The 57671-nt window shown below is 70.4% G+C and carries 38 protein-coding genes (1 of these 38 running past the window's edge); 20 read left to right on the forward strand and 18 right to left on the reverse strand.

From position 1 onward, the window contains the following. The first annotated feature begins 280 nt into the window (after positions 1-280). The 3 genes from FMP39_RS02015 (at position 281) to FMP39_RS02025 (ending at position 5040) form a co-directional block, all read left to right on the forward strand. Complete coding sequence (locus FMP39_RS02015) at positions 281-2284, forward strand: lysyl oxidase family protein (protein ID WP_228557564.1); 2004 nt, start codon at positions 281-283, stop codon at positions 2282-2284. A gap of 289 nt (positions 2285-2573) precedes the next feature. Further along, positions 2574-3800, forward strand: a complete 1227-nt coding sequence (locus tag FMP39_RS02020) for an ABC transporter permease (protein WP_141588346.1) — start codon at positions 2574-2576, stop codon at positions 3798-3800. Positions 3801-3819: 19 nt separating this feature from the next. Continuing rightward, a complete protein-coding gene (locus FMP39_RS02025; protein WP_141588347.1) occupies positions 3820-5040 on the forward strand; it encodes an ABC transporter permease in 1221 nt (406 codons plus the stop codon). A gap of 97 nt (positions 5041-5137) precedes the next feature. On the opposite strand, the gene FMP39_RS37285 is transcribed toward FMP39_RS02025, so the two are convergent. After that, positions 5138-5308, reverse strand: coding sequence for a hypothetical protein (locus FMP39_RS37285; RefSeq protein WP_194858196.1), 171 nt, complete (start codon positions 5306-5308; stop codon positions 5138-5140). A 155-nt stretch (positions 5309-5463) separates the two neighbouring features. Beyond that, on the reverse strand, positions 5464-6192 hold the full coding sequence (locus FMP39_RS02030) for a hypothetical protein (RefSeq protein WP_228557565.1): 729 nt from the start codon (positions 6190-6192) through the stop codon (positions 5464-5466). 146 nt (positions 6193-6338) lie between these two features. Here FMP39_RS02030 and FMP39_RS02035 point away from each other — a divergent pair, with 146 nt between their 5' ends. The 3 genes from FMP39_RS02035 (at position 6339) to FMP39_RS02045 (ending at position 9561) form a co-directional block, all read left to right on the forward strand. After that, a complete protein-coding gene (locus FMP39_RS02035) occupies positions 6339-7586 on the forward strand; it encodes a phosphatidylserine/phosphatidylglycerophosphate/cardiolipin synthase family protein (RefSeq protein WP_141588349.1) in 1248 nt (415 codons plus the stop codon). Positions 7587-7621: 35 nt separating this feature from the next. Further along, a complete protein-coding gene (locus FMP39_RS02040) occupies positions 7622-8938 on the forward strand; it encodes a PQQ-binding-like beta-propeller repeat protein (protein WP_141588350.1) in 1317 nt (438 codons plus the stop codon). 92 nt (positions 8939-9030) lie between these two features. Then, entirely contained in the window at positions 9031-9561 is a 531-nt protein-coding gene (locus tag FMP39_RS02045; RefSeq protein WP_141588351.1) for a GNAT family N-acetyltransferase, read from the forward strand. A gap of 2 nt (positions 9562-9563) precedes the next feature. On the opposite strand, the gene FMP39_RS02050 is transcribed toward FMP39_RS02045, so the two are convergent. The 3 genes from FMP39_RS02050 to FMP39_RS02065 all read right to left on the reverse strand — a co-directional run bounded on the left by FMP39_RS02050 (position 9564) and on the right by FMP39_RS02065 (position 13574). Continuing rightward, positions 9564-11228, reverse strand: coding sequence for a type VI secretion system contractile sheath large subunit (locus tag FMP39_RS02050; protein ID WP_228557566.1), 1665 nt, complete (start codon positions 11226-11228; stop codon positions 9564-9566). A gap of 417 nt (positions 11229-11645) precedes the next feature. After that, positions 11646-12218 (reverse strand): DUF1629 domain-containing protein, encoded by a 573-nt coding sequence (locus FMP39_RS02060; RefSeq protein WP_141588353.1) that lies wholly within the window; start codon positions 12216-12218, stop codon positions 11646-11648. 12 nt (positions 12219-12230) lie between these two features. Continuing rightward, positions 12231-13574 carry an AHH domain-containing protein gene (locus tag FMP39_RS02065; RefSeq protein ID WP_141588354.1) on the reverse strand — a complete coding sequence of 448 codons (1344 nt, stop codon included), beginning with the start codon at positions 13572-13574 and terminating at the stop codon, positions 12231-12233. A gap of 248 nt (positions 13575-13822) precedes the next feature. On the opposite strand from FMP39_RS02065, the gene FMP39_RS02070 reads away from it, so the two are divergent. From FMP39_RS02070 to FMP39_RS02115, 10 genes are all read left to right on the forward strand, one after another. Next, positions 13823-14233: a hypothetical protein gene (locus tag FMP39_RS02070; RefSeq protein WP_141588355.1), complete on the forward strand. Its 411-nt coding sequence runs from the start codon at positions 13823-13825 to the stop codon at positions 14231-14233. Positions 14234-14369: 136 nt separating this feature from the next. Beyond that, a complete protein-coding gene (locus FMP39_RS02075) occupies positions 14370-15896 on the forward strand; it encodes a CoA-acylating methylmalonate-semialdehyde dehydrogenase (protein ID WP_141588356.1) in 1527 nt (508 codons plus the stop codon). 74 nt (positions 15897-15970) lie between these two features. Beyond that, positions 15971-17224 (forward strand): GTP cyclohydrolase II, encoded by a 1254-nt coding sequence (locus tag FMP39_RS02080; protein WP_141588357.1) that lies wholly within the window; start codon positions 15971-15973, stop codon positions 17222-17224. Continuing rightward, entirely contained in the window at positions 17217-18428 is a 1212-nt protein-coding gene (locus tag FMP39_RS02085) for a DUF1688 family protein (protein WP_141588358.1), read from the forward strand. Before FMP39_RS02080 ends, FMP39_RS02085 begins: the two co-directional genes overlap by 8 nt. A 12-nt stretch (positions 18429-18440) precedes the next feature. Continuing rightward, entirely contained in the window at positions 18441-19076 is a 636-nt protein-coding gene (upp, locus tag FMP39_RS02090) for a uracil phosphoribosyltransferase (protein WP_141588359.1), read from the forward strand. A 140-nt stretch (positions 19077-19216) separates the two neighbouring features. After that, a complete protein-coding gene (locus FMP39_RS02095) occupies positions 19217-19696 on the forward strand; it encodes an MXAN_0125 family MYXO-CTERM protein (protein WP_141588478.1) in 480 nt (159 codons plus the stop codon). 80 nt (positions 19697-19776) lie between these two features. Beyond that, positions 19777-21099: a CapA family protein gene (locus tag FMP39_RS02100; RefSeq protein WP_141588360.1), complete on the forward strand. Its 1323-nt coding sequence runs from the start codon at positions 19777-19779 to the stop codon at positions 21097-21099. 132 nt (positions 21100-21231) lie between these two features. Beyond that, positions 21232-23274: a putative metal-binding motif-containing protein gene (locus FMP39_RS02105; protein ID WP_228557567.1), complete on the forward strand. Its 2043-nt coding sequence runs from the start codon at positions 21232-21234 to the stop codon at positions 23272-23274. A 127-nt stretch (positions 23275-23401) separates the two neighbouring features. After that, entirely contained in the window at positions 23402-24196 is a 795-nt protein-coding gene (locus FMP39_RS02110) for a hypothetical protein (protein WP_228557568.1), read from the forward strand. Beyond that, entirely contained in the window at positions 24193-26046 is a 1854-nt protein-coding gene (locus FMP39_RS02115; RefSeq protein WP_141588363.1) for a putative metal-binding motif-containing protein, read from the forward strand. The genes FMP39_RS02110 and FMP39_RS02115 overlap by 4 nt, the downstream gene beginning before the upstream one ends. Before the next feature lie 3 nt (positions 26047-26049). Here the strand turns inward: FMP39_RS02115 and FMP39_RS02120 are convergent, their stop codons facing one another. Then, complete coding sequence (locus tag FMP39_RS02120) at positions 26050-27351, reverse strand: chloride channel protein (protein WP_141588364.1); 1302 nt, start codon at positions 27349-27351, stop codon at positions 26050-26052. 220 nt (positions 27352-27571) lie between these two features. On the opposite strand from FMP39_RS02120, the gene FMP39_RS02125 reads away from it, so the two are divergent. Then, positions 27572-28624, forward strand: coding sequence for an SGNH/GDSL hydrolase family protein (locus FMP39_RS02125; RefSeq protein ID WP_090491037.1), 1053 nt, complete (start codon positions 27572-27574; stop codon positions 28622-28624). A gap of 103 nt (positions 28625-28727) precedes the next feature. Here FMP39_RS02125 and FMP39_RS02130 read toward each other — a convergent pair whose 3' ends face one another. Further along, entirely contained in the window at positions 28728-29645 is a 918-nt protein-coding gene (locus FMP39_RS02130; protein ID WP_228557570.1) for a hypothetical protein, read from the reverse strand. 218 nt (positions 29646-29863) lie between these two features. Between FMP39_RS02130 and FMP39_RS02135 the strand changes: the two genes are divergently transcribed. Further along, a complete protein-coding gene (locus FMP39_RS02135) occupies positions 29864-30379 on the forward strand; it encodes a hypothetical protein (protein ID WP_228557571.1) in 516 nt (171 codons plus the stop codon). Continuing rightward, positions 30376-32004 carry an apolipoprotein N-acyltransferase gene (gene lnt, locus FMP39_RS02140; RefSeq protein ID WP_141588367.1) on the forward strand — a complete coding sequence of 543 codons (1629 nt, stop codon included), beginning with the start codon at positions 30376-30378 and terminating at the stop codon, positions 32002-32004. The genes FMP39_RS02135 and lnt overlap by 4 nt, the downstream gene beginning before the upstream one ends. 121 nt (positions 32005-32125) lie before the next feature. On the opposite strand, the gene FMP39_RS02145 is transcribed toward lnt, so the two are convergent. Beyond that, positions 32126-32992 carry a hypothetical protein gene (locus FMP39_RS02145; RefSeq protein ID WP_228557572.1) on the reverse strand — a complete coding sequence of 289 codons (867 nt, stop codon included), beginning with the start codon at positions 32990-32992 and terminating at the stop codon, positions 32126-32128. Between the two features lie 51 nt (positions 32993-33043). After that, positions 33044-34567: a GMC oxidoreductase gene (locus FMP39_RS02150; protein ID WP_141588369.1), complete on the reverse strand. Its 1524-nt coding sequence runs from the start codon at positions 34565-34567 to the stop codon at positions 33044-33046. Positions 34568-34718: 151 nt separating this feature from the next. Here FMP39_RS02150 and FMP39_RS02155 point away from each other — a divergent pair, with 151 nt between their 5' ends. Further along, positions 34719-35609: an alpha/beta hydrolase gene (locus FMP39_RS02155; RefSeq protein ID WP_141588370.1), complete on the forward strand. Its 891-nt coding sequence runs from the start codon at positions 34719-34721 to the stop codon at positions 35607-35609. A 3-nt stretch (positions 35610-35612) separates the two neighbouring features. Here the strand turns inward: FMP39_RS02155 and FMP39_RS02160 are convergent, their stop codons facing one another. The 9 genes from FMP39_RS02160 to FMP39_RS38535 form a co-directional block, all read right to left on the reverse strand. Further along, positions 35613-37070 carry a reverse transcriptase family protein gene (locus tag FMP39_RS02160; RefSeq protein WP_141588371.1) on the reverse strand — a complete coding sequence of 486 codons (1458 nt, stop codon included), beginning with the start codon at positions 37068-37070 and terminating at the stop codon, positions 35613-35615. A 400-nt stretch (positions 37071-37470) separates the two neighbouring features. Continuing rightward, entirely contained in the window at positions 37471-39324 is a 1854-nt protein-coding gene (locus FMP39_RS02165; protein WP_141588372.1) for an SWIM zinc finger family protein, read from the reverse strand. Continuing rightward, positions 39321-45857 (reverse strand): HEAT repeat domain-containing protein, encoded by a 6537-nt coding sequence (locus FMP39_RS02170; protein WP_194858202.1) that lies wholly within the window; start codon positions 45855-45857, stop codon positions 39321-39323. The genes FMP39_RS02165 and FMP39_RS02170 overlap by 4 nt, the downstream gene beginning before the upstream one ends. Before the next feature lie 84 nt (positions 45858-45941). Continuing rightward, positions 45942-46829 (reverse strand): cupin domain-containing protein, encoded by an 888-nt coding sequence (locus tag FMP39_RS02175; RefSeq protein ID WP_141588374.1) that lies wholly within the window; start codon positions 46827-46829, stop codon positions 45942-45944. A gap of 15 nt (positions 46830-46844) precedes the next feature. Then, positions 46845-49577 carry a hypothetical protein gene (locus FMP39_RS02180; protein WP_141588375.1) on the reverse strand — a complete coding sequence of 911 codons (2733 nt, stop codon included), beginning with the start codon at positions 49575-49577 and terminating at the stop codon, positions 46845-46847. 18 nt (positions 49578-49595) lie between these two features. Further along, positions 49596-50450 carry a phospholipid scramblase-related protein gene (locus FMP39_RS02185; RefSeq protein WP_228557573.1) on the reverse strand — a complete coding sequence of 285 codons (855 nt, stop codon included), beginning with the start codon at positions 50448-50450 and terminating at the stop codon, positions 49596-49598. A gap of 49 nt (positions 50451-50499) precedes the next feature. Continuing rightward, positions 50500-53688 (reverse strand): carboxypeptidase-like regulatory domain-containing protein, encoded by a 3189-nt coding sequence (locus tag FMP39_RS02190; RefSeq protein WP_141588377.1) that lies wholly within the window; start codon positions 53686-53688, stop codon positions 50500-50502. A gap of 86 nt (positions 53689-53774) precedes the next feature. Then, positions 53775-54599: a 1-acyl-sn-glycerol-3-phosphate acyltransferase gene (locus FMP39_RS02195; protein WP_141588378.1), complete on the reverse strand. Its 825-nt coding sequence runs from the start codon at positions 54597-54599 to the stop codon at positions 53775-53777. Between the two features lie 7 nt (positions 54600-54606). Further along, positions 54607-57671, reverse strand: partial view of an AAA family ATPase gene (locus FMP39_RS38535; RefSeq protein WP_141588379.1) — the 3' portion only. It continues 160 nt past the right edge of the window; the window shows 3065 of its 3225 coding nt (coding positions 161-3225); its start codon lies off the right edge, out of view — the gene reads right to left on this strand; the stop codon is at positions 54607-54609.

Consider the following 57671-nt stretch of genomic DNA (forward strand, 5'->3'; position numbering starts at 1 on the left):
GGGCCATGGGGCGCGGTGGCTCCCGGGTCAGGGGGCGCCAGGGGAAAGGTGGGGATGTTCCTACCAGACGGCCACCGGCCGAGTCCCTTTGCGGCACCAGCTGTTTCCGTGCGGCGGCAAGATTGCGCCCGTTCCGGTGCCGCGAGGGGGCGCGCGCCGGGAGATGCCCCGCACCGGGCAAGCACTTCGCGCTGGGTGAAGTGAACGGTCTACGCTGCGGACGTCCAATCCCAGACGTCGCGAGGGACCGGCCCGCGACGCATTTCCCGGACCACACCCCATGCAACGCATTAGCGCTGTCGCCCTGTCCTCGCTGCTGGCCGTTTCACTCTGCGCATGTGATGACCCCGTGGAGCCAGGGGACCCTGATTCGGGAACGCCGGATGCCGGGCAGCCCGACGGAGGCGACGCGGGAGCCGGGGACGGAGGCACGTTCCTCTCCGAGGTGCCGCTCTGGCAGGTGGAGCACGACCCCGCGCACGCCACCGGCTGCTTCGGCCGCTCCATCGCGCTGGGCGACGTGAATGGCGATGGCCAGAAGGACCTGGTCGTCGCCGCGCCTCCGTGCCTCTCGCTCACGAGAGACCCCGGCCGGGTGTCGCTCTTCGCGGGCGAGGCGCCGTACTTCTCCACGCAGGGCGTGACGGCGGTGATGGACTGGCGCAACGCGAACTCGCGGACCAATGGCACCCGGATGACGGTGAGCACGGGCGACGTGGACGGGGATGACTCCGCGGACGTGCTCGTCTCCGGCCAGTACGGCGCGCTCGTCTTCAAGGGCCAGACGGACCTGGCCAGTGTCTTCACCGAGCCCGCGTTCGTGGTGCCCGGCGGCGGCGTGTACAACAACGCCGTCTTCGCGGACGTCAACGGGGACGGCCTGGATGACGTGGTCAGCGTGAAGGGGCTGGCGCTGTCCGTCTTCCTGGCCACGCCCGGCGCGCCGGGAGGGCCCTTCACCCTGGTGGAGCGCACGGAGCCGCTCTACACCGGCGCTGTCTATCGCGCGGGCGACGTGGACGGGGATGGCGCACAGGACCTCCTGCTATTGGATTCGATGGGAGACGTCTATTCGCTGCTCCATGGCTGCAAGGCCGGCAGCTCCGGGCCGTGTGACGGCGGGCTCGCGGCGCAACCCTTCTGGACGGTGGACAGCCGGACGCTGAGCCTCTTCCCAGACGTGAATGGGGACGGGGTGCCAGAGCGCTTCACGGGGCCGGGCGGTGGCACGGTGCGGCTCCACCTGTCGGAGGCGGGCGGCGGCTATGCCTCCGCGCCCACGTGGACCGCCATGGGTGACCCCGTCTTCGCGAACTTCGGTGCCACCATCACCGCGGTAGGGGACGTGGACGGGGATGGGCAGCGCCAGGACTTCGTCGCGGGCTCCGAGGGGAGGCTGTACTTCTATTCGCCGGCGGAGGGGGTGTCCTCGGCGCTGAGCCCCGTGTGGTCCTGGCCGCGGGCGGACGCCCTGCCGCAGGGGTACGAAGGCTTCCACCGCTTCACCGTCATCGCGCCGGGAGACCTGAACGGCGACCGCTTCGATGACCTGGTGGCGGGCGTTGCGCCTTCGCCAGGGCTCGTCGACGGGCCGGGGGGCCGGGTCGTCATCTTCGGCGGTGGCCAGGTGCCCGCGGAGCCGGCCACGGCGCCGCACCTGCCGCCCGTGGCGGGCTGTGGCCTGACGCTGGACCCGGCGCACGGCAAGCCGGACCTCTCCGTGGACGCGGACGTGCTGGCCCGCACGCTGTACGTGGAGCGCCGCACCTTCGCCGCGGACTCCTGTGAGATGTTGGAGGGCTGCGTGCCCGCGCCCGGTGAGCGGCGCCTGCTGCGCTTCAGCACCTCCATCCAGAACCTGGGCGCGGCGGCGGCCTCGGTGCCCAACATGGACGAGCGGCCGGACCTCTACGTCTGGGACGAGTGCCACGGCCACGAACACCTCACCAACTTCGCCCAGTACGTGCTGCGGGACGCGCAGGGCAACGAGGTCGTGGAGGGCCGCAAGCAGGGCTTCTATCTGGTCGACTACCAGCGCCAGTGCGATGACGCGGCGCCCTTCCACTTCCCGCTGGACCGAATGAGCATCTCCGCCGGCTGGGCGGACATCTACGTCGCCGACATCCCCTGCCAGTGGATTGACATCACCGACCTGACGGACGGCACGTACTCCCTGCGCGTGGGCGTGGATGAGCAGGACATCATCGAGGAAGCGGACGTGCTCCCCAACGAGGCCATCCTGAACGTCCGCATCCAGGGCGATTCCGTGACCGTGGTCCCATAATCATGAGGCCCGGGACACCGTGCCGCCGTCCTGGCGCGGTGTCCCAGCGGCCTTCCGTTCCCACCTCGCGTGGAGGCCAGGGGCGGCCACACGGGTGCATGCCGGGGGTGGGGGCCGGCACGTCCTGGGAGTGGGACACCTACACTGGCGGGCCGAGGACGGCCTCGCGCGGGGTCTCAGACGGATTTCCAGCACACTGGATTTGCACCGAGGGAATGTCGCATGCAATCACCCGTTCCGAGGCCCGTACCAACCAGCGCGACGTGCAACGCAGCGGAGAGAATCTGACGTGAGCATCCGGGTCGATGTGTGGGAGGGGGCGCGCATCGCGCTGTTCTCGCTCCGTTCCAACCGCCTGCGGACCGTGCTGACGACGGTGGGCATTGGCGTGGGCGTGTGCACGCTGCTGGCCATTGTCGGCATCATCCAGGGCATCAACCGCTCCTTCGAGGACCAGCTTTCGAGCATTGGCGCCAACACGCTCCAAATCTCGAAGTTCCCCTGGACGCTCAACGGCGACTGGTGGTCGTACCGCAACCGCAAGGACCTGAGCGCGGACCTGGTGCCGCCCATCATCAACGCGTCCGAGCACGTGCTGGCCGCGGCGCCGCTCTTCTTCGAGCGCGTGGAGGGCCGCTTCCTGGACCGCAAAATCGGCTCGGTGCTGCTGGTGGGCACCACGCCGGACTACGCCACGGTGGGCTCGTTCACCCTGGAGCGGGGCCGCTTCCTCACCCACGCGGACGTGGACAACCGGGCGCAGGTGGCCGTCATCGGCGCGGAGCTCGTGCGCTCGCTCTTCCCCGGAGTGAATCCGGTGGGGCAGCGCATCCTCTTCGAGGGCAAGCCCTTCCGCGTGGTGGGAACCCTGGAGGCCAAGGGCACCATCCTGGGAGAGAACCAGGACCTGGTGGTGATGGTGCCCTCCGGCACCTTCCTGGCGCACTTCGGCAAGAAGCGCTCACCCAACATCGCCGTGGCCCTCACGTCGCCGGAGCATGCGCCAGCGGTGGTGGACAAGCTCACCGCGGTGCTCCGCCGGGAGCGCAACACGCCGCCGGGACTGCCGGACGACTTCGCCATCAACCGGCCGGACCAACTGGCCAGCATGTACGCGCAGCTCACCGGGGCGCTCTATGGCGCGGCCATGGGCGTGGGCCTCATCACGCTGCTGGTGGGCGGCATCGGCATCATGAACATCATGCTGGTGTCGGTGCGCGAGCGGACGCGGGAGATTGGCGTGCGCCGGGCGCTGGGGGCCCGCAAGCGCACCATCATCCTCCAGTTCCTGATGGAGGCCTCCTGCGTGTCCGCCCTGGGCGGCACCCTGGGGACGGTGGTGGGCCTGGGACTGGCGCGCATCGTGTCCTTGATTACGCCGCTGGCAGCGGCGGTGGAGCCGCTGACGGTAGTGGCTGGCGTGGGGTTCGCGGCGATGGTGGGGCTGCTGTTCGGCATCTGGCCGGCGGCGCGGGCGGCGAACCTGGACCCGGTGGAAGCGCTTCGCCACGAGTGACGGACGGGAGACGGCGGCGATGATGGCAATCTGGGACACCCTGCGGCTGGCGTTCGGAACGTTCCGTTCCAACCTGCTGCGCTCCTTCCTGACGCTGCTGGGCATCGTCATTGGCGCCACCACGGTGGTGTCGATGATGGGGCTCATCGAGGGCCTGCGCATCCAGGTGAACGAGAGCATGTCCGAGCTGGGCTCCGACTGCTTCCAGGTGCAGCGGCTGCCCTTCGGCGGAAACCTGTCCCTGGCGGAGCTGGCGCGGCGGCCCCGGCTGAACGAGGGCGACCTGGAGGCCATCCGGCTGCAGCCGTCGGTGTTGCTGGCGGCGGCGGAGGACTCCAAGGGTGGACAGAAGGTGTCCACGCAGCAGCGCGAGTCGCGCCCCAATGTGACCATCTGGGCCGGCACGCCGGAGTACTTCCAGACGAACTCGGTGGTGGTGGAGTACGGGCGGCCCTTCACGGACGCGGAGTACCTGGATGGCCGCCGCGTGGCGGTGATTGGCCAGGACCTGGCGGACACGTTGTTCCCGGGCGTGCAGCCTCTGGGGCAGAACATCCGCATCCTGGGGCGCAGCTTCCAGGTGATTGGCACGCTCAAGCGCCGCGGCAGCTTCATGGGCGGAGGCAGCCAGGACAACCAGGTGATGATGCCGCTGTCCGTCTACAAGGCGCTGTTCGGGGTGCGCAACTACCGGGTGAGCGTCCAGGCCCAGTCGGCGGAGATGCTCCAGCGCGCGCAGGACGAGGTGACGCTGCTGATGCGGCGGCGCCACAACCTGAAGCCGCTGGAGGAGGATGACTTCTTCGTGTTCTCCAACGAGAGCGCCACGGAGATGTTCAACAACATCTCGAAGGTGATTTCCGCGGCCAGCTTCGGCGTGTGCATGCTGTCGCTGCTGGTGGGCGGCATCGGCATCCTGAACATCATGCTGGTGGCGGTGACGGAGCGCACCCGGGAGATTGGCATCCGCAAGGCGCTGGGCGCGAAGAAGCGCCGCATCCTCGCGCAGTTCGCCATCGAGGCGGTGGTGCTGTCGCTGGTGGGTGGCGCGTTGGGCGTGGGCCTGGGCATGGGCCTGGCGCAGCTGGCGAAGTGGATGGTGGGGCTGCCCGCGCAGGTGCCGGCCTGGGCGGTGATGCTGTCGCTGGGCATGAGCAGCGGCGTGGGCCTGCTGTTTGGCATCTACCCGGCCGCGCGCGCCGCGAAGCTGGACCCCGTGGAGGCCATGCGGACGGACTGACGCCACGCCAGTGCCGCAGGGTGGCTGGGAATGAAACGGGGCCTCCTCCGCGCGGTGCGGAAGAGGCCCCAGGTGTTTCAGCACGTATGTCCGGGGATTACGGACACGGGGTGCCGCAAATCAACTCACCGGTGATGGGGTGCTTGTAGCAGGGCGGCTGGCAGTCATCGGCGACGGCGGTGGCCGGCGTCATGGTGATTCCCAGGCCCAGCACGGCGGCAGCGGCGGTGAGGACGACGGCGATACGGAGGTGCTTGCGAGCAGTCATTGCGGTCTCTCCAACAGCGGTGTCCGTACAGCGCGGCGGAGTGTGGAGCCCGGGTCTGACAATCACAATGCCCCACGTGTCACACGCACTGCGTCTGAGACTGCAAGGACTTGGGCGGTGCACAACGCGTGCGTGTGGAAACAGACGCAGCAGAACTATCGCGTGTGTCCGTCTGGGCGAGGTCCGCCGCCTGCCCATTGATAGCCCAACGTCGCGCCCACGCCGATGAATCCCAGGCCGATGAGCTGACGGCCGCCCTTCAAGCGGGCGCTGGGCTTGGACAGCTTCACCAGGGCTTCGTGGACGATGACGGCCAGCAGCGTGCCCAGGGCCGCGCCGCCGAGCGCGCCCAGGTAGGCGCGGCCTGGATGGTGACTCTCGCCAAAGGCGAGCTCGCCCAAGCCCCACGTCCCGAGCGCCGTCAGCGGCGGTGTCAGCACGAAGCCGCCGCCGAAGGCCACGGTCTCCAGCTCCATCCACCGCCCCGGGCTGGGCGCCGCGGGACGGAAGAAGAGGAGCCGCGAGGGGATGGCGCCCAGGAGCATTCCCGCCGCCGTCTCCGCCGCGGTGGCACCCACGCGCGTGTCCCCGCCCACGCGGCTGGCGCCCCAGACGCCGGCTGCGGGAAGCAGCGCGAGCCCGCCGTGCGCCACCCATGCGCCCTTGGGGAGCGGGACGTCCTCCGGTTCGATGTACGTGGGCACGGCTGCTTTTTCCGGTGAAGGGGCGGCGGGCGTGTCCAGGTACCTGGAGCGTGCTTCAGAAGGTGGCGTGTCGCGCAGCGGTGCGTCCGCGGCCGCCGCGTGACTCACGGCGGACAGCAGGCAGCCCAGCAGCAGCGTGCACGCGGTGATGGGGCGTCGGAGTGAGGGCACGTTGGGCATGGCGACACGCGGTGTGTCCCGAAGGTGCGCACGCGGGGCAGTGGCTTCCACCCTCACGGTGGAGATGTGCCCACCGCGCGTCTCGGGGTGTCTTGCGTGAGACATCGGCAGGTGCGCCGCGGGCCATGGGCGCTTAGTTTCCGGCGGTGAAGCTCGCCTGGCTCGTGCCCGTGGTGTTGATTGCCGCCGGGTGCCACGCTCCCAATCACCGGCATGACCTGCGCCTGCGCGCGTTGCCGGGGAGCAGCCCGGAGGCGCGCTCGCTCGCGTTCTTCCAGTCATTGGGCGTGGCGCTGGTGCCGGGCCACCGCGTGGAGTTGGTGGAGAACGGCTTCATCTTCGACGCCATCGAGGAGGAGATTCTCGCCGCGCGCACCAGCATCCACATCACCAGCTACATCTGGCGGCCCGGTGAGCCGTCGGACCGGCTGGTGCGGGCGCTGGCGGCGCGGCGGCCTGGGGTGGCGTGCCGCGTGCTCGTGGACCCATTGGGCAGCGTCAACTTCGAAGCGGTGATTCCCGCGCTGGCGGCCAGCGGCTGTGACGCGCGCTACTTCCGGCCCATCCAAGGCGACTTCGTGGCCCTGGATGCGGTCCGCCTGAGGGCGCGGAACCACCGGAAGATGGTGGTGCGGGATGGCGAGGTGGGCATCACCGGTGGCTGGGGCATCTGGAAGAGCTGGATGGGCAATGCGCAGAGCGCGGATTATTGGCGCGACATGAACATCCGCGTGGAGGGCCCGGCCGTGCGGGAGATGCAGGTCGCCTTCGCGCAGAACTGGCAGGAGGCGGGTGGAGACTTCCTGCCGGCGACGGACTTCCCGGAGCCTCGCTACGCGGGGGATGCGCGCGCGGGCTTCGTGGCCAGCACGGACAACCGCTTCCTGTCGGACGCGCGGCGGATGACGCTGCTCACCATCGCGGCGGCGAAGGAGCGGCTCTGGATTGCGAACTCCTACTTCATTCCCTCCGACGCCATCAGTGACATGTTGCTGGAGAAGGTGAAGCAAGGCGTGGACGTGCGGGTGCTGGTGCCCGGGCGGCACCATGACGTGGGGCCGGTGCACGCGGCGCAGCGGGCGTCCTATGCGCGCTTGCTGGAGGGCGGCGTGCGCATCTGGGAGTACGAGCTGTCGATGATGCATTCCAAGACGATGCTCGTGGATGACTCCCTGTCCGTCGTGGGCTCCACCAACATGGACCCGCTGGCGTTGACGACGCTGGAGGAGTGCTCGGTGGTGGTGGAGGACCCCACGCTGGCGGCACAGCTCGCCGCATCTTTTGAGAAAGACTTACGCCACTCGCGAGAAATCCACTGGAGCGGGTGGAAGCGGCGCGGGCTCTTGCAGAAGCTGGGCGAGCGGCTGCCGTGGTTCATCGGCAACTATCTCTGACGCAGCAGTGCAGGGCTGGATGATAGAAACCGGGCATGGCTCGTGCCCGTCCAACATCGCCCCGTTGCCCTCGCTGTCATGCGCCCATCGTCCTCGAGGAAGGCCGGGTGCTCTACACCTGTGGCTACTGCAACGCCTCCATCGACACGCAGGGCGAGAAGGCGCCGCGTCCCGAGTACCAGGCACCGGCCGTGACGGGGACGGGAGCGAACACGGCGGCCCTGGTGGTGGGGGGCATCGTGTCGCTCTGTTTCATGGCGGGGCTCGTGGCCTTCCTGAGCTTCAGCTCCGCCACGGAGTCCACCGACGGGCCCACCCCCACGAGCGTCCCGGGGCTGTCTCCCGTCGTCGCTGTGCCGCCACCCGTGGCGGAGAAGAAGGCGAAGTTCCAATGGAACTCCCAGGGTGTTCCCCTCGCCGTGGACCTCAACGGCGACGGAACGGCCGACATCATCGGCCGTATCCGTCGCCACAGTTCCGTTCCCGGAAAGACGGAGACGCGCGACCAGGTTGCCGCGTTCGATGGGAAGTCGTTCGAGCTGCTCTGGGAAGCGGACCTCGAGGGGACGGCCTCGGACTTGTCCGGCGCGGTGCACGTCGTTCACCAGGGTGACCGCGTGGTGATGAGTGAGCCGGGCGCGGTGCACCTCCTCGAGCCGAAGACGGGCAAGCCGCTCGGGCGGGTGGCGCTCTCGGACAAGCCCAACAGACTCTGCATCCCGAAGGACGACACCGAGTCCGTCTGGGTCGAGGTGGTCGATGGGCAGAACCTCTCGTTCAACACGAAGACGGCGACCGCCCGGCCCGCCATCGAGCCTCCGCCCCCCTGCGCGCCGGTCAAATGGAACCACCAGCTCTGTTTCGTTCCGGTGTTCAGGAAGAGTCCCGTCCCTTGTGTGCGCCCGCGCAACCTTCCCGCCGTTCCGGGATTCCAGGCGGAGCACGTCTACAAGCTCGAGGATCTGGACGTCGCGATGGGTGAACGGAGTCCTGGGAGCCGGGTGCCCATGGTGGCGGTGTTCCGGCGGGGCGAGAAGGCCGCGCTGTGGACGGAGAACGTCGCGGACATGGACCCCAGGAACGTGAAGGAGTCCACGGTGGACGTCGTCGACTTCTCCGAGGACGCGCTCTTCATGGTCTACGCGTTGAAGGAGGGCGGGGAGCAGCTCGTTCGTAGGGACCTGCTGACGGGGCGCGTGGGATGGGACGTCCCCATCCCCAACTCCAAGAGCGGCTCGGGGGTGTCCCAGATCAGGGTGCACGGTGGGCGCGTCTATGTCCCTCATTGGGTGTGGCTGGATGTCTTCGACGCGAAGACGGGCAACCTGATTGGCACCCTGGGCACGTGGTGACGCCGACGCAGTGTCGGCCTGCTCGCAGACATGAGCGGGGCTGGCCGGGGTGAAATCGCGCGGGCGCGCGGCCGGCCGTAGAGTTCCGGGCCATGGACACCCGGCATGTCGTAGAGCGGGCCCTCGTTCGCGAGGCGCGGCCCGAGGATGACGCGGTGGTGGGGGAGTTGTTGGTGGAGGCCTTCCTCACCCAGTACGCGAAGAAGCTCCCGGACGTCGTCTATGGCGACGAGCGCAAGCGAGAGCTGCGGGACGTCGCGTCCCGGCGCAAGGTGGCCACCGTGCTGGTGGCCGAGTTGGACGGACAGGTGGTGGGCACTGTCGCGCTCTTCAAGCCCGGCGCCCCTGGCTCCGAGGCCTGGCTGCCCAACGCCGCCGACCTGCGCGGCCTGGCCACCGCCGTGAGCCACCATGGCACCGGGCTGGCCCAGCCCCTGCTGGACGCCGCCGAGGCCCGGGCTCGCGAGTGGGGCGTGGACGCCGTGTGCCTCCACGTCCGCAGGGGCGCGGAGGGCGTGGGGCGCATGTACCAGCGGCGCGGCTTCGTGCGCGAACCCGTGGGCGACATGGACCTGCCCACGGTGTTCCTCGAAGGCTACGTGCTGCGCTTCAAGAAGGACTGACTTCAGCCGCGCAGCGGCAGGGTGAAGGCGAGCTGGAAGCGCGTGCCCGCGTGCTCCGGGCGGACGGTGGCGGTGACGTGCACGCCGCGGCCGTTGTCCGTGGCCACCAACTGGCCGCGCAGCTGCCCGTTCTCCGTGGCGCCCCGGAAGAGGAACACCTCCGCGGCCTGCGAGAAGATGGCGTCCACGTCGTCGCCGCCGGTGCCCGCGGGCAGCTGGTCCCGCACCCAGGTGGCGAAGCGCACGATGCGCCCGGTGAGGAGCTGCGCGGGCAGCGGCACCGCGTAGCCTCCGCCGAACACCATGGGCGCGGCGGCCAGCAGCACCGCGTCCGCGTTGCGTCCGCTGCCCAGGCCCAGGATGCCGCGCTCCTCCAGCCGCGCCTGCGCCCGGATGGGGAGGAAGTGCTCGGTGGGAATGCTCAGCCCGGTATCGCGGCCGGTGGGCAGCTCCCACATGGCCGGCGCCTTCAGGCCGCCCTGCTGGCCCATGATGCGCGCGAAGGCGCTGGTGTCCCGGAAGCTGGCCGCCAGCATCGCCGCCACCGCCAGCGCGGGGCTGGTGAAGCTCACGCGCTTGGCCATGCCGCGACCCTCGCTGGCCACCACCGCGCGGTTGATGACGGCGCACAGCCAGCGCGCGGACTCGTCCTGGCGCAGCTCCGTCCAGGCCTCGGAGGCGTGCTCGCGCTCCTCCTCCAGCGCTACGGCCAGCTCCGCGTGCGCCACGCCCAGGAGCGGCGCGGACACGGCGGCCACCACCGGGAGCTGAGCGCGCTCGCCCATCGCCGCGAGCTTGCCCAGGAGGGCGACGTCGTCGGTGGCATCCACGATGAAGACGGCGTCAGGGCGCTCGAAGGGCTCGGCGCCTAGCGCGCCCTGCACGGCGTCCAGCAGCCCGGCGCGCGCCACGTCCAGCACCTCCACGGAGATGCCCGAGGACGCGGGCACCTGGTCCAGCAGCCACTTGAGGCCGCGCCACGCGGACTCCAGGTGGGCCACGGGTTCGGCGCCGAGCAGGTCCTTCGCCGTGAGGAGCAGCGCTTCCTCCACCAGGTCCCGGGCCGTCTGCCGGGTGGCGGCCTCCGGTGTGACGACGGGCGCGGGCGTGGCGGGCACGCGCGGATTGATGGCGCGCAGGAAGGCATCCACCGCGCGAGACGCGGCGGCGGGCGTGCTCGCGTCGGCGCGGCTGAGGAGCGTCTCCACCAGGTCCTCGCCGGATTCGGTGGGAGCGGCCGGCGCGGTGGGGGCGGGCGGCGTGGAGGCCGCGCGCAGGGCCTCGGCTATCGCGTCCGGCAGGCGGCCCGGGCCGGTGACGGTGGCCACGCGCGTGGCGGCCTCGTCGGGCGTCAGCGTGCGCAGCGGGTCGGACGTGGACAGTGATTCGTGCAGGTGCTGCAGGGCGCGCAGCTCCGGGACGCGGGTGATGACGTCCGCGTAGCTGAAGGCGCGCAGCCGGTCGAAGGACAGCTCGACGGTGCGCGTGTCACCCGCGCCCAGCCGGTCCGCCACGGTGACGCGGAGCCCGCTGGCGGCGCGCGTGAGCTCATCCCCGAAGGTGTTCACCGTGAGCGGGAAGCGCCGACCCGAGGGGGACGGGGAGAAGGCACCCACCACCAGCCAGCGCACGCGCGCGCTTTCGGCACTGCTTCCGTTCTGGCTCATGTCCCGCATCCCCTCCACGACGAGAAGGCCGCTACGTTAGCGCGCCAGCATGTCGGCACGGCTGCCGGACGGAGCCTGGTGACTGCGACCACCGCCCCTGGCGGCAGTCGCCAGGGGCCAGGGCCTCACGGGACGCGGGCGCTCCAGGGACTCAAGCGAAATCAGGGACTTGGCGGGTGCACGAGGGTTCCCGACGGTTGACACACCTGCTGCTACTGGTGCGTGGGGCGCCTACAGCAGCCCTCCAACCCGCTTCCCCATGCGCCTCTCTCCTCTCAGCGGCTCAGCTCCTTCCGCCGTCCGATCCCCGGCTCAGGATGTCTTCCGTCGCCCGGCCTTCCGCGTCGCTGTCGGGGCCCTGGGGGGCCTCGGCCCGGAAGCCGTGGGATGCAGGGGACAGGGGGGCGTTTGCGCGAACTACACCGGTGTGAACTTCACGCCGGTAGCCTTCGCACGCTCCAAAGCCTGCTTGATGTCCTCGGAGACGATGAGGGCGATGGACCAGCCCCAAGTGCGGAACACCTGGGCGTTGCCAACCTGGGCGAGGTCGACGCGCATGCCGTAGACATCCCGGTACTGCCCCACCTTCTCGGGCCGCCCATCCTCCGGGCGCCAGTAAAGGACCTCTTCCGATGCTGCGTCGTCGATGCAGCGAATGAGCTTCGTGGCCACCAGGATGAAACACGGGTCCAGGTGGTCTCGGATGTCCACGGGGAGGAGCTGCACGTCCTCGGGAGCCATCTCCAGGAAGATGTTGGCCACGCTGGCGCTGACCACGGGAGTGCTGAAGCCCGCGAGAGAAAAATCAAGGGCCTTGCCCGGCTCCTCGATAGGAACCGTGAATCGCTGGCTCACCTCCACGGGATGGCCCTCCCGGAACATCCAAGGGTCGTCTACTTCGTGACCTTGCGCATCTCCGGGGTGGCCCAACTCCCAACGGCCCGGAATGGAAACGTTGTCGGCGAGCTGGAAGTACCTCTTGGCCATCATGGCGCCTCGGTATCACTCGGTTCGAGTGAGGAGCTTGTTCAAGCCGGAGCCCGGGGCGGCGGCTTCCTTGGCAAGTTGTCTGAGTTCGTTGACCAAGGCCTCCCGGCACTCGGTCATCTTCCGGCAGCCTTTCGTCGCTTCCTCCAGGCGTGCGTAGACCCGCTCATGATACCTCTGGGGATGGGGGCCCTTGTGGCCCTTTACGGGCACGATGTTCTCAGGGTCTTCCAGCTTCATCCCGGCCTTCTTGAAGATTCTTTTGAACCGGGGCGTCCAGGGCCCGCCGCGCACGGTGGAGACGCCGTTCTTGTTCGTCGCGAGGTGGTGGTTTTCGGGGCGGCCGCCGCTCATGCCTTGGGTCGCCATGGCGACCGCGTTGGGCGCCAGTGCGACAGTGAAGCCCTCGGCTGTCATCGCCACCGACTGCACGCTTCCGATAGTCAAGTACTGATAGCCCGCCTGCGTCTCCACCGCGAGCGCAGCCTGCGCCGAGCCCGGCAGTCTCGAGGACTGCGCCGCCAGGCCCGCCGTATGGCTTATCGCCGCCGTGGCCAGCATGACGAAGACGCGCGCCGCGTTCTCCCCGAGCACTTCGCCGTACGCCTCGCCCGCCTCTCCGAGTTGCTCGAAGGTGGTGGCCCGGTCCACTTCGCGCACCAGCGCCATCCACCCGTCCAGAATGCGCCACACGGTATCCACGCCCAGGTAGGCAATGGCCGAGGCCGTCAGCAGGGCGGCCAGTCCCTTGCTCACGGGCTCGGGTAGCGACCAGAGGAGCAGGTACATGCTGACCGACGCACTCACCGTCGCCAGCAGCGCCTGTGGGTCGGTCATGTCCTCCAGCGCTTCTGCAGTCTCTTCCCACACCGAGTCCATGGCGATGGCCATGGCCAGCGAGTACTTGCCGTCGCTGGCCAGCAGCGGGCCATCTGACAACAGGCGCAGGCAGTCACCGGGCTGCGATTTGCGCTCGCACCAGCGGCCATAGGCGCGCGTCAGTTCGTCATCCGCGTAGACTTCCAGGAGACGCGGACCGCCTGGGTCCTTCTCTTCGTCCTGGGGGATGAGCCGGGGGCCGCGCCCCTCGTACAGGTACACGCCGCTTCGCTCGGGAACGCCGAAGAGTCGGCGGGCCTCTCGCAGGGGATTGGCGAAGGGCCGCACACCCTGGGCGAGCGCCACCATGGTCTCCTCGAATTCATCGTCGGCCAGTTCCACGGGCCCGTCGCCGTCCTCCGCGAAGGGCGTGTGGACGATGGGAGGCCCGTCTCCAGTGTCCAGGCGCACGAGTCGCGTGGTCGAACAGCCTGTGACGGCAAGCGCCAGCACCAGCCAGATGACCGCATGCGCTCTCATCCAAGTCCTCCGGTTCCGGGGCGCGCTCCTGCGAGACAAGGCCAGGAATACAAGAGGAGTCCGACCAAGAGCCACGAGATGTCCAAGCGCAGTGACGGCACGCTCGGCGAACTGCTGGCGCCTGTCAGGTGAGCCCAGCGCCGCTACCATCTCCGGTTGGGCGTAGGTAGACAGTCGTGATGCCGGGGGGAGCCGACGGAAGGCCCGGGCGTGCACGCCCCCCGCTCCGCGGTTACCTTCGGGCCGCCATGTCCCTTCGCAAGGATTACATCGAGCGGCTCATCGAGGAGTTCGCCGCCGCGCTGGCCCGCATCATCAAGGCGCGCCGGGAGAAGAAGCTCGCGGACGCCCAGCGCCTCATCCAGGAGACGGCGCTGTCCACGCTGGGCATGGAGTACGCCGCGCTGCTGATGGCGGACCCGGTGTCCACCGCGCGACTGCTGGGCTCCCCCACGCGCGTGAAGGTGCTCGCGCGTCTGGTCGCCGAGGACGGAGAGTTGATCGCCGAGCAGGGCGACACCGCCACGGCCACTTCCCGCATTCACTACGCGCTCGCGCTGTACGACGAAGTCCAGGCCCTGGGCCTCACGCTGGATTCGGATGACACGGCCACCCTCGCCCGCCTGCGCGGCCTGCTGGCGGCGCCTGACGCCCGCTGAACGCAATCCCTCACACCCGTCCGGGAGATGGGTCCGCTACCTGACAGAGTGAGCGCCGGGATGTCTTCCATTGGGCGTGTCTGAAGGCACCCCCGGGGACCCCTGGGTTGCATGTCAGTCCATTCCCCTGGTTACAATGGCAGGCCATTTCTTCACGCCAGACACCTGGGGGGTGTGCGTGTCTTTCATCCAGCTTCCGCGGAGCGTCGTCTCGTGCCGTAACCTCGTTGGAGGAAGCTGGCAGGTGCCGCCCGGTGCGGCGCACCTCGATGTCCGGAGCCCCTATACGGGCACCGTCATTGGCAGGGTTCCCCTGACGCCCGCATCCGGAGTCGCCCAGGCGGTGGAGGCCGCGAAGGCGGCGGCGGCGTCCTGGAAGGACACCTCGCTGCGGGAGCGCACGCAGTACCTGTACCGCTTCCGCCAGTTCCTCGAGCGCGACCTGGACGCCCTGGCCCAACTGGCCGCCAGCGAGGCGGGGAAGACGGTGGCGGAGGCCCGCGCGGGCCTGCTCAAGGGCATGGAGGTCTGCGACTTCGCGCTGTCCCTCCAGAACTTCGACACGGGCGCGCACCTGGAGGTCAGCCGCGGCATCTCCTGTGAGTACCGCCGCGAGCCGCTGGGCGTCGTCGCCGGAATCACTCCGTTCAACTTCCCGGCCATGGTGCCGATGTGGATGTTCCCCATCGCTGTCACGCTGGGCAACGCCTTCATCCTCAAGCCGTCGGAGAAGGTGCCGCTGACCGCGTGCGCGCTGGGCGAGCGCATGTGCGAGGCCGGCTACCCCGCGGGCGTCTTCTCCGTCGTGCACGGTGGCAAGGAGGCGGTGGACGCGCTGGTGGCGCATCCGGACGTGCAGGCGGTGGGCTTCGTCGGCTCGTCCGCGGTGGCGCGCCACCTGTACGCGGAGGGCTGCAAGCGCGGCAAGCGCGTGCTGGCGCTGGGCAGCGCGAAGAACCACCTCATCGTCGTGCCGGACGCGGACCCGGAGCTGACGCCGCAGGCGGTGGTGGACTCGTTCACCGGCTGCGCGGGCCAGCGCTGCATGGCGGCCAGCGTGCTCCTCGCGGTGGGCAACGTGGAGTCCCTTCTCCAGGAAGTCGTCCGCCGCGCGGCGAAGCTGGAATTGGGCCCCGGCATGGGCGCGCTCATCGACCGGGGCTCGCTGGACCGCTTGGAGACGGCCATTGCCCGCGCGGAGGCCGAGGGCGCGCGGGTGCTGCTGGACGGCCGTGGCCACAAGCCGCAGGGCGAGCCGTGGTCCGGCGGCAACTGGCTGGGTCCCACGCTGCTGGACGGCGTGCGTCCGGAGATGGAGGCCGCGCGGCGCGAGCTGTTCGGCCCGGTGCTCTCCATCGTCCGGGTGCCCACGCTGTCCGCGGCGCTGGCGGTGGAGAACGCGTCGCCCTACGGCAACGCGGCGTCCATCTTCACCACGAACGGTGGGGTGGCGCAGACGGTGGTGGAGGGCGTGCGCGCCGGCATGGTGGGCGTCAACGTGGGCGTCCCTGTCCCGCGTGAGCCGTTCTCCTTCGGTGGCACGGGCGATTCGCGCTTCGGGCACGGGGACATCACCGGGCCGTCCAGCCTCGAATTCTGGACGCAGGTGAAGAAGGTCACCCGCAAGTGGTCGGCCCGGACCGACGGCTCGTGGATGAGCTGAAGCGCGCCCCACGACGCGAAGCACCGCCTCCCGCACCCCGACTTTGCTCCCGCGCCCGCAAGGAGGGCGCTCCCATGGCCGAGAAAAAGAATCTCAATCACATCCGCCTCACCTCCCACCCGGATGGCGACGTCCCCAGCGTCCCCATCCGTTGGGGAGACGGCGAGCCGACGCGCCGCGGCCCCGTCGTCGCCACGCTGACGGAAGCCGGGCACCGCAACGTCATCGGCACGCATGCCGGCGCGTATGCCGTGTACCGCGCGCTCGCCGTGGCCGCGGGCATGCTGCCGCAGGACCACCGGGCCGACCTGAAGAACACCGCGCCCGCCGCGCAGGTGGGGCCGCATCCGTCGTGGAGCGACCCGCAGCGCATCGTCTCGCTGGACCCGTGGGGCGCCATCGCGCCGCAGGCCTTCCGGCCCTTCGCGGAGCAGGGCATCGACTTCCGGCCGACCATCGCCGTCACCAAGGCGCACATCAACTTCCCCGAGGTGCGCGACGCCATCGATGCCGGGCGCTTGACGCCGGACGGGGACCTGCTGCGCGACAACGGCGACATCAAGGTGACGAAGGCCGCGGTGGACCCGGTGTGGTACCTGCCGGGCATCGCGAAGCGCTTCGGCATGACGGAGAGCGCGCTGCGCCGCGGCCTCTTCGAGCAGACGGGCGGCATGTTCCCGGAGCTGATTACGCGCCCGGACCTGCACGTCTTCCTGCCGCCCATTGGCGGGCTGACGCTGTACGTCTTCGGCGGCATCGAGACGCTGGCGGACCGGGACGTGCCGCTGACGGCGCGCGTGCATGACGAGTGCAACGGCTCCGACGTGTTCGGCAGCGACATCTGCACCTGCCGGCCCTACCTGGCGCACGGCATCGAGGAGTGCGTGCGCACGGCGCAGGCGGGCGGCGCGGGGCTCATCGTCTACCTGCGCAAGGAAGGCCGGGCGCTGGGCGAGGTGACGAAGTTCCTCGTGTACAACGCGCGTAAGCGGCAGGAGGGCGGCGACTCCGCGGCCACCTACTTCCAGCGCACCGAGTGCGTGGCCGGCGTGCAGGACATGCGCTTCCAGGAGCTGATGCCGGACGTGCTGCACTGGCTGGGCATCACCCGCATCCACCGCTTCGTGTCGATGAGCGACATGAAGCACGACGCGATTACGCGCTCGGGCATCGAAATCCTGGAGCGCGTCCCCATCCCCGACGAGCTCATCCCCGCCGACGCCAAGGTGGAGATGGAGGCGAAGAAGGCCGCGGGTTACTTCACGCAAGGGCCTGTGGCGGACGCGGCGGGGCTGGCGCAGGTGAAGGGGCGGGACCTCGATGTCTGATTCCTCATTGGCCAGGCCGGACCTCTCTCCCGCGGTGGCGTGGCTGCGCACGCCGTCCGCCATCCGCGAGCGATGCCACCAGCTGTTGGACCTGGGGCTGGCGGGCAAGCTGGAGCACTTCCGTGTCGAGCCGTCGCGGCTGCCCATCGTCGTGGACACGGTGCTGCACGTGACGCGCGAGCACTACCCCACGCTGGACGTGCCGCTGCACAGCCGCTGGCGCCACTTCGACGTGGGCGGCGTGGCGCGGTTGGCGGAGCTGGAGGCGCGGCTGAAGGACGCCTCGCTTCAAGAGCGGGCGCGCGCGAAGCTGGACCTGGTGGTGGTGAGCGTGCTGCTGGACGCGGGCAGCGGCCCGCAGTGGCGCTACCAGGAGGCCGGCGGGAAGACGTGGGCGCGCTCCGAGGGGCTGGCCGTGGCCAGCTTCCGCATGTTCATGGAGGGGCGCTTCTCGTCGGACCCGGACCGGCCGCTGCGCGTGGACGCGGAGGCGCTGGGGCGGCTCACGCGCGAGGCGCTCGCGCAGGGCATGCAGGTGACGGACGCCAACCCGGTGGATGGGCTGGAGGGCCGGCTGCACCTGCTGCACGGGCTGGCGAAGGTGCTGCCTCGGCCAGGGGCGCTGCTGGACATCATCACCGCGCAGCAGCGCAGCGTGCGCGCCTCGGAGCTGCTGGGGCTGGTGTTGGAGGTGCTGGGCCCCATCTGGCCGGGTCGGGTGATGGTGGACGCGGTGAACCTGGGCGACGTGTGGCCACATCCCGCGCTGGGGTCGGTGGAGAGCCTGGAGGCGCTGGTGCCCTTCCACAAGCTGTCGCAGTGGCTGACGTATTCCCTGGTGGAGCCGCTGTCCGAGGCCGGTGTGGTGGTGACGGAGCTGGATGGCCTCACCGGCCTGCCCGAGTACCGCAACGGTGGCCTGCTGGTGGACCTGGGCGTGCTGTCTCCCCGGGAGCCGCGCCTCTTCACGCAGTCCTTCCACCCGGGTGATGAGCCCATCGTGGAGTGGCGTGCGCTGACGGTGGCGCTGCTGGACCGGGTGGCGGCGCTGGTGCGTGGCCGGCTGGGCCTGAGCGCGGAGGAGCTGCCGCTGGGGAAGGTGCTCCAGGGTGGCACGTGGACCGCGGGCCGGCGCGTGGCGGCGGAGCGGCGTCCCGGGGGTGGGCCGCCCATCCGCGTGGACAGTGACGGCACGGTGTTCTGACGGGAGGACGCAATGGAGTTTCCGAACTGCACGGTGGTGGACCACCCGCTGGTGAAGCACAAGCTCACGCAGATGCGCCGGGTGGAGACGAGCACCGCCTCCTTCCGGGCGCTGCTCCAGGAAATCTCACTGCTGCTCGCCTATGAGGCGCTGAGAGACCTCAAGGTGCGCGAGGAAGAAATCCAGACGCCCATGGCGCGCACGGTGGCGCCGGTGCTGGATGGCAAGAAGCTGGTGCTGGTGGCCATCATGCGCGCGGGGCAGGGCATCCTCGACGGGATGTTGCAGTTGGTGCCCTCCGCGCGCGTGGGGCACATCGGCCTGTACCGGGACCCGGAGACGCTGTCGCCGGTGGAGTACTACTACCGCGTGCCCGGCCAGCTCGCGGACCGGGACGTGGTGGTGTGTGACCCGATGCTCGCCACGGGGAACTCGGCGGTGGCCGCGCTCCAGCGGCTGAAGAAGAGCAAGCCCGGCTCATTGCGCTTCGTCTGTCTGCTGGCGTGCCCAGAGGGCCTGGCGAACCTGCGCGAGCACCACCCGGACGTCCACGTCTACACCGCGGCCATCGACGAGCGGCTGGACGAGCACGGCTACATCCACCCGGGCCTGGGCGACGCGGGCGACCGGCTCTTCGGGACCAAGTAGCGCGGTGGAGGAGATACCCCTCACCCGGCAACGGTGACTTGGCGCGCGGCCGTGTCCGGGACAGGATGCGCGCCGCGGACGGGGCCGGCGCAATCGGTTGGGGTGCAGTGATGCAAGGAATGCTTGTTCGCGCCCGGCGCATGATGACCTGGCTGGGCTGCGCCAGTGTGCTGGGACTGTCGGGAATCGCCCAGGCGGGGGCGGAGCCGTGCGCGTGCTCCACGTCGAACCAGAGCGTCGTCTCCGAGGTGCCGTGCCTCATCTTCCGCGCGTCCGTCAGTTGCGGGCTGAGCAACGTGCGCAACGCCTGTGCGCAGACGGTGACGCTGGTCGACTGGCCGTTGTCGGGCTGTTCGGACAGTGTGTGCACCCAGGCGCTCGCGCCAGGTGACGAGGCGGGCTTCATCTTCGGCAGGGAGGAGTCTGAGAGCGAGCGCTTCGTCGAGCAGTCCTACACGGTGCAGGTGGACGGCGTGGACCAGCGGCTCGCCATCAGCGCGGAGGTGACGTGCAGGGACGTCCGCGATTCCGATGGCTGTGCAGCGGCGCCGGGTGCGCTGGGCGCGGCGGGGGTGGCGCTGCTGGTGGGCGCGGTGGCTCGCCGGCGCCGTGGCGCTTGAGCGCAGGCCCTGAGCGGCACGGTCCGCCAGCTCCCGGGGGGCCTTCCAGGGATGCCGGGTGTCTGGACTAGGGTGGAGGCGTGTCCGCCTCCGTCCTGCTGCTGTTGCCCCTGCTTTGTGCCTCCGCCCCCACGCGCGTGGAGCTGGTGTTCGGTGGGGATGTGATTCCCCATGGCGAGGTGAAGGAGGTCGCGAGGCTGCACGCCCGCGCCGGGGCGCCGCCACCGGACGGAGGCCGGGCGCCCTCGCTCAACCATGAGGGCTGGGACCACGTCTTCGGGCCCATCGCGGACGTGCTGCGCACGGCGGACGTGGGCGTCGTGAATCTGGAGACGCCCGTCACCGACAACAAGAAGGCGGTCGCGCGGGAGCTCTTGTTCAACGCGCCGTCGGCCATGGTGCACGCGCTGGCCTCGGCCGGGGTGAAGGTGGTCTCCACCGCGAACAACCACGCGAGGGACCAGCACCCCGCGGGCATGTTGGAGACGTTGCGGCACCTGGACGCGGCGGGCATCCGTCATACGGGCACGGGCGCGACGAAGGACGCCGCGTGGGAGCCCGCCTTCGTGGAGGTGCGCGGCGTGAAGGTGGGGTTCCTGTCCTTCACGCGCATGCTGAATGGCTTTAGCAATCCGAAGGATGCGCAGGCGCCGCACGTCGCGCTGGTGCCCTATGCGGGGCACGAAGCGCACCGGGGGATTCAGCCCGAACAGGTCGTGGAGGCCGTGCGCGCCGCGGCGGCGCGGTGTGACGCGCTCATCGTGCTGGCGCACTGGGGGACGGAGTACAAAGGGGAGCCACGGCCCGAGGACCGCGAGCTGGGACGCGCACTGCTGGACGCGGGGGCGAGGGCGGTCATCGGGCACCATCCGCACGTGCTCCAGCCGCTGGAGTCGTACCAGACGGTGGATGGGCGCAAGGGGCTCATCGCGTACTCGCTGGGCAACCTGGTGGCGAACCAGGACCGCTTCTACCGGCACGAGGCGGGGGCGAAGAGCTCGGGGGGCGACCGGCGGGACTCGATGTTGCTGAGGCTGTCGCTGGTGCGGCCCATGCCCGGTGTGTCGGTGGCCCTGGAGGAAGTGGCGGTGCTGCCGGTGTGGATTGAGAACAACGCGGTGGGGCGGGCGCGAAATGAGTCGCGGAACATCCAGCCAGTGCTCATCGACCGGGAGGTGGAGGAGGTGACGGCGCGGCTGGCGTTGCTGGCGGCGCGCCCCGCGCCTCTGGACAAGGAGACTCTCGCGCAGAAGGCCTTGCTGGAGCGGCGGCTGGAAGGCTCCAAGCACCGGCGTGAGCGCATTCTCCGGATGTTGCCGGAAGGGTTCGCGGTGGCGTCCCCCGAGTTGCGTTGGCGTGGGATGGAGACTGTGCCTCCAGGACGGTTGGCCTCACAGCCGTGATGGCAAAGGCACACGTGGGTGTGCCGAAGTTCATCCTTGCTGTGAGATGTCCATGGTCTTTCAATTGGGCGGACTTTGGGGTGAGTCGGCTTCTGAGCAAGTCACACCGGGGGTTGGGATAGAGTGCACCCTATGCGTCAATCCGCCATCCTCCTCCTGCCTCTGTTGTTGCTGGCCTGCAAGAAGGACTCGAAAGAGCCGGACACGAAGCAGGCCGCGGTTCACGTCAAGATTGGCCACCACCCGAAATTCAGTAAGGGCTGCATCACGGTGGAGGCCCATGGTGGCACCGGTGAGACGGAGCGGGCGGAATTCAAGGAGTCCCAGTTCGACTCCAACGACCCGGTGTTGAACGTCGCCGTCTTCCGGAAGGCGGACTGGGCGCGGGACGTCGAAATCACCGTCAAGGTTTTCGAGAAGGGGTGCGCGGAGGAGCAGTTGGTGGATGAGCGGAAGCGGACCTTCAGCTTCGCCTCCGCGGGCCGGCAGGAGTGGTTGCTCGAGGACTTGCACACCGCTGACGAGGACGGTGACGGCTTCGTCCCACCGGGTGGTCCGATGAACCGGGGGACGGACTGCGATGACCTGCGGGAGGCGGCTTACCTTGGCGCGCCGGAGCTCTGTAACGGCCTGGATGACAACTGCGACGGCCAGATGGAAACGGGTGTCGTCAACAGGGTCTGGTACCAGGACGGCGACCGCGATGGCTTTGGACTCGATGGGCCCGGTACGGAGGCCTGTGACCCGCCGAGTGAACATCATGTCGAGGTGACGGGGGATTGTAACGACGAGCGGGCCGACATCCATCCAAACGCCGTGGAGGCATGCAACGGCTCGGATGACAACTGCGACAATCGCGTCGACGAGTTGTTCACGGAGGGGCAGGGGGCCCTGGGGACGGCGTGCACGGAGTTCTGCAACGGGACGTATGCATGCAACGACGCGCAGACGGGGACGGTCTGCGTCGGCACGCCTCCGACGCCGCTCTACGCGGACGCGGACGGCGACGGAGAGGGCGAGAAGGACAGCGCGCCGGTGGGAGGGCTGTGCCCTGGCGAGACACCGCCTGAAATGATGGCGACGAACGCGCTGGACTGTGATGACGCAGACCGCGACACGAACACCCAAGGGACGGAGGTCTGCGACGGCCTGGACAACGACTGCGATGGACAAGTGGATGAGCAGATGTCCTGCGGCTCGCTGATGAAGGTGGCGGACACCGTGCTGGAAGGGGGCGACTGGAGGACGGTGGCGGTGCACCCGAGTGGTTACCCGGTGTGGGTGGCGGGATTGGACGGCAAGCTGGCGGTGAAGATGACCGCGACGTCAGCGTTCGTGAGCCACGGCGGGGATACGACGACTCGGTGTGGTCCTGCACAAAACTCGCTGGACTGGCACGCCGCATGGGTCAACCCCAACAATGGTTATGTGGTGGTAGCCGGAGAGGACGGCTGGGTGGGCGAGCACAATGGGGGATCCTGCTTCGCAAGCCAATTAAACCTCAATGGAGGCAGTGACTACTTCTCGGGTGTCGTTGGGATAGGAGATCCCATTCAGATATTTGTCGTCTCCAGCTTGGGCCACTTGCACGAGTGGACGGCCCAAACTACGCACCACGACTCGCCCGGTCGGTACTGGGGCCTCCATGCGCTCGGCCCGAATGCACTGTATGCAGTGGGATCGACAGAGGCGTCGTCACCGCTGACGCCGGTGGTGAATCTCTACACCCGCACCCCCCCCGACACCTCCTGGGGCACTCCGGCAGTGCACATCCTCCAAGGGACCGCGGGCTACAACGGCGGCTTGCGAGCGGTATGGGCTGCGGACGCGACGCTCATCTACGCGGTGGGCGACGGCGGCTTGGTGGTGAAAGGCAGTGGGCAGTCAAGGGACTGGGAGCGGGAGCTTCCTCCCTCGGGGCCCGCAGTCGATTACGTCAGTGTGGCTGCCCCGCCCGGAACCATGAATGCCTACGTCATTGGCAACGTGGCTGATGCAGGACGGCTACAGCGGCTGACCCCGAACGGGTGGGCCAAGGCTCCAGCCTTCGCTACGGGCGAGCCAAGCGTGCAGCTCCGCGACATCGCGGTGACCTCCACGAGCAACTTCTGGATCGTCGGCGATGATGGAAACGTCTACCACTTCCCGGAGCCAGCTCCCTCCACTCAGCCATAAGTCGATGGGTTGGAGTTGGCAGGGTTTTGCCCAAGCTGTCTGTCTAGCCTAATGTCCAGGCATGCTTGGTGCAATGACTTGGGGGCGGTGCCTGTCCCTCGCCGCATGCATATGGATTGTCATCCCCGTGCATGCGGCCAGAGCAGATGGCGATTTTGAGCGTCACATCGCGGAGGCCGTGCGCCTCTATGATGAACTCGAATACGAGCGTGCCCTCGAGCAACTGGAGCGTGCCCGAGGAAGCCTCCGAGGCACGCGCGATCGAGTGAAGTTTGCGTTGCATCGCGGCATCATCAGCGCGGACCTCGGGCGGTGGCAGGCGGCGCGTGACGAGTTCCGCTCAGCCCTCCTGCTGGAGCCAGATGCACGCCTTCCCTTGCGCGTTTCCCCCAAGGTCTCACGGGAGTTCGAGGCCCAGCGTGCACTCGCGAAGGCTGAGCTGGCGCGTAGGCGAAAGGACTCGCCCAGGCGTGAAGCGGTGCGCGTCGAGCAGCCCGAGGTGGAAACGGAGTCGATTGCGGACGCTTCTTCTGGGCTGCCTGCCGCGCTGACACCTGACCAACAGGCTACGGCTTCGAGCCCCATGGAAGTCCAAGGCACGACAGCTACGCCGAGCCCTTCCTGGCGGCGCATCGGGGGGCGGCAGGTGCCGCTTGCCAGTCTGGTGCTGCTGGGCGCTGGCATTGCGGCAACCGGTACGGGAACCGTCTTCGGCGTCTCTTCTCGAGGACATATCTCGGACGCTCGGGAGGCAAGGTTCCACGAGCAGCTCGTGGAGCGTCACGGCCGTGCGCAGCGCAGCGCGAGAACGGCCAACGTCCTCTTTGGTACGGCGGGGGTTGCGGCGGCGGGCGCCCTGGTGACCTGGCTCCTGTTGGGAGAGCGGGACGAGGCTGTCACGCAGCAAGGGGAAGCACGATGATGCGCTGGAGCATGGTCTTGCTGCTGCTGTTCACCGCGTGCTCAGTCCCGAGCCTGGAGGAGCTCCAAGGGGAACGTCCCCTGGCATGTGATGCGCAGCATCCCTGTGGGGCGGGACAGGTATGTGTTTTTGGTGCCTGTCAGGAGAGTCCCTGTGGCTCAACCACGCCGACGGTGGCATATGCGGATGCGGATGGGGACGGCTTCGCAGCGGTGGATGCGCCTTCGCGCGTGTTCTGTGGCGCCGTTCCGGCTGGCTATTCCACAACCCTGGGAGACTGCGATGACGCGCGCGCGGAGGCTTATCCTGGCGCGCCGGAGCTTTGTAACGGCCTGGATGACAACTGCGACGGCCAGATTGAAACGGGGGTCGTCAACAAGGTCTGGTACCTGGACAAGGACCGCGATGGCTTTGGACTCAATGGGCCCGGCACGGAGGCCTGTGACCCGCCGAGTGAACTTCATGTCGAGGTGACGGGGGATTGTAACGACGCGCGCGCCGACATCCATCCAAACGCTGTGGAGGCGTGCAACGGCGTGGATGACAACTGCGACGGGCGCGCCGACGAGCTGTTCACGGAGGGGCCGGGGGCGTTGGGGACGGCGTGCACGGAGTTCTGCAACGGGACGTATGCCTGCAACGACGCGCAGACGGGGACTGTCTGCGTCGGCACGCCTCCGACGCCGCTCTACGCGGACGCGGACAACGACGGAGAGGGCGAGAAGGACAGCGCGCCGGTGGGCGAGCTGTGTCCTGGCGCGCCGCTGCCTTCGATGATGGCGGCGAACACGCTGGACTGTGATGATGCTGACCCTGGCACGAACACCCAGGCGACGGAGGTCTGCGACGGGCTGGACAACGACTGCGACGGGCAGGTGGATGAGGAGATGTCCTGCGGCTCGCTGAAGAGGGTGGTGGACCCCGTGCTTGCAGGGGGCAATTGGAGGACGGTGGCCGTGCACCCGAGTGGTTACCCGGTGTGGGTGGCGGGATTGGGTGGCAGGCTGGCGGTGAAGATGGACGCGACTTCAGCGTTCGTGAGTCACAGCGGGGATACGACGACTCGGTGTGGGCCGGCCGGAAACACGCTGGACTGGCACGCGGCGTGGGTCAATCCCAATAACAGCTATGTGATTGTGGTCGGTGAAGACGGTTGGATGGGCGAGCACAACGGGGGCTCCTGCTTCACCACTGAAGTGAGTCTCCCTGGCACCAGTGACTACTTCTCAAGCGTTGTCGGAATCGGAAGTCCAGCTCAGGTATTTGTCGTCACCAGCTTGGGCCACTTGTATGAGTGGACGGCCCAAACTACTCGCCACGACTCGCCCGGCCGGTACTGGGGGCTCCATGCATTCGGTCAGGATGCGCTGTATGCAGTGGGCTCGACAGGGGAGTCGTCACCGCTGACGCCGATGGTGGGTCTCTATACCCGCAGCATCATCTGGGGCACTCCTTCAGTGCAGAACCTCCAGGGGACCGCGGGATACAACGGCGGCTTGCGAGCGGTATGGGCTGCGGACGCGACGCTCATCTACGCGGTGGGTGACGGCGGCTTGGTGGTGAAAGGCAGCGGTCAGTCGAGGGACTGGGAGCGGGTGCTTCCTCCCTCGGGGCCCGCGGTCAATTACGTCAGTGTTGCCGTGCCGCCGGGAACCGAAACGGCCTATGTCATGGGCAATGACGGCAACAGGGGACGACTGCACCGGCTGACTCCGCACGGATGGGCCAAGGCCCCAGCCTTCACCCCAAGCGCACCAAACGCGCCGCTCCGCGACATCGCCATGACCTCCTCAAGCAACTTCTGGATCGTCGGCGACGACGGAAACGTCTACCACTTCCCGGAGCCGTAGCCCTCAGCCTCCGCCCCGTCCCTCAGGCCCTGAGGGCGGGGCGCGGTCCTCGCGAGTCAGCTCCCGCAGGGCCACGATTTTCTCCAGCAGCGGCCCTCCGTGTTTCATCCGGGCAATCCGCTGTGACGGATAGATGCCCCGGTGCCCCGTGAGCAGGTACGCCACCGTGGCCACAATCGCCACGTGGGGCAACACATTCGCCCCCAACAGCTCCACGGCCATGATGGACAGCGCCAGCGGCGTGTTCGCCGCGGCCGCGAACAGGGCCGCCATGCCCACCGCCGCACCCAAATCCAACGGCAGGCCCAACAGCCGCGCCAGGACGTTGCCCAGCGACGCGCCGATGAAGAACAGCGGCGTCACCTCGCCGCCGAGGAATCCCGCGGCCAGCGTCACCACCGTGAAGGCAAGCTTCCACGCGAACGCCGACACGGGCAGCGCCGGGTCCTCGAAGGCCCGCTGGATGCCCGGTACCCCCAGGCCCAGGTAGTCATCCGTACCGGCCAGCAGCCACAGCAGCAGCACGGCCAGACCGCCCAGCGCCATCCGCAGCGGCAACACCTGCACGCGCTGCTCCAGCAGCTTCTTCAGCCGGTGCATCAGCTCCACGAACACCGCCGCCACCACGGCCACCGCCACCGCGAACACCAGCCACTTCGCCAGCACCGCCACCGTCAGCGGCAGCGCCCCCGGCGCCGGATACGGCGTGTGGTGGATGCCCAGCCCCCGCGTCACCATGTCTCCCACCACGGATGCCACCAGCGCGGGCAGCAGGGCCTCGTAGCCCATGCGCCCCACCACCACGACCTCCAGCCCGAACACCGCCCCCGCCACCGGCGTGCCGAACACCGAACCGAACCCACCCGCGATGCCCGCGGCCAGGAGCTCGCGGCGCGTGTCCGGGCCCACCCGGAAGCGCCGCGCCACCAGGTCCGCCAGACTGCCGCCCATCTGCACCGCGGTGCCCTCGCGGCCCGCGCTGCCGCCGAACAGGTGCGTCAGCACCGTCCCCACCAGCACCATGGGCGCCATGCGCACCGGCACCTGCGCGTCGCTCGCGTGCACCGTGTCCAGCACCAGGTTGTTGCCCCCGCGAATGGGCCCACCCCACTTCCCGTACACCGCCCCCAGCACCAGCCCCGCCACCGGCAGCGCGTACACCAACCACGGGTGCCCTTCCCGGAAGTGCGTCGCTTCGTCCAGCAGGTACAAAAAGACCGCGGACGCCACGCCGCAGACGACGCCCACCAGCCCACCCAGGAGCAGCCACTGCATCAGCGCTCTCGTGCCACGGGAAAGATTCACGTGAAACACTCCGGACCTGGGTGAAACATGATGAAACACCGCGTCAAAGGTTTGCTCCGCGTCATTCTTACGACATCGACTCAAACACGGGTGAGGTCATCACAACACCAGCTATTCTGACTTGGTGCGTTATTCTTGTTTCAGGGTGATTTGCCAATCGACGCCATGTAGCCTGCGCGCTCCCCCAACAACCCCCAGTGGGAATCCAAAGGAGCGGGGCATGTCTTTCCGTCACAGCGGGATGTCCGTCGTCGCCATGTGCGCGGCCTTCACGGTCGGTGGTAGCGCGATGGCGAGCACCCTCAACCAGAACACGTCGTGGACCATCGACCAGCCGTCGACGTCGACGAAGTACCGCGTGGTGGCCTACGGCGACTCCATCTACGCCGGCTACAACGGCTCCGTCTTCTTCTGGAACGTGGCCCGCCGCGCGGCGCCTGTGGTGCAGGGCGAGGACCTGGCGCGGAAGTGGAACGCGGACGTGGAGGTCATCCGCCGCACCAAGTCCGGCGCGAAGGCGGACGACATCTACAACAACAAGATTGTCTCTGAGCGCTCGTACATGCAGGCGGCCAACACCCGCGTCGTCATGTTCGAGATGTGTGGCAACGACTACCTCCAGGCCCGCAGCGCCTTCTCTGGGCAGACGGGCACCTGTAACTACTCCGGCCTGGAGGCCGCGCTGGCGACCTGCACCACGTACATGGAGCGGGCGATGCAGACCATCAACCAGTACGCGCCCGCCGCCGCGACCAAGATCATCTCCAACATCTACTACCCGGGCTTCAACGCGGACAACGTGAACACCCAGTGCCGGGACTCCGCCACGGGCCAGGTGGTGAACAAGCGGGAGAAGTTCCTGCCGCTCCTGGCGAGGAGCAACTGGCGCGCGTGCAGCCTGGCGGCTCGCCACGGCTTCAAGTGCGCGGACTCGTTCGCGGAGTACATGGCCGCGGATTACGACTCCAACGGTGATGGCAAGGTGGACTCCGAGGCCATCCGCTACATCGAGGGCGAGTCCGAGGCTGCGTACGTCCAGCGCATCTCCGTGACGCTGCGCTCCACGCTGCGCGACTCGAACACGCACTTCGTCAACGCGAGCACCAGCTACGACTACCTCCAGTCTGACGACACCCACCCGACCTACACCGGTGGCACCATTTCCAGCTCTGGCGGCACCGGCGCGCTGCCCACCGACACCTCGACCTGGAACAAGACGGGCCACGACCGCATGGGCTGGGAGAGCGCGAAGTTCAACCCCGCCAGGCCGTAGTCGCTGCGACCGCGCTCACGCCTCGAGTGTGAGTGCGGTGCTTGGGCCTCCGGTTGCCTTCGGGAACCGGGGGCCTTGTCGTTTCCAGCGCCCGGCGCGCACGTCACATCATGAAGCGCGCGCCGATCAACCCAAGGGTGCCGACGTAGTAGACGAGCCAGCAGAACCACTCCGCCGCGCGCCGCACGCCGCGCGCCCAGGCTGGCAGAATCCACGCCGCCAGGAGCGACGCGCCCTCCGCGACGACGCGCCAGAAGCAGGCGAAGAGCAGCAGGCACAACGAGATTGGCACGTAGTACCGGCCGAACGAACGCAGGTACGCGTCTAATCCGTACATCCTGTACTCACCCAGCGCGCCTCCAAACGAGATGACCTGGTACGAGTAGAAGAGGATGGCCGTGGGCACCAGCGGGAAGAGCACGAACTTCACCAGCAGGTGGTACCAGCGCCGGCGCCACAGGGCATGGCGTGCATGGGCGTAACGAACCAGTGTGTGGGATTGCGCGGCGCCTGGTGCTCCGTGCTGGCCCAGCGCGTTCAGCAGGGGCAGTGCGTCCTCCACCTCCAGCGCGTGGCTGAAAGCGCGGCCTGACCGCATCCGCAGCGTCAGGCCGGGGCCCGGGAGCGGCAGCCGCCAGGGGCGCACCGCGGTCACGGCTTCAAAGGGAATCTCCATCCGGGAACCGCCGCGCAGCGTCAGGGTCCACTGGTGGGTGTCCACGGCGACGATGGCCCGGCGGCCGCGGCGCAGCGCGGAGACGAACGCGAGCGGTAGCACGACTCGCAGCACCAGCCCGACGGCGATGGGCACGGGCTGCATCCGCTGGGTCCCTTCGGAAATTTCCATCCAGAGCTGCGCGGTGAAGTGGAGCAGGGCGCCCAGCGCGGCGAGCTGCGTCACCACCGCGAGTCCTCGCAGCCCGGGTGTCCAGGCGTGCACCGCGAAGCGAGCGGGCTCGGGCGTGGTGGCGGGTGGCGTGCCGCCGGGGGCATCGGTGACGAGAATGGACGAAGAGCTCATGAGGGTGAGCGGAATGCGCTGTGATTGCCTCGGAGGGGGTGGCTCCGTAGCATACGCAGCCCGGAGGTCTTCACGCGAACATGAGGCCGCAGTCCCCTGCACCAAAGCGTCGCGTTGACAGCGACGGCGTCACGCACATCACGCCCGCTCGAACGGGGAAGGGGCTGGGTGTGTGGCTCGTGGGCGGCGCGTGTGTCTTCACGCTCGCGTGCATTGGCTTGAGTGTCTGGTGGGGCTCGACCGACATCGAGGTGGAAGCGCCGCCGCCGCTCGCGGAGGTGCCGCTGCCCATTCCGCCTCCCGCGCCCGAGGTGCGTGCCCGCGCGCCGCGGACACGGCCGCCTCCCGTCGCGGCTTCTGCTTCGCAGCCCGCCCCCGAGCCTGTCGCCGAACTGGCCACCGATACCGATGTCCAGGAGCCGGCCATGGAGTCCGAACTGACGGGCATGCAGCTCTACCGGCCCGGGACGAAGCCCATCAAGAAGGGCCTCGTCGTCCCCGATGACTTCGAGCTGCCGCCCGGGTACGTGCGTCATTTCCAGTACAAGGACTCGGGTGAAATCGTGGCGGCCGTGCTGATGTTCCATCCCGACCATCAGCCTGTGGATGCGAACGGCCAGCCGATTCCCAAGCCCGCCGACGGGCTGGTGCCCGAGGGGCTGGCCCCTCCGGGAATGCCCATCCGACGGTTGGAGCTGCCCGAGGGCGCGGAGAGTGGGGCGCCCTCGCCGTGACCGGCGTCCAGGTGGGGGTGGGCCGCGGGCGGCACCTGGCGGTGGCGCTGCTCGGTGTCCTGGGGACCACGGTCCTGTTCGCGCTGTTCGGGCGGCTGGAGGCTCGCTGGCTGGCGCTCGGCTGGGTGGCGATGGTGCCCTGGCTCGCGGCGCTGGACCGGGCCCGCTCGGCACGCGAGGCGCTGGGCCTGGGCGTGCTGCTCAGCGTGACGTTCACCGCCGCCGTCTTTCACTGGTTCCCGGGCGCGCTCCAGGCGTACTCGCGGGCGCCCACGGTGGTTGGTTGGGCGCTGTTCCTGCTGGTGGCGCCGCTGCTCCAGCTCCAGTTCGTCGCCGCCGCGCTGGCCCGGTACGCGGCGCGGCGTCTGGCGCGGGAGGGGCAGGGCTGGTTGCCGCCCCTGGTAGGGACGCTCGCATACGTAGGCGTGGAGGGAATCACGCCCAAGCTCTTCGCGGACACGCTGGGACACGGGCTCTATGCCTCCGAGTGGCTGCGGCAGGGCGCGGACGTGGCGGGCGCGCCGGGACTCACGCTGGTGTTGCTCCTGGGCAATGAGTGCGTGCTCGCGGCGTTTCGTGCCTGGAGGGGCCATGGGGCGCGTGCCGCCTGGAAGCCCGTGGCGGGGCTCGCGGCGCTGGTGCTCGTGTTGTCGGGGTACGGCGCCTTCCGGCATGCGCAGGTGCGCGAGGCGACCCGGGCTGAGGGCGGGCTGGTGGTGGGCGCGGTGCAGGCGAACATCACCCGCTACGAGAAGCTGAAGGCGGAGATGGGCGCCTACGAAGTCGTGCGGATGGTGCTCGACACGCATTACGCGATGTCGGACGCGCTGCTGCGCGACGGACCGGTGGACCTGTTGGTGTGGCCGGAGACGGTGTACCCCACGCCTTTTGGAGCGCCGCGCAGCGAGACAGGCGCGGCGCTGGACGCGGAGATCGCCGGCTACGTCTCCGAGCGCGGGGTGCCGCTCGTGTTCGGCACGTATGACCTGGAGGGCGAGCGCGAGTTCAACGCGGCCATGTTCCTGGGGCCGTCGTCACCTGGAGGCGCGTTCGAGCGCGCCGCGTACCGCAAGACGATGCTCTTCCCGCTGACGGAGTGGGTGCCAGACGCCATCGATACCCCCACGCTTCGCGAGTGGCTGCCGTGGACAGGACGCTGGAAGCGAGGGCCCGGGCCTCGGGCGGTGAGCTTCACGCTGCGCGACGGACGCCAGCTCCGGGTGGCGCCGCTCATCTGCTACGAGACCATCTTCCCCGAGTATGTCGCGCAGGGCGTGCGGCAGGGCGCGGAGCTGCTGCTCACGCTGTCCAATGACTCGTGGTTCACCGGCACGCCCGCGCCCCGGCTGCACCTGATGCACGCGGCCTTCCGCAGCATCGAGACGCGGCGGCCACAGGTCCGGGTGACGAATTCGGGTGTGACCGCGCTCATCGACGTCACGGGCGCGGTGGTGGCCGAGGTGGACGACAACCAGCGCGCGGGCCTCACCATGCGCGTGCCGGAGACGGCCGCGCTGACGACGCTCGCCCTGGCGTGGGGAGACTGGCTGAGCCCATTGGCGCTGGTGTCAGCGGTGGTGGGCCTCGCGGGCGCGGTACTGGCGCGGCGGAGGGCTCGGCCCTGATGGGCTTCAGGACGTAGCGGGGGCCCTCGGTGCCGCCGTCAAGCAGGCTCAGGCGGTGCAAGAAGCCCGTATTCATCTCCACCGACGGGATGTGGCGCGTGGGAAAGCGCCGGGGCGATTTCTACGCGAGGCGCGCACCGAGCATGGCGCGCACCGAGCGAGTGAGGCTCTCGATGGAGACCGCATGGCCGCGCTGAGCCAACTGCTCGGCGAGCACCGCCATCGACCTGTCATCGCCGAGCGCCATGAGTTCGCGGCAGTGCGGGTCGCTCGCCAGCCATGCGAGCGCCTCGCGTGTTGCGAGTCCCTTGCTTCCGCGCAGCCGATTCTCGACCTCGGGCCGCAGCGCTGAGCGCCCTTCATTCGCGAGCGCCATCGCCCGGCCAGAATCGAGGTCGCCGCGTTCATCGAAAGCGGCGGGTTCGAACAGCTCCTCGAACGTCGCGTGGTCGTGGATGTCCGGCGTGAATTCGCCCCAACCGGTCGACCCGCACACCAGCGTCCGCCGGCACCGGTCCGCGTCGATGCTCGTGTTGCCGTCGAGCAACACGAGCGCGGCTTCGCACGAGCGCGCCCACAGCACCGCGCCGCCGTCACCCCACGTTCCGCTCACGATGCCGAGCCCACCGCCGGCGACCAGGTCGCCCTCGATTCCGACGCGCGCGCTCGCGGCGAAGCGCACGTTCCTCGCGCGCACGTTGCCAGTCACAATCAGCGTGCTCGTCAGGTAATCGTCGGTCGTGCACACGAGATCGCCGCTCGTCTCGAGGTCCCCGTCGATGATGACAGCCCAGGGGCCGGGCCCACTCTTGAGCGTGTCGTCGAGGCGCAGACCTGCGTTGACGATGCGAGGCACGACGATGCCGTTGGTCTCCGGGTCGTTGAGCTGCTCGGTCTCGAGGAACGAGGCGAGCCAGCTCGCCCCAGCAAATCGCCTGGCGACCTCTGCGAACGTCGTCTCTTCTCCGAGCTCGTCGACTTGAATCATCGCGAGCACGCTACGGTATGCAGCGCCGGAGCCGCAACGCTCGCCACCCCGTCACAGACGCCCGGCCTTGAACTCCTTCACGATGTGCGCACTGGCGCGCACGGCGATGGCCATCATCGTCAGCGTGGGGTTCTGCGGTCCCTGGGACGGGAAGCAGGCACCGTCGTTGATGAAGAGGTTGGGAACGTCCCAGCTCTGATTGTGGGGATTGAGCACCGACGTCTTCGGGTCCGTGCCCATGCGCGCCGTGCCCACTTCGTGGATGGCCATGCCCGGCGTGGACAACGTGGCGTTGGCCTTCTCCACGGTGAAGCCGGCCGCTTCCATCATCTCCTTGCAGGTCGCCAGCGCGTCCTCGGCCATCTTCAGCTCGTTGGCCGAATGCCGGCATTCGATGTGCGCGGCGGGGATGCCCCAGCGGTCCTTCACCGTCGGGCTGAGCGTCACGCGATTCTCCGGGCGCGGCACCATCTCCCCGAAGGGCACGAAGTGGCAGTTGTCTCCAAAGGTGAAGACCTGCACGCCGTAGCCGCGCGCGAAGTCCTGCTCCTTCGTGGCCACGTTGCGGAACTGGGGGATGTACGCCCAGCTATGCTCCTGCCGCTGGGCTTCGGGAGGCAGGTTCATCTTCGCCTCGATGCCCAGCATGTACGTGTGGTCCATCAGGTTGCGGCCCAACTGCCCCGACGCGTTCGCCAATCCGTCCGGGAACGCGCTGCATCGCGAGTTCAGCAGCAGCCGCGTGGATTCAATCGCGCCCGCTGCCAGCACCACCACCCGCGCGTGGGCCTCGTAGGACTTGCCCGTCCTCGCGTCGAGGAAGTGCACCCCCGTGGCGCGCCCTGTCGCCGCGTCGTACAGCACCTGGTCCACCACCGCGTTCGTGCGCAGCGCGAGCCGGCCCGTCTTCAACGCGGCGGGCATCGTCACGGGCGCTCCCGCGGTGCGGCGGACGATGACGCGGCGTTCCGGCCAGCGGCGCTCCACCTGTTCCTTCAGGCGCTGCTCCGCGGGCGTCATGGCGATGGCACCCGCGAAGACGGAGTCCGGCAGAATGTCCAGGCCATCCGCGTTGCCGTGGATACCCATCCACCGCTCCACCGTCTCGTAGTGCGGCGCCAGATCCGCCAGCGTCAGCGGCCAGTCCGGCCCCTGCCCATCCTGCGTGCCTGCTTTGAAGTTGAAGTCAGACAGTCGATAGAACTGGCGCCCGTGTGCCTTCACGGATGTGCGCCCGCCCACCTGCCGCGCACGAATCCACGTGAAGGGCTGGTCCTCCGGCGTGGTGTAGGGATTGTCCACGTCGTCGACGAAGGCGTGCGGGTGGAAGGGCCACGCGAAGGTGGTGCTCTGCACCGACTGGCGCACCTTGCGCTGGTCGTCCGTCTCCGCCAGGTAGCCAAGGGATTGGCGCATGCGGTGGAGCATCCACAGCATCCGGTCCGCGCCCATGCCGCGGCCCGCTTCGAGCACCAGGACACGCAAGCCTGCTTCCGTCAGCTGCTTGGCTGTCCATCCGCCGCAAGCGCCACCACCCACCACCACCACGTCGAACATCATCCTGGATGTGCCCACAGGTTTCCTGGCGCGACAGTGCCGTCTTTGATGGCACTGTGAGTTGTCTATGTGGAGTGTAAGCTGCTCAGTACGTGGCGGAGCAACGTGGGTCCCGTCTGCACTCCTGGGGTTCAAACACCCCAGCTTCCTTCCGCGAGGTCCAACGAAGATGAAGTGGCGGTGGCTGCTGGGTGGAGCGCTCGCGCTGGGGTTGCTGGGCGCGCTGGCGGTGTTCGGTAGGGCGCTGCGTCATTCCGAGGCCTACTTCCACTACCCACGTCCCAAGGCCGAGCGCCCCGCTGACTTCGCCGAGGCAAAGGACGTTTCGCTTCAGACGTCGGATGGGCTGACGCTGCGGGGCTGGTACGTGCCGTCCCGGAACCGCGCCGCCGTGGTGCTGGCGCACGGCCTGTCCCAGACGCGCGCGGACCTGCTGCCCGAAGCGCGAATCCTGCGGGCCGCGGGCTATGGCGTGCTGCTCTTCGACTTGCGCGCCCACGGTGAAAGCGAGGGCGGTTTCTCCACCTGGGGAGACCTGGAGCGCCGGGACGTGCGGGCCGCGCTGGACTTCGTGCGCGCCCAGCCGGACGTGGACCCGGAGCGGGTAGGGGCGCTCGGCTTCTCGATTGGCTCCGCGGCCGTGGCGGAGGTGGCGGCAGAGGACCCGGCGGTGCGCGCCGTGGTGCTGCTGTCCCCGTTCAACACGCTGTGGCTGGCCGCCGCGTATGACTTCCGCCGCTTCGGCTTCGTGTCGCAAAGCGGGGCGCTGGTGCCCTTCTGGCGCCGCGGCATCGCCCTGGAAGAGGTGCGTACCATCGACGCGGTGGAGCGCATCCGCCCCCGGCCGCTGCTCATCGTCATGGGGACGGAGGAGTCAGGACAGCCGCTCGCCGACGAGCTCTTCGCCAAGGTGCGCGAGTATGCCCAGACATGGCGCATCCAAGGCGCCGGGCACGGGAACTTCAGCGCCACCGAGCCGGAGGCGTACCCGCGCCGGCTGACGGACTTCCTCAATGCCGCGTTGCTGGCGCGCGGCACCTCGGCGACGGACGCGCGCTGAGCGTCACTCCGCCTGCGGAGCCGCGCTCGCCGTGGACTCCAGCGCCGCGAGCTGCGCCAGGAAGGCGCGGCCCTTGGCCGGGTCCGTCATGTGGATGAAGGCGGCCATGCCCTTGAGCTGCTCCAGCGACTCGCCCTCGCGGCCCGGCTTGCCCTTCTTCCGGTTGTGGATGGCGGCGCGCAACTGGCGCACCACGTCGCGCGGAACCCGGGCCGCCGGCGCGTCCTTGCCCGCCGCATTCACGACCAGCCCCGTCACCCGCTGCCGCGTGCCCTTGCGCGCCACGCGCGTCTTGTCCGGGTGCACGCGGAAGCCCTCCGCCTCCACCACTTCCTGCACGCGAGACAGCAGCACCGCCACCGGGGGACGCTGCGTCCGCCGCGCCTTGGGCTGCTTCGCCTTCGTCCACGAGAAGGTCAGGTCGTCCGCGTAGCGCGTGTACGTGAAGCCCAACCGCTTCGCGAGCGCGGACAGCCGCTTGTCCAGCTTCAGGCACAGCGCGTTGGTGATGCCCGGCGACGTGGGCGCGCCCTGGGGCAGCGCGCGCGGGCCCTTGGCCACGTGCAACAGCTTGCCCCGGAACTGCACCGCCTCCCGCGGCGCTTCCGTGGAGAGCAGCGACAGCAGCGTGGACGTGCCCTCCGGCAGGCCGCCCTTGCGCAACAGGCCCTTCACCCGGCGCCAGGTGACGGAGGGGAAGAAGTCCTTGAGGTCCACCTTCACCACCACGTCCGCGCCCTGGTGGGCCAGCGCGTTGGTGAGGATGGAGCGCCCCGCCACGAAGCCGTGCGCCGCGCCGTGCACCGGCAGCCGCTCCACGACGTTGGACAGCACCCAGCGCTGCGCTTCCTTCAGCTCCGGCTTGGGGGACGTAATCGTGCGCTTGCTGCCGTCCCGCTTCGGAATCGTCCAGCTCACGTAGTGCGTGGCCGTGTCCACCTCGCGGTGGAACGCGAACCAGCGCAGCTTGGACACGCTCAGCCCCAGCGCCTTGGCCAGCGCCTCCGCCGAGTCCAGCTCCGTCAGGCCGTTGGCCCGGGCGCGCTCCTCGCGGTGGGGCACGTCGAACGCGTCGGCCGGGCGGTCCTCCGCCCAGTGCACGCCCGCGCCCAGGTGGCCCACGTGCGTGGCCTTCCAGGCCTCGTACGCCTGACGCTTCAGCGCGCGGCGCTCGGTGGCCTCGGCCTTCTTCTTCTCCTTCCAGGCCTTCTTGTCCTTCTCGGAGGCGCTGGAGAAGTCCAGGTCCTCCACCGCGAGGCCCTTGGAGACGAGCTGCGCCTGCACCCAGTCGTCGGCACCGCCCGCTTCGTCGATGGCCTTCGCGCGGACGAGCAGCGCTTCGTGCGCGAGCCGGCGGGCTTCACGCTTCGCGGCCGCGTCCGGCGACGGAGCGGTGGGTTCGGGCGTGGGCACGGCCTGCGGCGAAGCTGCGGGGACGAACGGGTCCAGCCTGGCGGTCATGTCTGCACCTTGGGCGGGCGCGGCGGTGGAAGACGGGACATGGCGCGAGCAGTCGAGGGAGGCCGGGAAAGCACCACCATCTTACCTGGGGCACGGTAGCCTCACCGGCTCTCCCCTCCTAGGCACTACGGCCGGGGTGGGTAAACGGCGGTCGCGTCGTTGGCTCCGCTACCCACCCTGGCCGTAGTGCCTAGGAGGGAGAGAGCCAAGAACAGGCTACCTTGCGGAGAGTGTCCTGCATTCCAACCGGAGCGGCGCAACGCCGCTCCCGCGCTCGAGGCGCTCAGGCTGATGCACTCCGGACCTCTCTCGGCTGCTCGCGCGTGAAGCGCACGTCGTCGTCTCTTCGTCGCACCTGTCCTGCCGGCCGCGCGTGGCGGCCGAGCCGTGGTTGAAGGGTTTACACCAATGCCGAGGCCGCGTCGATGTAGCCGTCAGCCGCCAACTTCTCCAGGCGCGCGAAGTACGCTCCGCGCGCTTCCGCATCCGAGTCGAACCAGAGCCGCTGGTGACGCGGCGAGCCCGTGCGCGGGCCCCACTCCACCGCCACCACCTGACCATCCAGGGAAACCCGGTACACCGTCTCCAGGCCGCTCTCCGCGTCGCGCCGCACGTAGGAGCGCGTCTCCGCGCGGATGAGCTTGCGGCCCTCGGGCGTCTGCCGCAGCGCCTCTTCCTCCGCGCGGCGGCGCGCGTAGGCCAGCCGCAGCGCCAGCAGGTGCTCGCAGGGGCCTTCCCTCAGGCCGGAGCGCCGGTGGTGCGGACACCCGCAGCTCGCGTCCTTCACGCGGCCTTCCAAATCCAACGTGAAGCTGGGGAAGAAGCTGCGCAGGGCCTCGCGGTCCACCACTTCGCCGTGGATGCGGATGCCCTCTCCCACCACGTCGTGCACCTTGGTCAGCTTCACCTCGCCCGCACCCGGAGCGCCGTCGCCGCCCAGCAGGCGGTGCGCCCGCGCTTCCAGCTCGTTGCCGTAGCGGATGACGGCGGCGTCCACCGGCGTGGGCATCAGCTCGCGCGGACGGTACTGGCCGCGCGCCACGTCGAAGAGGATGCGTCCGCGCAGGCACTCCAGTTGGAGCGCCGCGCGCACGGACTCCTTGGGCGCGCCGGCATTGGCGGCGAGCGTGTCGAAGGGCAGGGGGCCTTCGGTCCGCAGCCGGTTGCGAAGCTGCTCCGCCAATCCGTCCGGCACCGCGCGGGGCATCAGCACGTCGAAGGCCGCGGCGGAGGACCAGCCGCTCTCCGTCCAGCCCGTGAGGCCCAGCGTGAGCGTGGCCGCGCCCATGTCGATGACCCAGAACACCGGCAGGCCGGGGCCCATGAGCTGCACCCGCACCGACTTCGCGTGGGGCAGCAGGCGCGCGAGCGCGGCCAGGCGCTGACGGCCGAAGGTGCGCACCACCGCGGGCGCGGTGCCGTTGTACGTGCCGCCGTGGCACTCCAGCACCAGCTCCCACGGCTCCAGCACCAGCCGGGGCGCGGCGCCGGGCACCAATTCGAAGCGCAGCGCGCGGGGGGCCTTCTTCGCCTTGCGAGCGCGCAGGGCGAAGAGGAGGTTGTAGAGGTCGATGGGCGCCAGCTCGCAGGTGCTCGCGGGCAGCGTGGCGGCGGACTGCACCTGGAGGAAGCCGCGCAGCCAGGCGTGGGGCACCTCCACGTTGCGCGGGGCGCGGGCCGGCTGCGAGGCCGGCGTGGCCAGCGCGACGTGCGCCTCCAGGGAGACGGGCACGTAGGTGCGCAGCCGGTCCACGCGGGCGGGCAGGTCCGGCGGCACGTCCAGGAAGGTGGAGCCGTGCGCGGCCTCGCGGCCCTCGAAGAGGCGGTTGTCGAAGGACAGCCGGGCGTAGGCGCTTTCGTCGCGGGAGAAGACCTCCAGGGACACGCTGTCGGGGTCCACCGTGAGCACGGGGTCCAGCACCGCGTCCTGCTTCTTCTCGCCGTCCAGCGCGTTGTCCAGGAACGCCTTCTGCGCCTCCCAGATGAGCGCGCTGGCCCGCTTGCCCTGCTTCATCAGGTAGGCGAGGTACGCGGTGCGGTCCTTGCCCCGGTAGCGCAAGTCGCTGGCGAGGATGCCGAAGGTGGCGGCCAGCGCGTCGCGGAAGAGGGCGGCGTCGGTGACGCGGCCGCTCACGCCCACGGTGCCGCGCGAGCCCTCCAGGGCCAGGCGGACGCGGGAGCCGTCCGTGCCGGACTCGACGTCGCTCGCGGTGGCGTAGCGCAGCTCGACGGGGTGTCGGGTGGCGGTCGTCACGACGGGTTCCCTTCCTTCCGGTTCCGGGCGCGCTCAGCGGCCCGGCGTGCACGTTTGTGGGCGCGCCAGGCGGCCTTGCGCAGCTCCACGGTTTGCGACTTGTCGAAGGCGGCCTCGTGCAGCAGTTTCGCCGCGTCGTCTCCGCCCAGGCGGCCCAGCGCGGCCCACGCGTCCTGCCGCGTCTCCGGCTTCGCGTCGGTGGCCAGGGACTTCAGGGGCTCCAGCGCGTGGGCACCCAGCAGCGTCGGCACCGACAGCCGGCGACCCTCGGAGGTGGCCAGCAGCTCCCGTGACGTCCGGGCCCCCATGGGACCGAAGGCCACCGCGTCGAAGGGCTTCACTTCCAGCGCCCAGGCGGTGGCGCGCTCGGGGGCGAGCTTCGCCAGCGCATCCGCCGCCGCCGCCCGCACTCGCGCGTCCGGATCCACCAGCGACTTGCGCAGCGTGTCCGCCGCGGCGGCGCGCTCCTTCTCGTTCGTCAGCACGGCCGCCGGGGCCTGTCCGGTGAGCGTCAGCGTGCCCCCCGGCGTGCCCAGCCGGCCCAGGGCGCGCGCGGCCTCCTGGCGCACGGTGCCCGGGGCCGCCGTCTCTCCTCCCTGGAGGAGGGTGCGCGCGGAGTCGGCTATGCCCGCGGTGCCCAGCCGGGAGCCCGCCCACAGCAGACGCTGCCAGGCGCCTTCCAGCACGGCGCGCCTGGCCGGCGCGGCGGAGGTCCAGTCCGTGGCCGTGCGGCGCTCGGCCGTCACCAGCGCGCGGGACAGCGCGGCCAGGTCCACCGTGCCGGGCTCGCGGGCCTCACCCGTCCAGGTGCCCACCAGCAGCGCGGCCTCCTCGCGGGCCTCCGGCTTGTCGTGGCCCAGCAGCGCCACCACTTCCGGCAGGGGCAGGGCGCCCCGGCGTGCGAGCCCGCGCCGCAGGCGCAGCCGCAGCGTCACGTTGTCCAGCGTGGCCAGCCGGGGCACCAGCAGCGCCGGGTCGCCTTCGTTGGCGAGGTAGGCCGCGGCGGGCGCGGAGATGTCCGGGTAGCGGCTGGCCACCGCGTGGAACTCCACCCGCGTGCGCTCGGTGGGGAACAGCACGTCGAGCGCCTTGCGCGCCTCCTTGCGCAGCTCTGGCTGGGGCGCGTCCAGCGCGGCGGCCAGGGCCGTCTCCGCCGCGGTGTCCTTGAGCTTCCCCAGCTCCTGGGCCGCGGTGAGCTGCACCATCAGCGCCGTGCTCGTGTCGCCGAGCAGCGCCTCGATTTTCACCCGGGCGCGCTCCCCGCCGATGGCGCGCAGGCCCTTCACGCCGGCCTGCTGCAGCACCAGCGTGGCGCCCTCCACCGCGGCGGCCTCCACCTTCTCCTCGACGCGGCGGCGCTCCTCGCCGTCCGGCAGCTTCGCGGCGAGCCGGCCCAGGCCCTCGATGGCGGCCGACACCATGCTCGGCTCCACGGGCGCTTCCGCCGTGCCGCCCGCGGCCACCGTCTCCAGCTCGGCCAGGGCGCGCGCGTCACCCAGCGTGCCCAGGGCCAGCAGGGCCCGCTCGCGCTGGCCGTCCTCGCCCGCGCGGGCGTACAGCATCAGGGGCCGCAGCGCGCTGGCGCCGCCCTTGAAGGCCACGCCTTCCGCGGCCGGCAGCATCAGGTCGCGCGAGCCGCCGCGCAGCACCACCTCCAGCGGCTCCGCCGGGGCGCCGTGCTCGATGACGCGCTTCGCGTAGGCCTCCACGGCCGCGCCGCTCACGGTGGGGAAGCGGTCCGTGAAGAGGCTGACCAGCAGCTCCGACTGGCCGGCCTCGGCGCCGTGCTCCAGGTGCCGCAGGGCCTCCAGCCGCACGGCGACGTCGAAGCTCTTCACGGCCTGCCGCAGGAACGACACGGCCAGCTTCACGTCGCGCTTCTTCACGTCGCTGCCGGCCACCGTCATGGCCGCGGTGACACACTCGCTGCGGATGACGCCCTCTGCGTCCGTCTGGCACTGGCGGGCCAGCACCTCCAGCGCCTCGGGCCGGCGCGTGTTGCCCAGGGCCGTCACCAGCCGCTTGCGCTCATGGTAATCCTGGGCCGCGGGCAGCCGGGCAGCCAGCGCGGCCACCGAGGCGGGCGTGGCCAGCCGGGCCAGGGCCTCCGTGGCGCGCTTCGCGGCGCTCGCGTTCTCCGCGCGCAGGAACGTGGCGAGCACCTCCACCGCGCGGTCATCGCCACGCCACGCCAGCAGCTCCGAGGCGCGCAGACGCAGGTCCTCGTGCTCGCTGGCCATGGCGCGTCCCAGCGCCTCGGTGACGCGCGAGTCGTTGGCGCCCGCCAGCCGCTCGATGACGCCCACGCGCAGGTCGGCGTGCTCGCTGCCCAGCGCGGCCAGCAACGGCTCCAGGCTGCCGGGCGGGCTGAGCTTCTCCAGCAGCTCGAAGGCGTAGCGGCGCACGTCCGTCAGCGGCGAGTTCAGCGCGGCGGTGATGCGCGGCTTCGCGGCGTCACCCCGCGTGGCCAGTTCATCCAGCGCCGCGCGCGCCACGTCCGGCGCCAGCGAGGCCAGGGCCAGCGCCAGCGGCTCATCGCTGCCGGCGGGGAAGAGCTCCTTCAGTCCGGCCAGCGCGGCCTTGCGCACCAGTTGGTGCGGGTCCTCCAGGGCGCGCAGCAGGGCGGCCACGGCGGCGGGCGTGCCGGCGAAGCCCTCCAGCGTGAGCTTCACCACGCGGTCCACCGCGTCGCGACGCACGCGGTGGCCCTCATCGTCGCCCGTGGACACCTGCCGCAGCAGGCCGACGTAGGCGCCGAAGGCCAGCCGGCGCAGGTGCTGCCGCTCCGCCTGGGCGGAGGCCTCGGGCGAGGCGGCGGGGGCATCCGTCTTCACGGCGGAGAAGATGCGCCGCAGCCAGTTCTTCGCGGGCGTGGCCTGCACGGGCGAGCTGGTGGGGGCCGTCTCCGGCTTCCAGGGCGCATCCAGCGTGCTCGGCCGCGCCACCTTCTTGGCGTGGCGGAAGTACTCCAGCGGCTTGTCACGCAGCAGCAGCACCTGGGCCGCCGCGTAGCGCTGCTCGGGCTGGAGGCTGGACAGGGCCTCCGCGAGCCCGACGACGTACTTCACGCGCTCCTCTTCGGCCGGCCAGTCCTTCATGTCGGCCACCTTCTCCGGCCGAGGCGGCAGCAGGGCTTCCACCAACTGGGCGCGCGCCGCGTCCGGCTCCGTGCGCAGCTCCAGCGCGCGGGCGGCGGCGTAGCGGACCTCCGGCCTGCCACTGGAGAGGGCGCTGGTGAGCAGGTCGGGCGGCTCGCCCCGGCGGCTGGCGCGCAAATCACGGGCGAGGACGATGGCGAACACCATCTCCTGCACCTCGCGGGCGCGGTCCTCCAGGCCGTGCAGCAGGCCGCCGTCACCCTCCGGGCCCAGGGCCGCGAAGGAGAGGATGGCGCCCAGCCGGATGGGGAGGTGGTCGTGGCGCAGGTTGCCGGTGAGCACCGGCAGGGCGCGCACGTCACCCAGGCGGGACAGGCCGTCCGCGGCCCAGGAGCGCACCGCCACGTTGGCGTGGCCCAGCGCGTCCAGGAGGAAGCCTTCGTCGCCCCGGCGAGCGGCGGTGGCGAGCCCGCGGCCGCCCTGCTCCTGCATGTCACCCAGCTCGTGCGGCAGCAGCACGGTGGCGAAGAAGGTCAGCAGGCGCCGCGAGCCCAGCGACGCCAGGGCCCGCGCGGCGCGGATGCGCAGCGGCACCAGGAAGGCTGGAGGGTAGAGCCGCTCCATGTCCTTGTCGGTGATGAACGCGCGCATCGGCTCGATGATGTCTTCGGCGCCACGCGGAGCCAGCAGCTCCACCGCGCGCACGCGCACCGGCAGCGGCGCCGCGGAGAGCCCGGCCAGCAGGGGCCCGTTCTCGTTGGGCACCAGCTTGTCCAGCGCCTCCAGCGCGGCCACGGCGACGGGGACTTCCTCGTCCTGGACGCGCTTGAGCAGCGGCGAGCGCAGGGGCTCGATGGGGGCGTGGATGGCGCCCTTCGCGGCGTGCTCCCGCAGCGGCGCGTGCGTGGTGGCGAGCGCCGCCAGGTGGGCCTCCGCGTGCTCCTTGCCCACGTGCTTCACCCACGCGTCATACGCGGCGGTGGCCACGCTGGTGTCGCGGTCCTCCACGGCCTTCTTCAGCCGCTCCAGCGCCCAGCCCTCGGCGGCGCGCTGTGCCAGCACCTCCACCGCCCGGTGGCGCAGGTCGGGGAAGCGGCCCGCCAGCGCGCGGTCCAGCGCCTTCTCCGGCGCCTTCTCGTTCCAGGCCCACAGCGTGCGGAAGGCCTCGCCGCGCACCTTGCCGGATTCGTCCTCCAGCGCGTCGCCCAGCAGCGCCTCCGCGCCCGGCGCCGCCGCGCCCAGCTTCACCAGCCGGTCCAGGCCGCGCACGCGCACGTCCTCGTGGCCCGAGCGCAACGCGGCCTCCGCCGACGCCAGCGGCGCGTCCGCGTCCAGCGCCACCACCGCGTCCAGCGCGGCGGCACGCACGTCCGCGTTCTCGTCGTCCAGCATCCACACCAGCCGCTCGCGAGCGCGCGCGTCCTGGAGTGCCTGGAGGGAGGAGGCAGCCACCCGGCGGATGGCGGCGTCCGGCTCGCGGGAGAGCTGGAGCAGCGCGCCCAGCGCCCGTGCGTCGCCCAGTTGTGCCAGTCCGCGAGCGCCGCGCACGGCCGTGTCCGGCGTGCGGCAGGCCATGGCGGCCAGCAGCGGCTCCAGGTCGCTCTCGGTGATGGCCGCGCCCGTGGTGCCCTGCGCGGGCATCGCATCGCGTGCGGCCTGGAGCTCCGCGTCGGTGATGGGCGGATTGCCCGCGACGCCCTGCGCACGGCGCGCGCGCTGGACCAGCCAGCGGGAGACTTCCTTGGTGCCCCGGCCGAAGTCCTCGTCGCGTGACTCCAGCGCGTGGGACAGCGCCCGGCGCTCCATGACGCGCACGGTGAAGGCCGTGCGGCGAACGCCGGGGTCCGCGTCATCCAGCGCGCGGGCCACCAGGGCCTGCAACTGCGCGTGGCCGAGCAGCCCGCCCGCCACGGTGCGGATGAGCACCTCCACCTTGAGCTGGGAGGGGCCGCGCTCGAAGGCGGTGCGCAGCGGCTCGGCGCCGTCGCCCGGCACCACCTGGGTGAGCGCGTCCAGCGCGGCCAGGCCGACCGCGCCCTGGTTGTCCGCGAGCTGGCCGGCGATGAGGCCCGGCACCAGCGGGGACGTGCCTCCCAGCTTCGCCAGCAGCTCCAGGCCCAGCACGCGCACTTCCGGGTGCTGCGAGCCCAGCGCCGCGCGCGGCGCGGACAGCGGCGACTCAGGCTCCAGCGCGACGAGCGCGTCCAGCGCGGCCTTGCGCACCATCGGATGCGAGTCGTCCAGCCGCTCGCGCAGCTTGGGGCGCGCGGCGGTGCGGCCCTTGTCCGCCAGCTCGCGCACAGCGAGCCGCCGGACCTCCGCGTCCTTCTCCGAGGACAGCACCTGGAAGAGGAAGTCCAGCGCCTCCGTCTCCTCCAGCGCGGCGGCCTCGCGCACCGCGGCTTCGCGGCGGGGACGGCCGGCCTTGAGTGATTCCGTCAGCAGGTCGATGCCGTGCTGGGACGTGTCGTGGTCGCCCGCGGGCGAACCATCCGCCGCGAGGCCGAAGCGGTGCGTGCGGCGGTCATCCCCGCCCGTGAAGACGGAGCCCAGGGACGTCTTCGCCAGCCGCGGATTGGCCGGCGGCACGAAGGCGAGCGCCTGCACGGGCTTGCCCCCCGCGTCGAGCGAGCGCGGCTTGCGGCGGACGTCCAGGCGCCAGACCTTGACCTGGCCGTCGCTGCCCGAGGACCACACGCGGTCACCGGGCTCTTCCCCACCGGGCTTGGCGGTGGGCGTGGGTGGGAAGAGCAGGGCGAGCACCGGGCCGGCATGGCCGGTGTCCTTCTCGCCGCGGACCTCGAACTCCACCGCGCCCACGAGGTACCAGATGCGCAGCTTGCCGTCGTCACCGGCGGACACCAGCCGGCCGTCGCGCGGCGTGAAGGCGAGCGCGCGCACGGCGCCTTCGTGGCCGGCCATGTCGCGCTGCGCCCCAGTGGCCACGGTGAAGACGCGCACCACGCCGTCGTCACCCGCGCCCGCCGCGTAGGTGCCGGAGGGGTCCACGGCCACCGCGCGCAGGGGCTGGGTGGACGCCTTCCACTCGTGCATCTTGCGCGTGGACTCCCAGTCCCAGGCGCGCACGACGCCGTCCGCGCCCGCGCTGAAGAGGAGCGTGCCATCCGCGCTGGAGGCCAGCGCCGTGACGCCGCCGGGGTGCACGTCGTTGAGCTGGAACTGCACCTGCCCGTCGGACAGCGTGCCGATGCGCACCGTGCCATCCGCGCCGGCCGCGGCCCATTGACCACCGGCCAGGGCGAGCGCGTTCACCGCGGAGGGCAGCTCCGTGCTCCACAGCACCTTGTTGGTGCCGGGCTCGAACGCGGTGAGGCGGCTGGCGGTGGATGCGCGAGCGCCGCCCACCAGCAGCAGGCGCGCATTGGCCGCGAGTGCGCGGACCTTCTCGATGTTGCCGATGGCGAGTACGGGCATCACGCTCCTCAGTGGCTGCTCTTCTTAGCACCAGCGCCCTCAATACAAGAGCGCGCAGTGAGGGAGTTCGCGGGGCCGCGCGCCTCAGCGCCCGTTGCCCCGGATTCCCGTGGAGCGCAGATAGAACCGGGCCGTCTGCGCGAGGAAGCGCAGGGGATATCCAGGGTCGGCGAGCTGGCGCTGGAGTTCACCGCCCAGCTCCGACAGCAGCGTCCGGAGCAGCTCCAGCTTGCTCGGGTCGTCCAGCGTGGAGGCACGCCCCAGCGAGGGCATCCGCCGCCGCCACACCGGGCTGCTGGCCAGCGCGGCCCTCACCCCGTCGAGGAGGTCCAGGAGCGTGGGCGGCATCAGGCCGATGGAGATGGACAGCGCCTCCTCGGTTGCCTGCGCCATGTGCCAGTGCCCGCCTGGGATGTAGATGAAGTCCCCGGCGCTCAGCGAGTGCGTCTCGACGGGCGTCTTCTCCTGCGCCGCCAGGGAGCCGCTGGGCACGGACTCCGGCAGGGGCGCGGGGTGGAGCGTGTTCTCCCGCAGCAGGTAGTCCTTGCGGCCCGCCGTCTGGAGGATGAACACCTCCTCCGGGTCGCAGTGCCAGCCGAAGCCGTGGTGCCCCGCGGGCGTGCAGTAGATGTGCAGGTTGATGCGACCGTGCAGCTCCGCGCTGAAGGCGCGCGCCAGCTGGGCCAGGTCCGGGTGGTGCAGGTCCGGCTGCCGCAGCGCGAGCGTGTAGCCCTGCGCGAACAGCTCCCGCGCCGCCTTCGCCGTCGTGGGCCTGTCTCCCGGGTAGGGCACGCCCTGGCGCGCGAGCAGCACGTCGCAGGCCGTCTCCTCGACGAGGAAGTCGATGGTCTCCCACGTCCCCAGGCGCTGGAGGCGCTCCGCGGCGGAAGCGCCGGTGAAGGGACGCCGCAGGTAGTGCTCCTGGAGGAAGCGCTCCCGCGGAAAGCCATTCAGCAGTTCATCGAGCAGCATGGGCGTTCAATCTGCTCAGGCGCTTCCGAGTTGCGCATCCGGGTGCGCGGCCCGCAGCTGCACCAGCGAGGCGAGGCAGCTCTGCCATTCCCCCTTGGCCAGCGAGCCGGTGAACTCCTCCAGCACCGGCGCCACCACGCGGGCGAAGGTTGCGTCGTCCAGGCCCAGGTCGCGCACCAGCTCGATGACGCGGCGCTTGGCCACGCTGGCGGACAGGCGCTTCTGCACCTCGCCCTCGCGGGCCTCCTTGGCGCGGCCTGGCGGCAGGCCGAAGAGCATCTTCCGCAGGAAGGTGCGCAGCGCGTCCACGTTGGCGAAGCGCTCCGTGCCACTGGCAGCCGGGGCCTCCTTGGCGCCCGCGGGCTTCCACCCCTCCGGCAGGTGCGTGGGGCGGTGCTTCTCCCAGAGGAGGCGCACCGCGAACAGGCCCACCTCGCGGTCCGCGCTCTGCATCAGCCATGCGAGCCGCTCGGCGCCGCCCAGCCGCGCGTAGTGCCGGCGGATGAGCTCCACCGCGACCTCGCGCGTGCTGCGCTTGGTGCTCTCCGTGAGGGAGAACACCTTCACCGGGTCCAGCTCCTCTGGCTGGAGCGTGTGCCGGGCGTCCGCGCCTTCCTCGCCCGCGCGCAGCAGGGCGTCATAGGCCAGGTTGCGGATCTCCTTCGCCTCGGCGTCCGCCAGCTCGTACACGCGCGTGTGCCAGCCCCAGGCGCGCAGCTCCGCGCGGGCAATGGCCAGGGCGAAGCGGCGCACGTCGTCCCGTGAATCGGTGAGCGCGGGCCACAGCAGCTCTGGCGTGTACGCCTTGCGCGGCGCGCGGGGCTTGAGGTTGTAGGACTTCGACTCCGGCTGCTCCGGCCCGATGACGGGGTGGTGGCAGCGCAGGTACGTCTGCGCGAAGGCACGCACGGGCGCCGGCTGCTTCGCGCCCAGGGCCAGCTCGAAGAGGCGCTCCAGGCCCGCGGCCGCGTCGCCCGCGTCGCTGAAGTCCGCGGGGGCCACGTTCTCCAGCAGGTAGCGGTGCGCGAAGCCGTGCAGCTCCGGGTCGGCGCGGCGGGCCAGCGCCAGCAGCCAGGGCACGGTGAGCTGGCGCGCGGTGAACAGCTTGCGGTTGCCCAGCAGGCCCAGCGCCACGCCCCGGTACTTCGCGCTGAAGACGCGCGCCTTCACCTGCTCCACGTCCAGCCCGGGCAGGCTGTCCGCGCGCATGAGCGCCTGGGTCGCCATGTGGCTGATGCGGGGATGGGCGGCCTTCTCCAGCAGCCACTCCGGACCGATGGCCGCGGCCGGGTAGGCCGACAGCGCCCGCATCGCCAGGCCTTCCACGGGGTGGGGCTTCTTCTGCAGCCGCGGGTCGTCCAGCAGCGCCTTCCAGAAGTCGGCGGGCAGCTCGGTGGCGCCGTACTTGGAGCTGATGAAGCCCTTCACCCAGTTGAGCTGCTCACCGGTGCCCAGGTACATGTCGCGCAGGAAGTCCGCGGGCAGCTCCGCCCGGTCGAACGACTGCGCCAGCGCGCCCGCCGCGAAGGACGAGGTGGCCTTGTGCTGCAGGAGCCGCCCCAGCAGCGCCACGCCCAGCTCGCGCGGGTTGCGCTTCTCCAGCGTGGCCGCGGCGAAGGACTTCACGTCCGGGGCGCCCTGGGCCACCAGTTCCTCCAGGCGCTCCGCTGGCAGGTCCTGCGCGTGGGCGCGGGCGTACTCGATGGCGTAGGCGCGGGCCTTGGCGCTGGGGGACAGCAGCAGCGCCAGCACCGCCTCGTGCAGGCCGAGCTCGCGCAGCCGGCCCTGGTGGAACTCGGGCGAGCCCTGCAGCGTCTCCACCAGGAAGTCGTGCGCGCTGCCCAGCGGACGGCGGGCGAGCCGGTCCAGCCACGCGGGCGTCACCTTGCGCAGCGCCTCCGGGAAGTCCTTGCGCAGGCCCTGGATGGCGAAGCTGGCGGCGGGGTCCGACTCACACACGTCCAGCAGGCGCATCAGCGCGTCCGGCGAGCGCTTCCACGCGTCCGGGAAGGCGCGGTGCTTCACCATGTCGCTCGGCGGCGGCATGGCGAAGGAGTCCTGCGTGTACTTGCCGCTGCCGTGCGCCCAGATGTGGTGGGCCACCCAGACGCCGTACCAGGAGGTGTCCGTCTTGTAGTGGCGCAGCACCTCCACCGCGAACTGCGGGTAGAGCTCCGGCACGGCGGCGCCCAGGTGGCGCAGGTAGCGCCACGCGCGGCGGCGCAGGTAGGTGAGGGTGCCGCCGGAGACTTCCCGGCTGGCGCTGGGGCGGTGGCGCTCCACGTCGAAGCGCCAGGCGAGCACGCCGAACAGCTCCGCGTCGTGGTGGGCCTCCGCCAGCTTGTAGATGCGCTTGAGTCCGCCCCACAGGCCGAAGCGCAGGTCCGCGCGGCGGGCGATGTCCATCAGCGCCGCGCGCGAGGCCTGGGTGCCGCGCTGGTAGAGCGCCACCAGCAGGTCGGCCAGGGCCAGGCGGGGAGGGCGGGGCACGTCCTGCTGCGCCAGGTAGCGCTGCCACGCCTCGGAGGAGGCCTGACGCCGCCCGTCCGACTCGTAGTGCGCCCGGGCCTGGGTGAGCGTCCGGAGGAGCGCGTCGAAGGTGAAGGCATCCTTCGGCAGCGGCTTCTCTGGCGTCTGCTCGGGCTGCTCGAGCAGGGCGAGGACGGCATCGGCCAGGTCAGGGGACTCGGCGCGGACCAGCCGCTCCAGGTCTGCCGCGCTCAGCGCATCGCTCGTGGACGTGGACATGGAGGGGGATTTACCACGCTACTTCTTCCAGAACATCAACGCGTCGAACAGGTCCAGCCCCGGGCCCAGGGCGCCGCGGGAGCTGTTGTTCTCGAAGTACGTCAGGTCGACGAGCAGGGCGACGGCCAGCACCAGCTGCCGCAGCCGGAAGTCGGTGCACTGGGGCTGGAAGTCGAGGGTGAAGGTGTCCGCGGCGGAGAAGCTCTCCTGGAGGAAGCCACTCCAGCGTTTGCGGACCACGGCCACTTCCACGTCATTCTGGAAGATACGGAAGGTCCAGGGCCTGAGGAGCGGGCCCTTCACGGTGGCGATGACGGCGCCGCCGGGCGTGACGATGTCCAGGTGGCGTCCCAGCAGGGTGAAGCGCTGCTGGATGCGCGCCATCAGCCGGCCGTCCCAGGCCAGGACGTCCGCCTTCGTGAGGAGGATGCTCCAGGGACGCTCCACCACGAGCGCCACGATGCCGCCCAGCGTCATGCACTCCATCCGGGCCTTGTAGAAGGGCGAGAAGGTCCGCCGGAGCATGGCGCCGAAGCCACGGGCCTCCTCCTCCACGTACAGCGCGACGCGGCCCGTGTCGTCGCACACCTCGTAGCGGTTGCGCGTCTGGGCGCCGAAGATGATTTCCAGCCCCTCGCGCATCTGCCGCATGCGCAGCGCGGGCGTCTCCATCATCCCCTGCACCGACTGGCGCAGCTCGATGCTCATGTGGCGCGGGTCGCCCGGGAGCCCCTTGCCCGCGCCGGACGGCACTTCGACCTCGGAAAGCGGTTCCAAGGCCGCGCTGGAGGGCGCCTCCGGCTGACGGGGGGCGCGGCCACGCCAGTCCAGCTCCAGTTCGGTCGTGTCCGCCAGGGGGCGCTTGTCGCTCATCCGCTTCACTCTAGGCGTGGGCTGGGACAACCGATAATCGCACCCGCGCTCAGGGCAGGGGCCGTGGCGTCACCTGGATGTCCCGCTCCAGCGTCTCCCCCTCCGCGAGGAAGAGCTCCTCCCGGTGGACGGTGAAGCGAGCGGGCTTCACCTCTTCTTCCAGCAGGACGATGAACGTGTACGCCCCAGCCGGGAGCTGCTCGTACACCAACACGCCCTCCAGGCTCTTCGTGGACGCTCGGATGTCTCCGAAGCGGGCCCGTGTGCGGAGCTCCCGGCTGGACACGGTCGGTGGCAGCGTGCCCGACAGCAACGCCTTGTAGATCCCCACGTCCGGCTTGACCGGAGGCATCCGGATGCCGAGTCGCATGGTGCCGCCACCGGTTGCTTCCGTGAAGGCGAACGTCACCTTGCCCATGGGGGGAATCTTCACGCGCTGCGGAAGGAAGGCCACGCTGCGGCCTTCCGCGTTCTGTCCCATGGACGCCGACAGCGTGTAGGTGCCCGCCGGGACGTTCTGGGCCTGGAACGCCCCCAGCTCCTCGTCCACGGAGGCGGAGTAGTCCCTGTCTTCGGCGACGAGCTGCACGACGGCTTCCGCGGGGTTTCCGTCGCGGTCCTTCAGGGTGCCTTCCACCTGCGCGCCCGGATACACCCGCAACTCCAAGGCTTCGTCACCCGTGCCAATACGATGGCGCAGGATGGGGTGCCCCTGGTTCGTCTGGACCAGCACGTCCAGCGGGCGCGCTTCCAGCAGTGGGAAGGCGAAAGTGCCATCCGGCTGGGAGACGTCCACGGCCAGCGCGGGGATTTCCTCGAACGTGCCGCCTTCACCCGGCAGATGGACCTCGACGATGGCGTCCTCGATGGGCTTCGACGTCGCCGCGTCCACCACCCGGCCTCGGACGTTGCGCCCAGCCTCCAGCCGCACCTGCCCCAGGTCCAGGTCCAGGTCCTCGGCCGCGGGGACCTGCACCTCGCGCACGGCGCGCGTCAGCCCAAGGGCCTCGAAGGTCAGCCGCTGTGTCCCCACGGCGGGGGCGGCGAACCTGAAGCTCCCCTCGGGGTCCCGGAAGGGCTCCTGGTTGATGGTGAAGCGGGTGATGGGGGTGCCATTCGCGCGCACCACGCGGCCATGGACGTTCCCCTGGCTTCGCAGCACCAGCCGCACGTTGCGAGCTCCCGACTGCGCGAGGACCGCGGGATGCGCGACGCCGGGAGCACGAGGCTCGGTGGCCTCGAACACATACCGGCCCTTCGCCGCGCGCAGCGAGCACTCACCTTCCTCCAGGTGGTGCAGGGTGAAGTGGCCCTCGTCGTCGCTGGTGGTGACGCTGGGGGGGAGGTCGCCGCGCTGGCCCGACAGGGATTGCCCCTCCACCGTGGCGTTCGCCACCGGGCGCCCGCGCTCGTCCACGACGATGCCGGACACCGGCGCTCCGGTCTCCAGCCGCAGCGAGGCATTCACGACCTCCGAGCCGTGCACGGTGACGGTACGCGACGCCGCTCGGGGGGCCGGGTGGGTGTTCGTCCCCGCATGCAGGCGGTACGTGCCCGGGAGCACCCCGGTAATGGAGAAGCGCCCCTCCTCGTCGCTCTCGACGGCGTGGGAGTTCCCGGTGTCGCTGTCATCCTCGAGGTGAATCGCCATGTGGTGGACGGGGAGGCCCTGGGCGCTCGTGACGGTGCCCTCCACGCGGGCCGTCGCCTCCATCACCACGCGGAGCTCGGGGCTCGGCGCGTCCGCCATCACCCGCGCCTCCAGATGGCCCTGGCTGGTGAAGACGATTTCGTAGCGCCCTGGATGGGGGGCCGCGAGCTCGAAGCGGCCGTGCTCGTCCGACGTGGTGGCGTCCACGCGCTCGAAGTCTGTCGCGGTGTCGGGTAGCGACTCCCTGTCCAGGTCGATGTCCACATTGGGCACGGGGGTTCCCTGGGCGTCGGTGACGATGCCTCGGATGACGTGGGCGCGCGCGAGGGTGAAGTCCAGGCGCAGTCCAGGCGTGGCGACTTCGTCACGCAGCGTGCCCAGATAGCCGGAGGCCAGGACGTTGAAGATGTAGGGCTCCCGCCGCAGCGGGCCCAGCCGGAACCGGCCGTCCGCCATCGTGGTGGCGTAGTCCACGGGAGGGGCTCGTCCCCTGGCCGCGCCAGCGCCCACATGGGCTTCAGGGATGGGGCGCCCAGACTCGTCGCGAACGGTGCCTTCCAGATAGATGAGCGTGCCCAGGTGCACGGTGGTGTCCGCGTCCCCGTCTTCCTCGGTGAGCGTCACCATGGCGAAGCCGTAGGCGCCCTGGTGCTCCGCGCGCACCTCGTAATCACCTGGAGAGAGTGGCTCGAAGGAGAAGCGGCCCTGGTCGTCCGTCACGGTGACGGACGCCGTGTAGGCCACGTGGACTTCCGCGCCGGCAACGGGCGTGTCCTGGGCAAGCACGCGCCCGGACAGCCGCCGGGGGAGGTGGAGGACGATGGGATTCAGGTCCTCCATCTCCACGTCTTGAAGGGAGTCTGTCAGCAGGCCGTCGCTGGCGGCGACGACGGTGTAGTCGCCCGGTGGAAGCGGACCGAAGGCGAAGCGGCCATCCGCGCCAGTCCTGGCATCGAAGAAGCGGGAGTGCTCCTGGTGGAAGAGCGTCACGCGGGCTCCGGGCAGCGGCGCGCCGGATTCGACGATGACGCGGCCAGGAAGGAAGAGGCCCGGGTCGAGGACGAGCGTCACGTCCTGCGCGTCGGTGCTGACGTCGAGCGCCAGCGTGGCGTGATGCTCGCCGATGGCCCAGAGCGCCACCGTGCCCTCGGGCAGTCCATCGAGACGGAACGTTCCTTCCGCCGACGTGACGGCCTGGGCCACCACGGGCGCGCCGCCGTGGCCCACCTCGACGAGGCCCCGCACCTGCTCCTCGGGCGCTCCCATGCAGTCGCTGGAGGACAGCGACACGTCCGGCGCGCGTGTGTCACAGGGAAGTGCGGACAGGGACTCGCCGGGCATCTCACGCGTGGCGGAGACCTGGATGCCCGCGACAGGACGGCGCCACGGGTCGAGCACGCGGCCATGGAGCGAGTGGTTGCCTTTCGGCGGGTGTGTGGGGGCGTCGAGCTTTCGAAGCGACGGACCGCGCTGCGCGCTGGGGGGCGGTGGTCGAGCACCCGAGTCGTCCTGGACATGGACGAGCGCCACGGCCAGCGCCAGTGCGAGTCCACCGAGCGCGATCATCACCACCGGCTGTTTGCGCATCGCGTTCCTCGGAGAGCCCCGCCTCGAACCCGGTGGGCATCTTTGCCTGGGTTCTCGAGCCGGTGAAAGGGGCCGGGAGGGATGCGTCAGGCGCCGGGCGTCAGGGCCTCGATGCGCGCCTTTTCCGAGACGATGAGATTCCGGACGTGCTCACGCAGGGAGGCCACGTCGGAGAAGGCGCTGGGGTCGACGGGGGGCATGACCTGGACGTGGCAGCGGGCGGTGGTCTCCAGCACCAGGCCGTGCTTGGGCAGGGTGCGCGCGGTGCCGGTGAGGACCACGGGGATGACGGGGCAGCGCTGCTTCAAGGCCAACGCGAAGGCGCCATCCTTGAAGGGCTTCACGACGCCGTCTGAGGAGCGCGTGCCTTCGGGGAACATGAGGATGGGCACGCCGCGAGACAGCCAGTATTCGCAGTCGGCCATCATCTTCGTGATGCTCGCCTTGTCACCGCGCACCAGGGGGACATAGCGGTTGAGCCGCATGTTCCAGCCGATGAGCGGCAGCTTGAAGTTCGACGCCTTGGAGACCCACTTGAAGGGGCGGTAGAGGCCGAAGAGGACCAGGATGTCGCCGAGCGACTCATGGTTGGACACGAGCACGGCCGGGCCCCGCCAGGGCAGGTGTTCGCGGCCGTCGACCTCCAGGTGCCAGAGCGGGTTGACGTAGAAGTAGAGCTGCGCCCAGAAGCACGAATACAGGTGCAGGACGCGCCCGTCGCGGTCGAACGGCAACGTGACGAGCCAGACCAGCACGGCGCCCACGAAGAGCACGGCGCTGGAGAGCATCAGGAACGCCCAGAAGACGATGGAGAAGAGGAGTCGAATGGCGCGCGCAGTGTGCCACAGGCTCGTGGGGTGTGGGCTTGTACTTGGAGGCGTCGCGCGGCGCCGGTCCGCTTCGTGGCTCATGCTCTGGTTAGCCCGTCTTCAGCACGGACACCGGCGCGGGCGGTTCGCTCGTGGACGCGTCCAGCGCTTGCACCCGCGCGCCCTCGGCGGCGAAGGCGTCTCGCAGCCAGGGATGGCAGGTGAAGGCGATGACCTGCTGGTGCTCGGAGAGCTTCGCCAGCAGGTGGATGGCGCCTCGCGCCCGCTCCGGGTCGAAGTTCACCAGCACGTCGTCGACGATGAGCGGCAGCGCACCGCGTGTCTCGCCGAAGTCGCGCACCACCGCCAGCCGGAACGCGAGGTAGAGCTGCTCGCGTGTCCCTCGGGAGAGCTGCGCCGCGCTCCAGTCACGCTGGCCATCACCCACGCGCAGCTCGCGCTCCTCTCCCGTGGGGATGAAGACGCGCTGGTAGCGGCCCTGGGTGAGCGTGGCGAAGTGCTCCGAGGCGAGCTGCACCACCCGCGGCTGCTGCTCCTCCTCGAAGCGGCGGCGTGCCCGTGCCAGCAGTGCCAAGGTCAGCCGGTCCGCCGCGTACTGCTTCGCCAGCTCGGCGGCCCGTGCGCGCAGGGACTCCTCGACGATGCGGAGCTTCGCCAGCGCGTCGTCGTTCTCCCACTGCTCCAACTGGTGGCTGAGCGCGCCGCGCTCCGTCAGCACCGCCTTCAGCCGGTCCTGGGCCTCCGCCTGTCTGTCGCGCAGGGATTCCAGCTCCACGCGCAGGCCCTGCTCGCCGCCCACGTCGATGAGCGCCTTCCGCGCGAGCGTCTCCGACAGGCCCGTGCGCGCCTCGATGCGGTGTGACAGTTCCCGCGTCCGGCCCGTCAGTTCCGCGTAGCGGCGTGCCTGCGCGGCGCGGCGGCGGAAGGTCTCCTCGTCGGCGCTGCCACCTTCGGCCAGCAGCGTCGCCAACGCCGCTTCTTCATCGTGGCACAGCCCGTCCAGTCGCGCCTTCTCCGCTCGCAGTTCGTGCCGCCGCTCTTCCAGCGTCCTGCGCTCCAGGCTCTGCGCGCGCTCCGCTTCCAGCGCCGCCGCCACCCGCGACGCCAGGGGCTCCATGACACCGGCGTCCAGCTCGCGGGCCTCCGTCGCGCCCGGGACGAGCTCCGCCACCACGGCCTCCGCCCACAGCCGCGACGTCACCAGTGCGCAGACCTGTGCGTCCACCGTGAGCGCGGCTTCCTCCGCGCCTACGTCCAGGAGTCGCTGACGGAGCGCCGCCGCGTCGCGCCACAGTGTCAGTGCCGCGGACGCGGCCAACGTGGGAGGGAAGCACCGCTGGGACAGCAGGGCCGTCAGCTCCGCGCCCAACTGTCCCTGCCGCGACTCCGCCTCGCCCACCACCTCACTCGCGCGGTGCTCCTCACGTCGCGCGGCGGCGTGCTCGGCGTGCAGTGTCTCCCGCTCCCGCTCGAGCTGCTCCCGCCGTCCCGCTCGCTCCAGCGCATCCGCCAGCACGGCTTCCCGCGCCGCCATGTCCGCCGCCGTCGCGACCAGGTTGAGTCCGGCCTCGGACGCCGCGGCCAGCAGCTCACGGTGCAGCAGTTCCTCTCGCGCGGACAGACCCATCAAGGCCGCGCGCAGCCGCTCTTCTTCCTGCTGCCGCCAGCGCTGGCGCGCGCGTTGTGCCTCCACGTCCGCGTCGCGCGCCGTCTCCACACGGCGCCGGGCCAGCTCCAGCACGCCTGTCAGCAGCAAGCCGGCTGCGAGGCACAGCGCGCCCACCACATTGCCCGCCAGCAGCCACGCCGTCACCGTGAGCGCCACCACCACCGCGGCGACCGCCGGCACCCACCACGTGGGCAGCACCGCCGCCGTCGCCTGCGGCTCGCCCTGGGTGCGGACGCTCTCGAATTGCCGGTGCAGCTCGGCCCGCTGCTCCGACAGGCGCTCCATCTCCGCGCGCACGGTGCGCAGCCGTCCCAGCCCCGCCTGTTGCTGGCGAATTCGCGACGCCCGTTCCTCCGGCAGCGACGACAGCTCGGCGTCCACTCGCGCCAGCGCGCCATCCAGGCGCTCACGCTCCGAGACGGCGCGGGCCCATGCGCCCTCCGCCTCGCGATGCGCGACTTCGGCCGCTCCCAGCCGGAGCGCCAGTTCCTCCAGCGTCACGCGGACGCTCACGCTCAAGTCCAGCGCCAGCAGGCCGGGCCCATCCACGGGCAGGCCCAGCTCGCGCAAGGCCAGCTCCACCTGCCGCTGCTTCTCCGCCAGGGCGGCCCGGCGGGAGGGCAGGGCGCGCAGCAGCGCGGCGCCCTCGGTGTATGCCGCCAGGGCCTGGCTCAGCGCCTCTTCGCGACCCCGGACGCCGGACGGCGCGGACAGCCGCTCCAGCCCGGCCTCCACCGTGGCCAGTCGCTCCGCCAGTCGGGCGCCTTCCGCGCGATAGCTTCGGCGCCGGTGCAGGCCGTCCTCGAGCCGCGACTCGCCTGCCTCAGGGAAGGTCTCCAACGCGGGCAGCGTCGCCAGCTCGGCGCGCGCCTGCGTCAGCGCCGCCACGTCCCCGAGCGCCGCCTCCAGTCGCGTCAGCCGCTCCAGTCCGGTCCCCGTCTCCAGCAGCGCCGCTTCGAGCGTCCGTTGCTCCTCCACCAGCGCGCCCAGCCGCTCCTTCTCCGCGAAGTAGCGCGCGGGCCGGTCTCCCTCCTGCCTCAGCCGTGCCTGGACGTCCTCCAGGGCCTTCAGCGTCTCGTTCAGCGAAGGCTTCACGCCGTTGGGTTTGTAGATGCCCTCGGTGCTCTTGCGGAGCTGGTCCATGACCTCCGGCAACCGGCGCGCGCCGCGCATGCTGGCGGCCACCAGGGCCTCGGAGGCGCCTCGCTGTTCGGTGAGCCGCTCGAAGCCGGCCAGCTCATCCAGGCGGAAGGCGAACACGTCGAAGAACAGCTCGCGCGACACGTGGGCCAGCGCGCTCTCCAGCGACTCCTTCGAGAGCTCCTTCCCCTCCGCGTCGCGCACCGACAGCTCGCCCTCCGACGAGCGCCTGCTCGCGATGCGGCGCACCAGCAGCGGTCCCGCGTGGGTGGTCAACGTCAGCTCGCCGCCGAACGCGCCGCCGTGGGCCGGCTCGTAGCGCTCTGGTTGCCCGCGCTTCTCGA

The sequence above is a fragment of the Myxococcus sp. AB056 genome, assembly GCF_006547365.1.
Classification (GTDB): domain Bacteria; phylum Myxococcota; class Myxococcia; order Myxococcales; family Myxococcaceae; genus Myxococcus; species Myxococcus virescens.

What these genes read in the sequence shown, in the direction of transcription:
- FMP39_RS37285 (WP_194858196.1), bottom strand. Translation starts at nt 5,308, where the DNA reads ATGACTGCTCGCAAGCACCTCCGTATCGCCGTCGTCCTCACCGCCGCT.
- FMP39_RS02175 (WP_141588374.1), bottom strand. Translation starts at nt 46,829, where the DNA reads ATGCTGCTCGATGAACTGCTGAATGGCTTTCCGCGGGAGCGCTTCCTC.
- FMP39_RS02095 (WP_141588478.1), top strand. Translation starts at nt 19,217, where the DNA reads ATGATGACCTGGCTGGGCTGCGCCAGTGTGCTGGGACTGTCGGGAATC.
- FMP39_RS02145 (WP_228557572.1), bottom strand. Translation starts at nt 32,992, where the DNA reads ATGATTCAAGTCGACGAGCTCGGAGAAGAGACGACGTTCGCAGAGGTC.
- FMP39_RS02190 (WP_141588377.1), bottom strand. Translation starts at nt 53,688, where the DNA reads ATGCGCAAACAGCCGGTGGTGATGATCGCGCTCGGTGGACTCGCACTG.
- FMP39_RS02070 (WP_141588355.1), top strand. Translation starts at nt 13,823, where the DNA reads ATGTCCCTTCGCAAGGATTACATCGAGCGGCTCATCGAGGAGTTCGCC.
- FMP39_RS02080 (WP_141588357.1), top strand. Translation starts at nt 15,971, where the DNA reads ATGGCCGAGAAAAAGAATCTCAATCACATCCGCCTCACCTCCCACCCG.
- FMP39_RS02030 (WP_228557565.1), bottom strand. Translation starts at nt 6,192, where the DNA reads ATGCCCAACGTGCCCTCACTCCGACGCCCCATCACCGCGTGCACGCTG.
- upp (WP_141588359.1), top strand. Translation starts at nt 18,441, where the DNA reads ATGGAGTTTCCGAACTGCACGGTGGTGGACCACCCGCTGGTGAAGCAC.
- FMP39_RS02060 (WP_141588353.1), bottom strand. Translation starts at nt 12,218, where the DNA reads ATGATGGCCAAGAGGTACTTCCAGCTCGCCGACAACGTTTCCATTCCG.
- FMP39_RS02115 (WP_141588363.1), top strand. Translation starts at nt 24,193, where the DNA reads ATGATGCGCTGGAGCATGGTCTTGCTGCTGCTGTTCACCGCGTGCTCA.
- FMP39_RS02085 (WP_141588358.1), top strand. Translation starts at nt 17,217, where the DNA reads ATGTCTGATTCCTCATTGGCCAGGCCGGACCTCTCTCCCGCGGTGGCG.
- FMP39_RS02155 (WP_141588370.1), top strand. Translation starts at nt 34,719, where the DNA reads ATGAAGTGGCGGTGGCTGCTGGGTGGAGCGCTCGCGCTGGGGTTGCTG.
- FMP39_RS02170 (WP_194858202.1), bottom strand. Translation starts at nt 45,857, where the DNA reads ATGCCCGTACTCGCCATCGGCAACATCGAGAAGGTCCGCGCACTCGCG.
- FMP39_RS02160 (WP_141588371.1), bottom strand. Translation starts at nt 37,070, where the DNA reads ATGACCGCCAGGCTGGACCCGTTCGTCCCCGCAGCTTCGCCGCAGGCC.
- FMP39_RS02015 (WP_228557564.1), top strand. Translation starts at nt 281, where the DNA reads ATGCAACGCATTAGCGCTGTCGCCCTGTCCTCGCTGCTGGCCGTTTCA.
- FMP39_RS02025 (WP_141588347.1), top strand. Translation starts at nt 3,820, where the DNA reads ATGATGGCAATCTGGGACACCCTGCGGCTGGCGTTCGGAACGTTCCGT.
- FMP39_RS02195 (WP_141588378.1), bottom strand. Translation starts at nt 54,599, where the DNA reads ATGAGCCACGAAGCGGACCGGCGCCGCGCGACGCCTCCAAGTACAAGC.
- FMP39_RS02045 (WP_141588351.1), top strand. Translation starts at nt 9,031, where the DNA reads ATGGACACCCGGCATGTCGTAGAGCGGGCCCTCGTTCGCGAGGCGCGG.
- FMP39_RS02130 (WP_228557570.1), bottom strand. Translation starts at nt 29,645, where the DNA reads ATGAGCTCTTCGTCCATTCTCGTCACCGATGCCCCCGGCGGCACGCCA.
- FMP39_RS02125 (WP_090491037.1), top strand. Translation starts at nt 27,572, where the DNA reads ATGTCTTTCCGTCACAGCGGGATGTCCGTCGTCGCCATGTGCGCGGCC.
- FMP39_RS02075 (WP_141588356.1), top strand. Translation starts at nt 14,370, where the DNA reads ATGGCAGGCCATTTCTTCACGCCAGACACCTGGGGGGTGTGCGTGTCT.
- FMP39_RS02065 (WP_141588354.1), bottom strand. Translation starts at nt 13,574, where the DNA reads ATGAGAGCGCATGCGGTCATCTGGCTGGTGCTGGCGCTTGCCGTCACA.
- FMP39_RS02040 (WP_141588350.1), top strand. Translation starts at nt 7,622, where the DNA reads ATGGCTCGTGCCCGTCCAACATCGCCCCGTTGCCCTCGCTGTCATGCG.
- FMP39_RS02180 (WP_141588375.1), bottom strand. Translation starts at nt 49,577, where the DNA reads ATGTCCACGTCCACGAGCGATGCGCTGAGCGCGGCAGACCTGGAGCGG.
- FMP39_RS02105 (WP_228557567.1), top strand. Translation starts at nt 21,232, where the DNA reads ATGCGTCAATCCGCCATCCTCCTCCTGCCTCTGTTGTTGCTGGCCTGC.
- FMP39_RS02185 (WP_228557573.1), bottom strand. Translation starts at nt 50,450, where the DNA reads ATGAGCGACAAGCGCCCCCTGGCGGACACGACCGAACTGGAGCTGGAC.
- FMP39_RS02050 (WP_228557566.1), bottom strand. Translation starts at nt 11,228, where the DNA reads ATGAGCCAGAACGGAAGCAGTGCCGAAAGCGCGCGCGTGCGCTGGCTG.